This window comes from Mesobacillus subterraneus (genome assembly GCF_020524355.2).
Lineage (GTDB): Bacteria > Bacillota > Bacilli > Bacillales > Cytobacillaceae > Mesobacillus > Mesobacillus subterraneus_C.
Genome location: NZ_CP129019.1, coordinates 4033103 through 4090347, shown reverse-complemented (window position 1 = coordinate 4090347; position 57245 = coordinate 4033103). Strand labels below are relative to the sequence as shown.

63 protein-coding genes and 8 pseudogenes (2 of these 71 running past the window's edge) are annotated in these 57245 nt (G+C 43.3%); 62 read left to right on the top strand and 9 right to left on the bottom strand.

Features of this window, described 5'->3' with window-relative positions; translation table 11 throughout:
- From pcrA to LC048_RS21325, 4 genes are all read left to right on the top strand, one after another.
- On the top strand, positions 1 to 221 hold the end of the coding sequence (gene pcrA, locus LC048_RS21340) for a DNA helicase PcrA (RefSeq protein WP_226605241.1). It extends 2032 nt beyond the left edge of the window; only the last 221 of its 2253 coding nucleotides appear in the window; the start codon falls outside the window, past its left edge; its stop codon occupies positions 219 to 221.
- A gap of 171 nt (positions 222 to 392) precedes the next feature.
- On the top strand, positions 393 to 2399 hold the full coding sequence (gene ligA / locus LC048_RS21335) for an NAD-dependent DNA ligase LigA (RefSeq protein ID WP_226605244.1): 2007 nt from the start codon (positions 393 to 395) through the stop codon (positions 2397 to 2399).
- Between the two features lie 14 nt (positions 2400 to 2413).
- The gene (locus LC048_RS21330; RefSeq protein WP_226605247.1) at positions 2414 to 3628 is read left to right on the top strand and encodes a CamS family sex pheromone protein; all 1215 of its coding nucleotides are present in this window, start codon (positions 2414 to 2416) and stop codon (positions 3626 to 3628) included.
- Positions 3629 to 4012: 384 nt separating this feature from the next.
- Positions 4013 to 4480 carry a hypothetical protein gene (locus tag LC048_RS21325; RefSeq protein WP_226605249.1) on the top strand — a complete coding sequence of 156 codons (468 nt, stop codon included), beginning with the start codon at positions 4013 to 4015 and terminating at the stop codon, positions 4478 to 4480.
- 37 nt (positions 4481 to 4517) lie between these two features.
- On the opposite strand, the gene LC048_RS21320 is transcribed toward LC048_RS21325, so the two are convergent.
- The gene (locus LC048_RS21320; protein ID WP_226605251.1) at positions 4518 to 4976 is read right to left on the bottom strand and encodes a DinB family protein; all 459 of its coding nucleotides are present in this window, start codon (positions 4974 to 4976) and stop codon (positions 4518 to 4520) included.
- 492 nt (positions 4977 to 5468) lie between these two features.
- On the opposite strand from LC048_RS21320, the gene pruA reads away from it, so the two are divergent.
- The 16 genes and pseudogenes from pruA to LC048_RS21245 all read left to right on the top strand — a co-directional run bounded on the left by pruA (position 5469) and on the right by LC048_RS21245 (position 22536).
- Positions 5469 to 7016 (top strand): L-glutamate gamma-semialdehyde dehydrogenase, encoded by a 1548-nt coding sequence (pruA, locus tag LC048_RS21315; RefSeq protein WP_226605264.1) that lies wholly within the window; start codon positions 5469 to 5471, stop codon positions 7014 to 7016.
- A gap of 217 nt (positions 7017 to 7233) precedes the next feature.
- Positions 7234 to 7770: a CPBP family intramembrane glutamic endopeptidase gene (locus LC048_RS25200; protein ID WP_371932082.1), complete on the top strand. Its 537-nt coding sequence runs from the start codon at positions 7234 to 7236 to the stop codon at positions 7768 to 7770.
- 368 nt (positions 7771 to 8138) lie between these two features.
- Positions 8139 to 9734 carry a malate synthase A gene (gene aceB / locus LC048_RS21310; protein WP_306048749.1) on the top strand — a complete coding sequence of 532 codons (1596 nt, stop codon included), beginning with the start codon at positions 8139 to 8141 and terminating at the stop codon, positions 9732 to 9734.
- 46 nt (positions 9735 to 9780) lie between these two features.
- Positions 9781 to 11061 carry an isocitrate lyase gene (gene aceA / locus LC048_RS21305; protein WP_226605272.1) on the top strand — a complete coding sequence of 427 codons (1281 nt, stop codon included), beginning with the start codon at positions 9781 to 9783 and terminating at the stop codon, positions 11059 to 11061.
- A gap of 822 nt (positions 11062 to 11883) precedes the next feature.
- The gene (locus tag LC048_RS21300; protein ID WP_371932081.1) at positions 11884 to 12339 is read left to right on the top strand and encodes a YueI family protein; all 456 of its coding nucleotides are present in this window, start codon (positions 11884 to 11886) and stop codon (positions 12337 to 12339) included.
- 165 nt (positions 12340 to 12504) lie between these two features.
- Entirely contained in the window at positions 12505 to 12882 is a 378-nt protein-coding gene (locus LC048_RS21295; RefSeq protein ID WP_306048745.1) for an MFS transporter, read from the top strand.
- The gene (locus LC048_RS21290; RefSeq protein ID WP_371931945.1) at positions 12795 to 13781 is read left to right on the top strand and encodes an MFS transporter; all 987 of its coding nucleotides are present in this window, start codon (positions 12795 to 12797) and stop codon (positions 13779 to 13781) included. Before LC048_RS21295 ends, LC048_RS21290 begins: the two co-directional genes overlap by 88 nt.
- Positions 13727 to 14371, top strand: coding sequence for a TetR/AcrR family transcriptional regulator (locus tag LC048_RS21285; RefSeq protein ID WP_226605279.1), 645 nt, complete (start codon positions 13727 to 13729; stop codon positions 14369 to 14371). The genes LC048_RS21290 and LC048_RS21285 overlap by 55 nt, the downstream gene beginning before the upstream one ends.
- 541 nt (positions 14372 to 14912) lie before the next feature.
- A complete protein-coding gene (gene gatC, locus LC048_RS21280; protein WP_102260954.1) occupies positions 14913 to 15203 on the top strand; it encodes an Asp-tRNA(Asn)/Glu-tRNA(Gln) amidotransferase subunit GatC in 291 nt (96 codons plus the stop codon).
- Between the two features lie 11 nt (positions 15204 to 15214).
- Positions 15215 to 16672 carry an Asp-tRNA(Asn)/Glu-tRNA(Gln) amidotransferase subunit GatA gene (gatA, locus tag LC048_RS21275; RefSeq protein WP_226605287.1) on the top strand — a complete coding sequence of 486 codons (1458 nt, stop codon included), beginning with the start codon at positions 15215 to 15217 and terminating at the stop codon, positions 16670 to 16672.
- 13 nt (positions 16673 to 16685) lie between these two features.
- Positions 16686 to 18115 (top strand): annotated as a pseudogene (gene gatB, locus LC048_RS21270) (Asp-tRNA(Asn)/Glu-tRNA(Gln) amidotransferase subunit GatB).
- Between the two features lie 410 nt (positions 18116 to 18525).
- Positions 18526 to 18996, top strand: coding sequence for a hypothetical protein (locus LC048_RS21265; protein ID WP_226605291.1), 471 nt, complete (start codon positions 18526 to 18528; stop codon positions 18994 to 18996).
- Positions 18997 to 19935: 939 nt separating this feature from the next.
- Entirely contained in the window at positions 19936 to 20220 is a 285-nt protein-coding gene (locus LC048_RS25195; protein ID WP_371932080.1) for a hypothetical protein, read from the top strand.
- 27 nt (positions 20221 to 20247) lie between these two features.
- Positions 20248 to 21291 carry a leucine-rich repeat domain-containing protein gene (locus LC048_RS21255; protein WP_226605296.1) on the top strand — a complete coding sequence of 348 codons (1044 nt, stop codon included), beginning with the start codon at positions 20248 to 20250 and terminating at the stop codon, positions 21289 to 21291.
- A gap of 21 nt (positions 21292 to 21312) precedes the next feature.
- Entirely contained in the window at positions 21313 to 21975 is a 663-nt protein-coding gene (locus LC048_RS21250; protein ID WP_306048739.1) for a hypothetical protein, read from the top strand.
- Between the two features lie 18 nt (positions 21976 to 21993).
- Positions 21994 to 22536, top strand: a complete 543-nt coding sequence (locus tag LC048_RS21245; protein ID WP_226605300.1) for an SMI1/KNR4 family protein — start codon at positions 21994 to 21996, stop codon at positions 22534 to 22536.
- A gap of 36 nt (positions 22537 to 22572) precedes the next feature.
- On the opposite strand, the gene LC048_RS21240 is transcribed toward LC048_RS21245, so the two are convergent.
- On the bottom strand, positions 22573 to 23316 hold the full coding sequence (locus LC048_RS21240; RefSeq protein WP_306048737.1) for a hypothetical protein: 744 nt from the start codon (positions 23314 to 23316) through the stop codon (positions 22573 to 22575).
- 128 nt (positions 23317 to 23444) lie between these two features.
- Positions 23445 to 24143, bottom strand: a pseudogene (locus tag LC048_RS21235) (sodium:solute symporter family transporter); the annotation flags it as partial.
- Positions 24144 to 24149: 6 nt separating this feature from the next.
- Here LC048_RS21235 and LC048_RS21230 point away from each other — a divergent pair.
- A complete protein-coding gene (locus LC048_RS21230; RefSeq protein ID WP_371931944.1) occupies positions 24150 to 24509 on the top strand; it encodes a sodium:solute symporter family transporter in 360 nt (119 codons plus the stop codon).
- On the opposite strand, the pseudogene LC048_RS21225 reads toward LC048_RS21230, so the two are convergent.
- Both LC048_RS21225 and plsY read right to left on the bottom strand, forming a co-directional pair.
- A pseudogene (locus tag LC048_RS21225) lies at positions 24473 to 24909 on the bottom strand (sodium:solute symporter family transporter); the annotation flags it as partial. The gene LC048_RS21230 and the pseudogene LC048_RS21225 sit on opposite strands and share 37 nt — an antisense overlap.
- Before the next feature lie 196 nt (positions 24910 to 25105).
- On the bottom strand, positions 25106 to 25666 hold the full coding sequence (gene plsY, locus LC048_RS21220) for a glycerol-3-phosphate 1-O-acyltransferase PlsY (RefSeq protein WP_306048735.1): 561 nt from the start codon (positions 25664 to 25666) through the stop codon (positions 25106 to 25108).
- A 684-nt stretch (positions 25667 to 26350) separates the two neighbouring features.
- Between plsY and LC048_RS21215 the strand changes: the two are divergent.
- From LC048_RS21215 to rlmD, 11 genes and pseudogenes are all read left to right on the top strand, one after another.
- Positions 26351 to 27293: pseudogene (locus LC048_RS21215) on the top strand (diacylglycerol kinase).
- Positions 27294 to 27665: 372 nt separating this feature from the next.
- Positions 27666 to 28218, top strand: a pseudogene (locus LC048_RS21210) (cysteine hydrolase family protein).
- Between the two features lie 88 nt (positions 28219 to 28306).
- Positions 28307 to 29787, top strand: a pseudogene (locus LC048_RS21205) (nicotinate phosphoribosyltransferase).
- Between the two features lie 535 nt (positions 29788 to 30322).
- Positions 30323 to 31300 (top strand): ATP-binding protein, encoded by a 978-nt coding sequence (locus tag LC048_RS21200; RefSeq protein WP_306048733.1) that lies wholly within the window; start codon positions 30323 to 30325, stop codon positions 31298 to 31300.
- Positions 31301 to 31361: 61 nt separating this feature from the next.
- Positions 31362 to 33495, top strand: a pseudogene (gene recQ / locus LC048_RS21195) (DNA helicase RecQ).
- Between the two features lie 457 nt (positions 33496 to 33952).
- Positions 33953 to 34375 (top strand): LPXTG cell wall anchor domain-containing protein, encoded by a 423-nt coding sequence (locus tag LC048_RS21190; protein ID WP_306048732.1) that lies wholly within the window; start codon positions 33953 to 33955, stop codon positions 34373 to 34375.
- Positions 34376 to 34443: 68 nt separating this feature from the next.
- Entirely contained in the window at positions 34444 to 35397 is a 954-nt protein-coding gene (locus tag LC048_RS21185; protein WP_226605331.1) for an ABC transporter permease subunit, read from the top strand.
- Complete coding sequence (locus LC048_RS21180; protein ID WP_306048730.1) at positions 35390 to 36280, top strand: ABC transporter permease subunit; 891 nt, start codon at positions 35390 to 35392, stop codon at positions 36278 to 36280. The genes LC048_RS21185 and LC048_RS21180 overlap by 8 nt, the downstream gene beginning before the upstream one ends.
- Positions 36281 to 36417: 137 nt before the next feature.
- Positions 36418 to 36867, top strand: a complete 450-nt coding sequence (locus tag LC048_RS21175; protein WP_226605335.1) for a BsuPI-related putative proteinase inhibitor — start codon at positions 36418 to 36420, stop codon at positions 36865 to 36867.
- Between the two features lie 302 nt (positions 36868 to 37169).
- Positions 37170 to 37574: a hypothetical protein gene (locus LC048_RS21170; RefSeq protein WP_226605347.1), complete on the top strand. Its 405-nt coding sequence runs from the start codon at positions 37170 to 37172 to the stop codon at positions 37572 to 37574.
- A 135-nt stretch (positions 37575 to 37709) separates the two neighbouring features.
- Positions 37710 to 39080 (top strand): 23S rRNA (uracil(1939)-C(5))-methyltransferase RlmD, encoded by a 1371-nt coding sequence (rlmD, locus tag LC048_RS21165; protein ID WP_306050574.1) that lies wholly within the window; start codon positions 37710 to 37712, stop codon positions 39078 to 39080.
- Positions 39081 to 39142: 62 nt separating this feature from the next.
- On the opposite strand, the gene LC048_RS21160 is transcribed toward rlmD, so the two are convergent.
- The 4 genes from LC048_RS21160 to LC048_RS21145 all read right to left on the bottom strand — a co-directional run bounded on the left by LC048_RS21160 (position 39143) and on the right by LC048_RS21145 (position 41704).
- Positions 39143 to 40291 (bottom strand): tyrosine-type recombinase/integrase, encoded by a 1149-nt coding sequence (locus tag LC048_RS21160; RefSeq protein ID WP_226605352.1) that lies wholly within the window; start codon positions 40289 to 40291, stop codon positions 39143 to 39145.
- 94 nt (positions 40292 to 40385) lie between these two features.
- Entirely contained in the window at positions 40386 to 40763 is a 378-nt protein-coding gene (locus tag LC048_RS21155) for a PH domain-containing protein (RefSeq protein ID WP_226605355.1), read from the bottom strand.
- Positions 40764 to 40828: 65 nt separating this feature from the next.
- Complete coding sequence (locus LC048_RS21150) at positions 40829 to 41257, bottom strand: ImmA/IrrE family metallo-endopeptidase (protein ID WP_226605358.1); 429 nt, start codon at positions 41255 to 41257, stop codon at positions 40829 to 40831.
- A gap of 18 nt (positions 41258 to 41275) precedes the next feature.
- Positions 41276 to 41704, bottom strand: a complete 429-nt coding sequence (locus tag LC048_RS21145; protein ID WP_226605601.1) for a helix-turn-helix domain-containing protein — start codon at positions 41702 to 41704, stop codon at positions 41276 to 41278.
- Between the two features lie 172 nt (positions 41705 to 41876).
- Here LC048_RS21145 and LC048_RS21140 point away from each other — a divergent pair, with 172 nt between their 5' ends.
- The 30 genes and pseudogenes from LC048_RS21140 to LC048_RS20990 all read left to right on the top strand — a co-directional run.
- Positions 41877 to 42092, top strand: a complete 216-nt coding sequence (locus LC048_RS21140; protein WP_306048728.1) for a helix-turn-helix transcriptional regulator — start codon at positions 41877 to 41879, stop codon at positions 42090 to 42092.
- A 53-nt stretch (positions 42093 to 42145) separates the two neighbouring features.
- Positions 42146 to 42550, top strand: coding sequence for a hypothetical protein (locus tag LC048_RS21135; protein WP_226605363.1), 405 nt, complete (start codon positions 42146 to 42148; stop codon positions 42548 to 42550).
- Complete coding sequence (locus LC048_RS21130; protein ID WP_226605366.1) at positions 42547 to 42696, top strand: hypothetical protein; 150 nt, start codon at positions 42547 to 42549, stop codon at positions 42694 to 42696. The genes LC048_RS21135 and LC048_RS21130 overlap by 4 nt, the downstream gene beginning before the upstream one ends.
- A gap of 13 nt (positions 42697 to 42709) precedes the next feature.
- Positions 42710 to 43036, top strand: a complete 327-nt coding sequence (locus tag LC048_RS21125) for a DNA-binding protein (RefSeq protein WP_226605367.1) — start codon at positions 42710 to 42712, stop codon at positions 43034 to 43036.
- 30 nt (positions 43037 to 43066) lie between these two features.
- On the top strand, positions 43067 to 43597 hold the full coding sequence (locus LC048_RS21120; protein WP_226605370.1) for an XRE family transcriptional regulator: 531 nt from the start codon (positions 43067 to 43069) through the stop codon (positions 43595 to 43597).
- Positions 43594 to 43863: a hypothetical protein gene (locus tag LC048_RS21115; RefSeq protein WP_226605371.1), complete on the top strand. Its 270-nt coding sequence runs from the start codon at positions 43594 to 43596 to the stop codon at positions 43861 to 43863. Before LC048_RS21120 ends, LC048_RS21115 begins: the two co-directional genes overlap by 4 nt.
- An 82-nt stretch (positions 43864 to 43945) precedes the next feature.
- On the top strand, positions 43946 to 44149 hold the full coding sequence (locus tag LC048_RS21110) for a hypothetical protein (RefSeq protein WP_226605374.1): 204 nt from the start codon (positions 43946 to 43948) through the stop codon (positions 44147 to 44149).
- A gap of 194 nt (positions 44150 to 44343) precedes the next feature.
- On the top strand, positions 44344 to 44553 hold the full coding sequence (locus LC048_RS21105) for a YqaI family protein (RefSeq protein ID WP_226605376.1): 210 nt from the start codon (positions 44344 to 44346) through the stop codon (positions 44551 to 44553).
- 104 nt (positions 44554 to 44657) lie between these two features.
- Positions 44658 to 45599, top strand: coding sequence for a YqaJ viral recombinase family nuclease (locus tag LC048_RS21100; protein WP_226605613.1), 942 nt, complete (start codon positions 44658 to 44660; stop codon positions 45597 to 45599).
- A gap of 1 nt (position 45600) precedes the next feature.
- Positions 45601 to 45810 (top strand): hypothetical protein, encoded by a 210-nt coding sequence (locus tag LC048_RS21095; protein ID WP_226605378.1) that lies wholly within the window; start codon positions 45601 to 45603, stop codon positions 45808 to 45810.
- Positions 45810 to 46715, top strand: coding sequence for a recombinase RecT (locus tag LC048_RS21090; RefSeq protein WP_306048725.1), 906 nt, complete (start codon positions 45810 to 45812; stop codon positions 46713 to 46715). The genes LC048_RS21095 and LC048_RS21090 overlap by 1 nt, the downstream gene beginning before the upstream one ends.
- 1006 nt (positions 46716 to 47721) lie before the next feature.
- Positions 47722 to 48538, top strand: a pseudogene (locus LC048_RS21080) (ATP-binding protein).
- Positions 48531 to 48707, top strand: a complete 177-nt coding sequence (locus LC048_RS21075) for a hypothetical protein (protein ID WP_226605384.1) — start codon at positions 48531 to 48533, stop codon at positions 48705 to 48707. The pseudogene LC048_RS21080 and the gene LC048_RS21075 overlap by 8 nt, the downstream one beginning before the upstream one ends.
- Positions 48708 to 48709: 2 nt before the next feature.
- Positions 48710 to 48913 (top strand): hypothetical protein, encoded by a 204-nt coding sequence (locus tag LC048_RS21070; protein ID WP_226605386.1) that lies wholly within the window; start codon positions 48710 to 48712, stop codon positions 48911 to 48913.
- Between the two features lie 11 nt (positions 48914 to 48924).
- Entirely contained in the window at positions 48925 to 49074 is a 150-nt protein-coding gene (locus LC048_RS21065) for a DUF6011 domain-containing protein (RefSeq protein WP_306048721.1), read from the top strand.
- Positions 49061 to 49501: a DUF1064 domain-containing protein gene (locus tag LC048_RS21060; protein WP_226605391.1), complete on the top strand. Its 441-nt coding sequence runs from the start codon at positions 49061 to 49063 to the stop codon at positions 49499 to 49501. The genes LC048_RS21065 and LC048_RS21060 overlap by 14 nt, the downstream gene beginning before the upstream one ends.
- Positions 49498 to 49791, top strand: a complete 294-nt coding sequence (locus tag LC048_RS21055; RefSeq protein WP_306048719.1) for a hypothetical protein — start codon at positions 49498 to 49500, stop codon at positions 49789 to 49791. The genes LC048_RS21060 and LC048_RS21055 overlap by 4 nt, the downstream gene beginning before the upstream one ends.
- A gap of 13 nt (positions 49792 to 49804) precedes the next feature.
- Positions 49805 to 50194, top strand: coding sequence for a hypothetical protein (locus LC048_RS21050; protein ID WP_226605396.1), 390 nt, complete (start codon positions 49805 to 49807; stop codon positions 50192 to 50194).
- A 29-nt stretch (positions 50195 to 50223) separates the two neighbouring features.
- A complete protein-coding gene (locus LC048_RS21045; RefSeq protein WP_226605399.1) occupies positions 50224 to 50583 on the top strand; it encodes a hypothetical protein in 360 nt (119 codons plus the stop codon).
- Positions 50584 to 50594: 11 nt separating this feature from the next.
- The gene (locus LC048_RS21040; protein ID WP_226605402.1) at positions 50595 to 52196 is read left to right on the top strand and encodes a PcfJ domain-containing protein; all 1602 of its coding nucleotides are present in this window, start codon (positions 50595 to 50597) and stop codon (positions 52194 to 52196) included.
- Complete coding sequence (locus tag LC048_RS21035) at positions 52193 to 53131, top strand: DUF3102 domain-containing protein (RefSeq protein WP_226605405.1); 939 nt, start codon at positions 52193 to 52195, stop codon at positions 53129 to 53131. The genes LC048_RS21040 and LC048_RS21035 overlap by 4 nt, the downstream gene beginning before the upstream one ends.
- Positions 53132 to 53254: 123 nt before the next feature.
- Positions 53255 to 53617 carry a hypothetical protein gene (locus tag LC048_RS21030; protein WP_306048715.1) on the top strand — a complete coding sequence of 121 codons (363 nt, stop codon included), beginning with the start codon at positions 53255 to 53257 and terminating at the stop codon, positions 53615 to 53617.
- Between the two features lie 32 nt (positions 53618 to 53649).
- Complete coding sequence (locus LC048_RS21025; protein WP_226605410.1) at positions 53650 to 54015, top strand: hypothetical protein; 366 nt, start codon at positions 53650 to 53652, stop codon at positions 54013 to 54015.
- A gap of 37 nt (positions 54016 to 54052) precedes the next feature.
- A complete protein-coding gene (locus tag LC048_RS21020) occupies positions 54053 to 54205 on the top strand; it encodes a hypothetical protein (protein ID WP_226605412.1) in 153 nt (50 codons plus the stop codon).
- Between the two features lie 68 nt (positions 54206 to 54273).
- Positions 54274 to 54456 carry a DUF3954 domain-containing protein gene (locus LC048_RS21015; protein WP_371931943.1) on the top strand — a complete coding sequence of 61 codons (183 nt, stop codon included), beginning with the start codon at positions 54274 to 54276 and terminating at the stop codon, positions 54454 to 54456.
- 82 nt (positions 54457 to 54538) lie between these two features.
- Positions 54539 to 54703 (top strand): hypothetical protein, encoded by a 165-nt coding sequence (locus LC048_RS21010; protein ID WP_226605415.1) that lies wholly within the window; start codon positions 54539 to 54541, stop codon positions 54701 to 54703.
- A complete protein-coding gene (locus LC048_RS21005) occupies positions 54700 to 55152 on the top strand; it encodes a sigma-70 family RNA polymerase sigma factor (RefSeq protein WP_226605418.1) in 453 nt (150 codons plus the stop codon). Before LC048_RS21010 ends, LC048_RS21005 begins: the two co-directional genes overlap by 4 nt.
- A gap of 132 nt (positions 55153 to 55284) precedes the next feature.
- Positions 55285 to 55521 (top strand): hypothetical protein, encoded by a 237-nt coding sequence (locus LC048_RS21000; protein WP_226605420.1) that lies wholly within the window; start codon positions 55285 to 55287, stop codon positions 55519 to 55521.
- Between the two features lie 76 nt (positions 55522 to 55597).
- Complete coding sequence (gene terS / locus LC048_RS20995) at positions 55598 to 56374, top strand: phage terminase small subunit (protein ID WP_226605423.1); 777 nt, start codon at positions 55598 to 55600, stop codon at positions 56372 to 56374.
- On the top strand, positions 56371 to 57245 hold the 5' portion of the coding sequence (locus tag LC048_RS20990) for a PBSX family phage terminase large subunit (RefSeq protein WP_306048711.1). Its footprint extends 394 nt past the window's final position; only the first 875 of its 1269 coding nucleotides appear in the window; its start codon is at positions 56371 to 56373; the stop codon falls past the right edge of the window. Before terS ends, LC048_RS20990 begins: the two co-directional genes overlap by 4 nt.

Genomic DNA, 57245 nt, shown 5'->3' with positions numbered 1-57245 from the left:
TCCCTGCACGTGGAGCTGTATCTCGACCGGTCCCAGCTGCAAGCGGCGGCGAAGGGATTGAATGGAAGGTTGGCGACAAAGCCCAGCACGGCAAGTGGGGAACAGGAACGGTCGTCAGTGTCAAGGGATCGGGAGAAGGAATGGAGCTCGATATCGCATTCCCTAGCCCGACAGGTATTAAACGATTGCTTGCCAAGTTCGCACCGATTACGAAGGCTTAAACAGTTTTTATTACACATTGAGTACTGTCTAGCTCAAGTGCCTAGCCAGTTGTCATCCCTGCGAGTGCATCCTCGAGTAGCTTGTTAGAAGCGTTAGCTTTGAGCACCTCGAGTCACTTGTAGGGGCTGACCAAGGCGCTTGTGCTTTTCAGTTATGAAAGGGCTGGGTTTATGGATTTTCAGAGTGCTGAGAAAAAAGCCAAGGATTTGCAAAATCTGCTTAATCAATATGCTTATGAGTACTATGTTCTTGATCAGCCATCGGTTCCGGATGCGGAATACGACAGGCTTTTGAGGGAACTGGTTGAAATCGAGGAGCAATTCCCAGAGCTGCAGACTCCTGATTCTCCTACACAGCGTGTCGGCGGCGAGATTTTAACGATGTTCAATAAAGTCCAGCACGCGATTCCGATGCTGAGTCTTGGAAATGCCTTCGATGAGCAAGACTTGCGGGATTTTGACCGTCGTGTTCGGCAGGGTGTCGGTGACGATGTAGCGTATGTTTGCGAGCTGAAGATTGACGGGCTGGCAGTCTCGGTCATTTATGAGGACGGTATGCTTGTACGCGGTGCGACTCGCGGTGATGGAACGACTGGTGAGGATATTACGTCTAACCTTAAGACGATCCGTTCTTTGCCTATCCGACTGAAAGAGCAGGTTGCGCTTGAAGTACGAGGAGAGGCGTTCATGCCGAAGAAATCCTTTGAAGCATTGAATAAAGCGAGAAACGAAAGAGAAGAAGAGCCATTTGCGAACCCGCGTAATGCGGCTGCGGGTTCCCTTCGCCAGCTTGATCCGAAGATTGCTGCTTCAAGGAATCTGGATGTGTTCCTGTACGGAATTGCAAATGTCGGGGACACTGGTATCCGCGCGCATAGCGAGGGACTAGATTATCTGGAGAAGCTGGGATTCAAAGCGAATAAAGAGCGCAGGAAAGTGGACAGCATTGAAGGGGTCATTGAGTATGTGAACAGCTGGGTCGAAAAGCGCCCGGATCTGCCGTATGATATTGATGGGATTGTCATCAAGGTAGATTCACTTGATCAGCAGGCTGAGCTTGGAACAACAGCAAAGAGCCCGCGCTGGGCAATCGCTTATAAGTTTCCTGCCGAGGAAGTCGTAACGACTTTGAAGGATATCGAGTTGAGTGTGGGCCGCACAGGCGTTGTCACGCCAACTGCCATTCTTGAACCTGTACAAGTTGCAGGTACAACGGTTGGACGTGCTTCCTTGCACAATGAAGACTTGATCCGTGAAAAAGATATTAAAATCGGCGACAAAGTTGTCATCAAAAAAGCAGGAGATATCATTCCTGAAGTCGTCAATGTCCTTGCCGAGCAACGGACGGGCGAAGAATTTGAGTTCCATATGCCTACAGAGTGCCCTGAATGCGACAGTGAACTTGTCCGGATTGAAGGAGAAGTAGCGCTTCGCTGTATCAATCCGAAATGTCCTGCACAAATCAGGGAAGGTCTGATCCACTTCGTTTCCCGTGATGCAATGAACATTGATGGACTCGGTGAAAGGGTGGTCAGCCAGCTGTTTGCAGAAGAGCTGATTAAGGATGTAGCGGACATTTATAAGCTGACGCGCGAGCAGCTGCTGGGTCTTGAGCGGATGGGCGAGAAATCTGTAAACAATTTGCTGTCAGCGATTGAAGCGACGAAGGATAATTCATTAGAGAAACTATTGTTCGGTCTTGGCATTCGTCTTGTCGGTGCTAAAGCCGCAAAGACATTGGCCCAGGAATTCGTAACAATGGATAAACTGATGCAGGCATCCAAGGATGAACTGACAGCGATCAATGAAATCGGCGACAAAATGGCCGACTCCATCGTCACTTATTTTGACAGTGAAGAAGTGAGTGAGCTGGTTTCCGAGCTGAAAGCTGTTGGTGTCAATATGGAATATAAAGGCCCAAAGAAGGTTACCGCAGAAGAATCGGATTCATTTTTTGCCGGTAAAACCATCGTGTTAACCGGAAAGCTTGAGAAGATGGGACGAAACGAAGCAAAAGAAAAAATTGAGGCGCTCGGCGGCAATATAGCCGGCAGCGTCAGCAAGAAAACAGATTTAGTCATTGCCGGTGAAGACGCAGGTTCTAAGCTGACAAAAGCAGAAAGCCTTGGGATTGAAGTGTGGAATGAGGAGAGAATGCTTGAAGAATTAAATAAGTAAGAGGTGAACACGCCATGAGAAAGCTCTCAATGGTCGCTCTATCTCTTGTCCTGCTGCTGACGGCCTGTGCCCCTAATTTTCAAAAACAGGAAGAGGTCGTCCAGGAAAAGGATAATGACACAAAAGAAAAAGCGATTATCCCAAAGTATAAAATTTCGGACAAATATTACCGTACCATCATTCCGTTCGAGCCAGGGGAAGCTCGCGGCATGGTCGTCAACAATCTGAATACCCGCTATGACATTACTGAATTTGAGACAGGTCTGATGCGGATTGCGCAAAATACGTTTTCCACCGACAAGTACGTTTTCAAGGAAGGTCAGTATCTTGACCGCAGCACCGTGGAATCTTGGCTGGAGCGGGAAATGACCCCTGCGCAAGTAGAGGCAAAGGAAAAAGAGCTGAAGGCCAAACCCGAAAACAAAAATAAGAAGAAGATTGAAGTGAAAAACCTGGGACTCAATCCTGCTAATCCTGGCAAGGGCGATGCCCACGAGCAGAATAAAAAGAACCCAATTTACCTTGCCCATATCCTAGAGCATAACTACCTGGTCCAATCGGGCGAAAAGGATACGTACCAGCTTGGCGGCGTCGCAATCGGGCTGGCTTTGAATTCCGTCCACTATTACCAGGAGGAAGCTTTTGGAGCGGTGTTCGAGAAAAATATTACCCGTAAAGTCCTTGAAGATGAAGGGAAGAAAATCGCCCAGGAAGTCGTCAACAGGATAAGAGGCATTGATGAGTTGAAAAATGTTCCGATTACAATTGGATTGTTTGAACAGGAAAGCCGATCTTCTGTTGTCCCTGGAAACTTTTTCACCTATGCTGAAGTTTCCCAGGGAAGCAATAAGGTCGGCAGCTGGAAAGATGTAAAAGAAAAGTACATCCTGTTCCCATCCGCCCAAGCGGAGAAGGACCATAGGGATGACCTGACATTCTTCCAGAACTTCAAACAGGATGTTGAGGAATATTTCCCGAACTTCAACGGCGTCATCGGCAAAGGCTTTTACCTTGATGGTCAGCTTCAGGAATTGAATATCGAAATACCGATCCAGTTCTACGGAGAAGCGGAAGCAATTGGATTCACCCAGTATGTAACAGGACTGGTTATGGAGCACTTCCCTAACTATATGTCCGTACAGGTCAGCGTATCCTCTGTACTGGGACAAGAAGCTTTGATTGTGAAAAAGCCCGATCAGGATGAACCATTTGTGCATATTTATCAGTAGTAGAAGCAAAGAGCCGAGGGGCTCTTTGCTTTTTATTTTTTTGAAAAAAGGTGAATCTAAAACTCGATTATTATCGTATATATTCTGACAATTCTCATTAGAAGAGGTGGATAAGTGGCTGTTCCAATCAGTGTTAGTTAAAAAGTAAAATGGAAGTATATATTGAAAACAGCTATATTATGGCCTTTGGAATATCAGCCTTACTTTATCTTTTTCAATGGGTGTCTGGACAAGTAACGGAACGATTTTCATCTATCTCCCTCTCTTTAATGTCCAGCCTAATAGGGATAGGGCCCGTGCAATCGTGCTGTTGCTTATTGGAATTAACGCAGGGTTGTTATTTTGGAAGAAAAAAGTTCGTTAATCAGGTAGGAGAGGGTTAAAATGAAGCGCAATTTCATCTGGGTTATGTTTGTGGTTTTGTTAGTCGCGGGATGTTCAAACGCAGCAGTAACAGAAGAAGAAGGAGAGGAAATTGAAAGATACATACGTCAAGAAGTGATGAAGCCGAATTTTGGCGGAGAAATTTTAAGTGCATATGAAATTCTTGCCTCCAGCGAAGAGAAGGGTGAAATTTATTTATGGGCGTTGATTGAGGAGTACTACAAAGAGGGTGCTGAAGTTGAGCAAGGTTCGGGTATGTCCGTGCCAATGGTGTTGAAGGTCGATCGAAGCGAAGGTGCCCTCAAAGTCATCAGCCATACCCTGCCGCGGGATGGAAGCTTTTACGCTGATGATGTTAAAGAAATGTTTCCTTATTTTGCTGAGATTAAAGCCCTGGATTACCCATCCATTCATATCAAAAAGTTGGTTAAAGAAGTAGAAACCGAGGTCGCCGAAAAGTTAGAATAGAGGAATGAAAAAGCAAAGAGCCGGGGTTCTTTGCTTGTTACATGCATTTTTGCATATCAAGGATCGTCTGTAAATGCATGCCTTCATGGAAAATCGTCCGGGTTAATACTTGCTCGATTGTATGCATGCCCATCTCGGTTGGTGCGAATTCTTTTTCCAAACGCTCGCCATAGGATTCTTTTATTCTGCCTGGCTGTGTTTTCAGAAGTTCTTTTAACTCGCTGACAGCAGGTGTTTCCTCGGTAAAATTGGCCGGAGAGGTGCCGTAGCCAAACCAGGAACTGAACTCTTCCGGGACATCTGCCGGCTCCTTTGTCACTGCCTGGATCCATCGATATTGATCAAGATAGATATGACCGAGGTTCCAGCGGATATTACTGTTGAACCCAGCCGGAATTCTCTCAGCTTCTTCTTCTGAAACAGTATCCACTATGCTTAAAAGCTCATTGCGATATGATTCCAGTTGATTGAATAGCACTTCATGCCGTTTTTTCATCTGAAATAGACTCCTTTTTTGAATGATAGATAAATATTCGCGAGATTCATTGTAATACCCTGCTAAAAAGAGTGTGAAAGTGGTTCTGACTGATACGGTTTTACATTTTATTGGCGAAAATGAGATTAATTCGACCACTTTTATGATTAATTCGACCACATCTCAGGATATTTCGACCACTTTTATGATTAACTCGACCATATCTCAGGATATTTCGACCACTTTTATGATTAACTCGACCATATCTCAGGATATTTCGACCACTTTTATGATTAACTCGACCATATCTGGAATTAATTAGACCACATTCGTGAATATTTCGACCATCTCGATAGAAAGATCAAAATACGAGCAAATTACAATATTGGTATAATAAAAATTGTGAAAATTCTCAATCCAAGACTTGCTAGTACGTTGCCATTGAACACTATGAGACTCTCATGATAGAATGGGAAAGGAATGAAAACGTTTTAATACATAGGAGGGGATAGAATGGTTCAGCCATATAAACATGAGCCTTTCACGAATTTTAAAGATGAGGAACACCGTGAAGGATATCTTACAGGATTGAAGACTGTTGAAGGCTATCTTGGCCAGGATTACGACTTGGTGATCGGCGGAGAGAGAATCTCGACAGAAGACAAGATTGTATCATACAACCCATCCAATAAAGAAGAAGTTATTGGACGTGTATCAAAAGCAAACCGCGATCTAGCTGAAAAGGCTATGCAGGCTGCTGTCGAAGCGTTCAAGACTTGGAAAAAAGTAAAGCCTGAGACACGTGCAGATGTATTATTCAAGGCTGCTGCAATCATTCGCCGCCGCAAGCATGAATTCTCAGCGCTTTTAACAAAAGAAGCTGGTAAGCCATGGAACGAGGCAGATGCTGATACAGCAGAAGCAATCGACTTCCTTGAGTACTATGCTCGCCAAATGCTAAGAATTAAAGAGGGCGTGAAAGTAGAAAGCCGTCCTAATGAATATAACCGTTATGATTACATTCCTCTTGGAGTGGGAGTCATCATTTCTCCATGGAACTTCCCATTGGCAATCATGGCTGGTACAACGGTAGCAGCGATTGTTACAGGAAACACAGTTCTATTGAAGCCAGCTTCAACTACTCCAGTTGTTGCGGCTAAGTTCGTTGAAGTGATGGAAGAAGCGGGTCTGCCTGCTGGTGTCCTTAACTTCGTACCAGGAAGCGGCGCAGAAGTGGGCGACTACCTTGTTGACCACAAAGACACTCGCTTCATCAGCTTTACAGGTTCACGTGACGTAGGTCTGCGTATTAACGAGCGTGCATCCAAGCTGAATGAAGGCCAAATCTGGCTTAAGCGCGTTGTCGCTGAAATGGGTGGAAAAGACACAATGGTTGTCGACAAAGACGCTGATCTTGAGTTAGCTGCTCAAGCAATCACTGCTTCTGCTTTCGGCTTCTCAGGGCAAAAGTGCTCTGCATGTTCACGTGCTGTTATCGTTGAGGATGTATATGACCAGGTTCTTAACCGCGTTGTTGAGCTTACTAATGAGCTTAAGCTTGATGATCCAACAGATCAAAGCACATTCATGGGTCCTGTTAATGACCAGGGTGCGTTCGACAAGATTATGAGCTACATCGAAATCGGCAAGGAAGAAGGCCGTTTGATGACTGGCGGAGAAGGAGACAGCTCAAAAGGCTACTTCATCAAGCCAACAATCTTCGCTGACCTTGATCCAAAAGCTCGCATCATGCAGGAAGAAATCTTCGGACCTGTCGTAGCTTTCGCAAAAGCGAAGGATTTCGACCATGCGCTTGAAATTGCGAATAACACTGAATACGGTTTGACTGGAGCGGTGATCACGCGAAACCGTGAAAACATCCAGAAGGCTCGCGAAGATTTCCATGTCGGAAACCTTTACTTCAACCGCGGCTGCACAGGTGCAATCGTAGGTTACCAGCCATTCGGCGGCTTCAACATGTCAGGAACAGATTCAAAAGCTGGCGGACCAGACTATCTGCTTCTTCACATGCAAGCGAAGACTACTTCTGAAATGTACTAATACAGAATTGGAATCTCCTTCTCGTTTGAGAAGGGGATTTTTTCATATTATGGGAATGTAAAAGAAAGTCCTTTGATAAAATTAGGTGAAATTGCCCTTAAATGGAGTTGATGCCTTGCTGGGAATAGTAGTACAGCTATTGTTATCGTGGATATTACTTCGTGTTTTTTTAAAAGAAAACGTTAAGGTATTAGGAATCACACCATCAGTATCAAGAATGTCCCAATTCGCTCTAGGTTTCATTTTTACTGCAACACTTTGCACATTGAGCCAACTGCTCGATTCTGCTCTAACAAATACGGACTGGAAGCTAAATGAGAATTTATCTGTCATTGGCACACTAAACTTCTTATGGTGGAATGTTAAGTCTGTCGTCTTTGAAGAGTTGATTTTTAGAGGAGCACTTCTCTATAGCGCTATTCGGAAATGGGGAGCGAGGACAGGGATTTTATTATCCGCAATAGCTTTTGGGATCTACCACTGGTTTACTTTTGGAGTATTAGGAAATATTGTTTTGATGCTTGTTGTATTTCTGATGACGTCCTTTTCCGGATTAGTTTGGGCATATGCATTTGAAAAAACAAAATCGATGATGCTCCCAATCGGTTTGCACTTAGGATGGAACTTTGTTTTTAACTCAGTTTTTTTCAAAAGGCCCTTTAGGAAATCAAATTCTGATCCCTCAAGCGGACCGGGCAAATCACCTCACAGATGCGCAATCCTTTTTTTGTACACTTTTTGCTGCCTAATTTAGTTGTACCCGCCCTCATATTTCTCTTTATAAGATTCATACTGAAAAAGAATGCAGAAAAACCCCTGTAATTAGGGGTTTCTTTGTTTTGTCTGCATTTCTAATCATCAATTGCACGGTGGATCCTAGGAATTGCATCATTCCCGCTCATAATTGCATCAATAAGTAGAGGACGCACGCTTTACCTCCATAATTGCACGGTCCATTAGCATAATTGCACCATATACCTTTTTGTGGAAAAACAGACTAAAGCACTAATTTAAAATTTTTTCAGAAAAATTTAACAAAATAGTTGCAATCTAAAAACACTGTTATATAATACATATTAGAGATATTGATACTGTACTATAACAAAGGGGTGAAGACAGTATATGTCGACACAAACTACAGGAATTGAAATCGTAGGAAACATGAAAAAAGGATACGAAGAAATTTTGACACCAGAGGCTCTTAATTTTGTAGAGCGGCTTGAAAGGCACTTTGGCGAGCGGCGGGTAGAGCTGCTGGAAGCTCGGGAAAAGCGCCAAGAGGAAATTAACGGGGGCAAGCTTCCGGACTTTTTGCCGGAAACGAAGCACATCCGTGAAAGTGAGTGGACCATTGCACCGCTACCGAAAGACCTGCAGGATCGCAGAGTTGAAATCACTGGTCCGACGGACAGGAAGATGGTCATCAATGCTCTTAACTCAGGAGCGAAGATTTTCATGGCAGACTGCGAGGATTCAACTTCGCCGACATGGGAAGCGATTGTTGAAGGGCAGATTAACTTGAGAGACGCTGTTAACAGGACGATCTCTTTTGAAAATGCAAATGGAAAAAAGTATCAACTGAATGAAGAAACAGCTGTTTTAATGGTTCGTCCACGAGGCTGGCACCTAGAAGAAAAACATGTATTGCTCGATGGCAACCCGATTTCCGGCGGACTATTCGATTTTGCGATGTACTTTTTCCATAACGCGAAAAAGCTAGTGAAGCAGGGCACAGGCCCATACTTCTATCTCCCTAAGATGGAGAGCCACCTTGAAGCGCGCCTATGGAATGATGTGTTCGTTTATGCACAGAATCATCTCGGCATTCCACAGGGGACGATTAAAGCAACTGTTTTGATTGAAACGATTCTTGCTTCATTCGAAATGAACGAAATCCTATATGAACTGAAAGAGCACTCCGCTGGATTGAACTGCGGACGATGGGATTATATTTTCAGCTACCTGAAAAAACTTCGCTCGCAGGATGATGTGATTTTACCGGATCGCTCACAGGTGACGATGACGGTTCCATTCATGAGATCGTACTCATTGCTGACTATCCAGACTTGCCATCGCAGGAAGGCACCGGCAATGGGAGGAATGGCGGCACAGATCCCGATCAAAAATGACGAGGAAGCAAATGCAGAAGCATTCGCAAAGGTACGTGCTGATAAGGAACGTGAAGCACGCGACGGCCACGATGGAACATGGGTAGCACATCCAGGGCTGGTTCCGGTAGCTCTAGAGGCGTTCAACAAGGAAATGCCAGAACCTAACCAGATTGATTCTGGCAAGCAAAAGGATGTTGAGGTAAAGGCGTCTGACCTGTTAGCTGTACCAGAAGGCACTATAACAGAAGCCGGTGTTCGCATGAACATCAATGTCGGCATCCAGTATGTGGCCTCATGGCTGAATGGCCGTGGAGCTGCTCCAATCCATAACCTGATGGAAGACGCTGCAACGGCGGAAATCTCCAGGGCTCAGCTATGGCAATGGATTCGCCATTCAAAAGGTGTTCTTGAAGATGGCCACAAAGTAACGGTTGAAATGTACCATGAGCTGAAGGAAGAGGAGCTTGAGAAAATCAAGCTGGAAGTGAGCGAATCGGTATTTGAAAATGGAAAATTCGAGCAGGCGGCAGAAATGTTTGATGAATTGATTTTAAATGATGAGTTCGTTGAATTCTTAACTTTGCCTGGCTATCAGGCTTTAGATTAATAGAATGATAGATTCATATAAAAACAACCATTAGGAGGAATAAAAAATGACTCAAGATCGCGTAAAGAAGTTGCAGGAAAGCTGGGAAATGGAAAACAGATGGGCAGGAGTGGAAAGAACTTATAGTGCGGAGGATGTCATCAAGCTTCGCGGTTCAATTGATATTGAGTATACATTGGCCCGCCGCGGTGCGGAAAAGCTTTGGAAGCTTGTAAATGAAGAGGATTTTGTCAATGCACTAGGTGCTCTTACAGGTAATCAGGCTGTCCAGCAGGTAAAAGCAGGTCTGAAGGCGATTTATTTGAGCGGCTGGCAGGTAGCAGCGGATGCTAACCTTTCTGGAAACATGTATCCAGACCAGAGCTTGTACCCGGCGAACAGCGTACCGGCTGTCGTTAAACGCATCAACCAGGCACTGCAGCGTGCTGACCAAATCACACATGGCGAAGGCGACGATTCCATCGACTGGTTCGCACCAATTGTGGCAGATGCAGAGGCAGGATTCGGCGGACAGCTGAATGTTTTCGAATTGATGAAGGGCATGATCGAAGCTGGCGCAGCTGGCGTTCACTTTGAGGACCAGCTTTCTTCTGAAAAGAAATGCGGACACCTTGGCGGAAAGGTATTGCTTCCAACACAGACAGCAGTCCGCAACCTGATTGCTGCCCGACTTGCAGCTGACGTCATGGGCACGCCAACTTTGATTGTAGCTCGTACGGATGCGAACGCGGCAGATTTGATCACAAGCGATGTGGATCCATATGATGCTCCGTTCATCACTGGCGATAGAACTCCTGAAGGATTCTTCCGCGTGAAACCAGGTCTTGACCAGGCGATTGCCCGTGGTTTGGCTTACGCCCCATATGCAGATTTGGTTTGGTGTGAAACATCTGAGCCTGATTTGGACGAAGCACGCCGCTTTGCTGAAGCAATCCATGCGAAGTATCCTGGCAAGCTGCTTGCTTACAACTGCTCGCCATCATTCAACTGGAAAAAGAAGCTGGATGATGAAACCATTGCGAAGTTCCAGGTCGAACTTGGCAAGATGGGCTACAAGTTCCAGTTCGTCACACTTGCTGGCTTCCATGCATTGAACCACAGTATGTTTGAGCTAGCTCGCGGCTACAAAGAGCGCGGCATGGCTGCATATTCTGAGCTGCAGCAAGCTGAGTTCGATAGCGAACAATATGGCTACACTGCAACAAGACACCAGCGCGAAGTCGGAACAGGCTACTTTGATGATGTATCAATGGTCATTTCTGGTGGAACTTCCTCAACTACTGCGCTTAAAGGATCAACAGAAGAAGCTCAGTTTACAACTTCTTGATCTTAAGTTACGGGTTTTCTCTCCGCCTGGGCCCTCCAACTCAGGCGAAGGTTTACCATAAGTTTTTGATTTTTCACCTTGCATTCTCCTATTTGTGTCCTTCTCTTCGGTTCGAAGAGGAGGTTTTTTTTGCTCAAAATAGGTTAACCTTAAACTAGCACAGACTTATGGGCGGGAACATACATATTATTAATGAAAGTCATTTTCGTATTGTTCATGACGAACAGAAACTGAAGGAAAAGCGTGATTTGTGTCCGTCATCAAGGTCATGACGGACAGAAACTGAAGGAAAAGCGTGATTTGCGTCCGTCATCAAGGTCATGACGGACAGAAACTGTAGGAAAAGCGTTAATTGTGTCCGTCATCAAGGTCATGACGGACAGAAATTGAGGGAAAAGCGTGATTTGCGTCCGTCATCAAGGTCATGACGGACAGAAATTGAGGGAAAAGCGTGATTTGTGTCCGTCATCAAGGTCATGACGGACAGAAACTGAAGGAAAAGCGTGATTTGCGTCCGTCATCAAGGTCATGACGGACAGAAACTGAAGGAAAAGCGTGATTTGCGTCCGTCATCAAGGTCATGACGGACAGAAACTGAGGGAAAAGCGTGAATTGTGTCCGTCATCAAGGTCATGACGGACAGAAACTGGAAGAAGAGCGTGAATTGTGTCCGTCATCAAGGTCATGACGGACAGAAATTAGTGGGAAAGCGGAGTTTGTGTCCGTCATGGAGGCATAAGCAGAGACTTAGCTCAAAAGGAATTGGAAGGGTAAAATTGAAGTAGTTAGTACTAGGATAAAAATTGCTGCGATATGTTGGAGGTGGATCGGTTGAGCAAAAGCAATGTGGATGATTACTTACAGCAGGGAATTCATGGGGCAAAGCAGACCAAACCTGATGAAAGAAGGAGATTCCTTACAACAATAAGGGAGCGGGTCGTCATCGCACTTACCCAGGGGGAGGTAATGAGAAAGGGCGTTGAACCTGAGGTCGAGCAGCTTATGGATGAAAACAGAGAAGCCCATCTCTTTTTAAATGGCAATATAGCATATCCATATTTATCTGAATACATCAAAGCGGCGGAAAAACGGGGCATCGAGTTTACGATCGTCACCAATAAGGATTATGATTCTGAACTTGGGCTTGTTTTAGCCCATCACCATGCGATTGATAAAGAGGAGATTTATCTTGGTAAAAAGAAACCTGTGATCCAAACAGCACATGCCAAAAAGAAAAAGGGTTTCCTTTCTGGCTTTGGGAAGCTATTTGGGAAATAGAGACGGGAAGCAGCCTTTTAGGTTGCCTCTTTTTTTTGCCTCCATTTCAATAACTTTTAAAAAAAGCCCAAATTTTATAAAGTTGGTTGAAAAACGACATCAGTGTCGTTATAATAAGATTAAGAAAAACGACACTGTTGTCGTTTTAAAAATGGAGGGATGAGGATGAATGGTCTTTTAAAAAATAAAGGGTTTATTACCTTAATGCTAGCGCAGTTAATATCAAGTGTTGGTGACTGGTTGAGCGTCATTGCGATCATAACGATGGTTGGATTGAAGTGGGAGGCATCTCCAATGGAGGTGTCCATGATTATCCTTTGTTTGGCGGTGCCAATGGCTCTGCTTGGACCTTTTACCGGAACGATTGCTGACAGGTTTAATAGAAAAGCATTAATGATTGTTTCAGACTTAGTGAGAGCAGGACTTATTCTGATTCTTGCTTTTGCCAATTCTTTATGGACTGTTTACATTTGCCTGTTCATGATCTCGGAATGCTTTCAGCTATATTTGTCCCGGCAAAGAACGGTAAGCTTAAGGAGATAATAGATCAGGAAAATATGAAAAGCGCAATGTCCATTACCTCGATGATTGATTCAGGAACGAAGGTGCTCGGGCCATTGTTGAGCGGAATGTTAGTCTCAGCTTTTGGCACCCAGCTGGTGTTCTTTATCGACTCTGGTACTTTTGTCCTCTCAGCCCTTCTGCTTCTTGCATTGCCAAAGGCAGTGATGCCAATAAAGGACGATTCGGAGGAACCGAAGGAAGCTTCGTTTAAAGAGGATTTCTTGGAAGGCATCAGGTTCATTAAAGGAAATCGTTTTTTAATCGTGGGGGTTTTGGTGTTAGGGGTAAGCTTGTTGATTTTACAGCTTTCAGACTCCCAAATCATCGTATTGCTTAGGGAACTGCCGAATGTTTCACCGGACCTCTTTGGTTATATTGTTACAGCTTCAGGACTTGGAATGTTCTTTACAGGAATGCTGTTGGCTAAGAAAACAGATTACAATGCCCTGATTTTGATGTTCATTGGAGTTTGTGGGATTGGTCTCAGTTTTAGTATGATGGCTGTATTGACAGTATTTGATTTAGAGTTGCCAATGCTATGGGGACCTCTTCTTGGATTGTTTGGCGGTTTTTCTGTCGGATTGGTGTTCATTCCTTTTCAGGCAGCAGTCCAAACCGACACTCCTGTTCACATGACAGGCAGAGTATTCGGTGTTTTGAACAGCGTAACGACTACTGCGACGATCATCGGGCCATTGGCCGGAGGATTGCTTGCCACAGTACTTGGAGTCATCCCGACATTCATCATCACTGGATTATTGTTGGTTGCGGTCTCGATAGTTGGTTTGATTTTTAAAAGTAAAATAGAACGGGGGGAGAGTAAATGTCTCCGAAAGTCAGTCAGGAACACATGGAGCAGCGTCGAGCTGAAATTTTGAAGGCGGCAGAGGAAGTCTTCATTGAATATGGATATGAGCGGGCCACGATGAAGCATATAATGGACGCTGCGAATGTCAGCAGAGGCGGATTGTATCAATATTTTGCAAGTAAAGAAGCTGTGTTCGAAGCGATTATGGGAGAATTATTAGCCGGCGAATTGGATGATGCGTTGGATATGGTTAAAGAAAATGCAACTTCTTATTGGGATATGCTCATGAAAACCATCTTTGGCGAGGATGGGAAGCCAGATGATGAAATGGATCCTTTGGCGCCGGCAAAACTGGAGTATTTTATAATAGGAAGAAATGATGAACACAGGAGAGCATATGGAAAAACCCGATACAATAATGGCTTGAAATTATATGCACAAATTATTGAACATGGACAAAGAAGCGCTGAATTCAGCACAAGGTTTGATCATGAAATCATTGCCCGTTCGATCATTGCGTTCATAGACGGCATGGCAGTAGAGGATGCCATGTTATCGAAGGAAGATTTGAAGATAAAAGAGCAATCCACTCTATTTGTGGAATATTTAAAAATGGCACTGGGAATCAGTGAGCATTCTTCGGCAGGTAATATTAAATAAGTTTTCACTTAGGATTCGCCAGCAAAGTGAAAGGGGTGGAGCTGAATTCCATCCCTTATTGCAGTTGTTTGTCCAATAATCGCATAAACCTTTCCCGGGCATTTAAATCGCGAATCATTTTGTTTACACGGAGGGAGCTTTGCAGATACGCTCTTACATTGCGGTTCACAAAAAATAAACGGCGGTACTTTTCATCATTGTAAATCCCTCTAAACCAGTCATGTTGATTCAACCGGTCTATATTCCGGTCAATTTTTTGTGTATTCAAGGAATGACTGTACCCTAAACTGGAAAATAAGTCACCGATGAAATAGAAAATGAAATGAAGAATACGAATCTCCCCTTATTGCTTTACAGTTTCGTAAAACTTATATCGTTACTTACATATTAACAATATTCCACAAACATGTATTCTTTCCTGCGATCACTAACCTCTCATGTTAAAATAGTACAAACAGCAAGGCTTGTATTGCTTTAACGTGGAAAACTTTGCTATGATCAGTATTATTATTGTCTGACGATTTACGATGGAGGTGCTTTTATGTCAAGGATTTCTGAGGAGCAGGTGAAGCATGTCGCACACCTGGCAAGATTGGCGATTACAGAAAAGGAAGCGCAAATGCTGACGGACCAGCTGGATAAAATCATTACATATGCTGAGCAGTTGAATGAGCTGAATACGGATAATGTTGAACCAACTGCACATGTGCTTGAAATAAAGAATGTCATGCGTGAGGACCGTGCAAAAGAGGGCCTTCCGCGTGAAGAGGTTTTGAAGAATGCGCCTGAGCACCAGGATGGACAGATCAAAGTGCCAGGAATTATGGAGTAGGAGGACCGGCGATGAGTTTATTTGAACACAAGATTTCGGAGCTTCATGAGCTTATACATAAAAGAGATCTAAGCGTTTCCGACCTGGTCGATGAATCGTTCAAGCGGATTGGCGAGGTCGAAGGCAAGGTCCAGGCGTTTTTAACATTGGATGAAGAAAACGCAAGGGCAGCGGCGAAGGCATTGGACGACAAGGTGATCCAGAACAAGCCAACGAGCAAGTTATACGGACTGCCGATTGGCATCAAGGACAATATCGTTACAAAGGGCCTGCGTACGACGGCGGCGAGCAAGATTCTCGAAAACTTTGATCCTATATACGATGCGACGGTAACACAGAAGCTGAAGCAGGCAGAAACGGTGACGATCGGTAAGCTGAATATGGACGAGTTCGCAATGGGATCCTCAAACGAAAACTCTGGTTTTAAAAAGACCCTTAATCCCTGGAATCTTGACCGGGTACCTGGTGGTTCATCTGGGGGTTCGGCTGCATCGGTTGCCGCAGGTGAAGTGCTGTTCTCACTTGGCTCAGATACAGGAGGTTCGATCCGCCAGCCGGCTTCTTTCTGTGGTGTGGTAGGTATGAAGCCAACTTACGGACTGGTTTCCCGCTTTGGATTGATCGCATTTGCGTCTTCTTTGGACCAAATTGGACCAATCACACGAAATGTAGAAGACAATGCTTTTCTGTTAAAAGCGATCGCGGGACACGATGAAATGGATTCGACTTCCGCCAAAGTGGACATCCCTGACTATATCGCTTCTTTGACTGGTGATATAAAAGGGTTAAGAATCGCTGTGCCTAAGGAGTATCTTGGCGAAGGTGTAAACGAAGAAGTGCGCAAATCAGTAAGGGACGCGCTTATTATCCTCGAGCGTATGGGAGCGACTTGGGAAGAGGTTTCCCTGCCACACTCGAAGTATGCCCTGGCGACCTATTACTTGCTGTCATCTTCTGAAGCATCTGCGAACCTGGCGCGCTTTGATGGTGTTCGCTATGGTTACCGTTCACCGAACGCGGAGAATCTGCTCGATATGTACAAGATGACGCGTGAGGAAGGCTTCGGTGAGGAAGTTAAGCGCCGGATCATGCTTGGTACGTTCGCGCTGAGCTCTGGTTATTATGATGCTTATTATAAAAAAGCACAGAAGGTCCGCACGCTGATCAAGCAGGACTTTGAGAAAGTATTCGAGCAATATGATGTCATTATTGGTCCTACTGCACCTACGCCGGCATTCAAACTTGGCGAGAACACAAGAGACCCGATGACAATGTATGCGAATGATATTCTGACGATCCCGGTCAACCTTGCAGGCGTGCCAGCCATCTCGGTTCCGTGCGGCTTTGACAAAGGTCTGCCGCTTGGCCTGCAAATCATCGGACGTCATTTCGATGAAAGTACTGTATATAAAGTTGCCCATGCATTCGAGCAGGCAACAGATTTCCATAAACAAAAACCTGAGCTTTAAAGGGGTGAAAATGATGAAGTTTGAAACGGTAATTGGCCTTGAGGTCCATGTTGAATTAAAAACAGAATCAAAAATCTTTTCGGCGAGTCCGAACCATTTTGGTGCCGAGCCGAATACGAATACAAGCGTAATCGACCTTGGATATCCTGGAGTACTGCCGGTCGTGAATAAAAAAGCGGTTGAGTACGCTATGAAAGCCGCTATGGCTTTGAACTGCGAAGTCGCAGAACATACGAAATTCGACCGCAAGAACTATTTTTACCCGGACAACCCGAAGACGCCTACCAGATTTCCCAGTTCGATAAGCCGATCGGTGAGAATGGTTGGATCGAAATCGAGGTTAATGGCTATAAAAAGAAAATCGGTATTACCCGTATCCATATGGAAGAGGATGCCGGCAAGCTGACACACGGCACTGGCTATTCGTTGGTGGACTACAATCGCCAGGGAACACCGCTTGTTGAGATCGTATCGGAGCCCGATATACGCACTCCGGATGAGGCATATGCGTATCTTGAGAAGTTAAAGTCAATCATCCAATACACGGGGGTATCGGATTGTAAAATGGAAGAGGGTTCACTCCGCTGTGATGCAAACATCTCGATCAGGCCGGTCGGGCAAAAGGAATTCGGCACGAAAACGGAGCTTAAGAACCTGAACTCGTTTAACTTTGTCCGCAGAGGGCTTGAACATGAAGAAAAGCGTCAGGAAGAGGAAATCCTTGCTGGGCGTGAAATCCAGCAGGAGACACGGCGATTTGATGAAGCGACGAACACCACGATCCTGATGCGCGTAAAAGAAGGCTCAGATGACTATCGTTATTTCCCTGAGCCCGATCTTCCGGATCTTTATATTGATGAAGAGTGGAAGGCAAGGGTTCGTGCGGAAATCCCTGAACTGCCAGACGAGCGGAAAAAGCGATATGTCGAGGAGATGGGACTGCCGGCTTATGATGCAGAAGTTTTAACGGTATCAAAAGAAATGGCTGATTTCTTTGAATCTGCCGTTAAAGCAGGAGCCGATCCAAAGCAGGCATCCAACTGGCTGATGGGCGAATTCTCAGCCTACTTGAAATCAGAATCAAAAGAGCTGCATGAAACAGCACTGACTCCTGAAGGGCTTGCTGGCTTGATCAAGTTGATCGAGAACGGCACGATTTCCTCCAAAATCGCGAAGCAGGTATTCAAGGAATTGATCGAAAACGGCGGCGACCCAGAGAAAATCGTCAAAGAGAAGGGGCTTGTCCAAATCTCCGACGAAGGCGAGCTGCTCAAGATCATCACTGAAATCATCGATGCGAACCCACAATCTGTAGAAGATTTCAAAGGTGGCAAGGACAAAGCCAAAGGCTTCCTTGTCAGCCAAATCATGAAAGCAACAAAAGGTCAGGCAAACCCGCCATTAGTCAACAAATTGCTTGTTGAAGAATTGAATAAGAGATAATAGCGAAAGCTGGCGATTTATTCGCCAGCTTTTTTGTCGATATTTCCCGGGAAAGGGGGAAAGTCGGGTTAAAAATAGTTCTTTAAATACATATTCTTACAAACGTGCTGGTGCTATTATTAGCTTAAGAACACAAAAGGGGGCTGGCCTCTATTTTACTTAGAGATATTGATTTGGATTTACCTTATATAAAAAAAGACGAAGATATCAAAAGGGTAATGGCCAGGCATTCTCTTACTGAGACCGAAGCGTTACGCTTTGATTATGAAGAAGGTTGGAAGAGAAAAAGAATGCTGTTTCGAGACCAGGTTAGGTGCATAGCCGGTTTGTACACTTTTTTACTAGGTCGCTTTCCGAATGACAGGTCAAAGAAAATTATGATCAATTGTGTGGAATTTCCAGGAGATGGAGTGCAGACCACCACAGATGGTTTCACTGAGGTTTCGGTAAAGTTGGACGTAGATTCATATTTTTCTCTATCCGATTTTGATAAAAAAACACTTATTCTAAATAAAATCGATGAGGGAATCGTTAAAGTTGCGAATGAGTATTCATGGGAACATGATGTCTTCAACCGGATCACAGCTGAAATAAAAGAGCGAAACTATGTAAATGAGTATACTTGGGCACAAAGATCCTCACCTGACAGAAAGTATATGGCAGAGATGTTTTGTACGCATGACATAGACTATTTTAGTGCAACGCTGAACATCAGGGACAAGAAATCAGGTGAATTGATAAAAAGCAAAAAAGTCCTCCAGGAGAGGCCGCATGAACTGATTTTCAATCAATATTTAGGTGATTTAAAATGGGTTACTGATAGAACAATAACAATGACTTACCAGGCCAGGAAAACAAAGTGGCTGATTGAAAAAATATAAAGGTTGTGCAAAATGGTCAAATTTTTAAAGGAAGGCAATGTAAGAATACGGATTGATGACGACGGCGAAGTATCAGTGAAAATTAATGTGGACAATATCACGGAATCAATAGCCTATATTCAAGAACATCAGATAAATAATGTCGATATTTCTTATGAGCTGGCTCAAGTAGATTTTTTAAGTGAATGCCCTGACATTGAGTTGGTTTCCCTTGGGGGTGAAGACTTAAAAGATGTTTCAGGACTTTACCATTTAAAAAAACTAAAGTCACTGTCAATTAATGAAACGAGACCATCTCTGGAGATTGATTTTGAAAGGATTCCTTCGCTTGAAGTGCTTTATGGGCAGCTTCCACCCAAAGCAAAGGAATTAGGGACTCTTGAGAACTTAAAAGAAATGGTGCTCTGGAGCTACAAGCCTATAACTAAGAATCTTGAACAATTTTCAGGACTTAAGAACCTGGAATTCCTGGAGCTGATCCAGTCTAATATCATCTCATTAAAAGGGGTAGAAGGATTGGGGATTTTGGGAAAGCTCGGTCTTTACTATTTAAGATCCTTTAATGATTTGAAGGATATTAAAGATCTATCAAAAAGCTTGAGAGTTCTAGAAATAGAGAACTGTAAAAAAATCGGTGATTTCACCCCAATTGCAGAGTTAAAGAATTTAGAGAAGTTAAGTATGATGGATTGTGGGGAAATACCTTCGATTCAGTTTGTCAGTCAATTGCCTGGATTAAAAATGCTTGCTTTTGGGGGAACTACTGTCCTTGATGGGGATTTAAATCCTTGTGAAGGTATTGAGCATGTTTATTTTACACAGAAAAAACATTACACCCATCGGCTAGAGGAATACACAGCTGTAAAGAAAAAGGACACTGAAATTTTGGCAGCCTCACAGATAAATGAGAAATTGCCAACCGTTTTATGGAGAGAACGAATGGTGGCAGGCGATGATATGTTCACCGAGGAAGCTCTGGCAGCTTCGGAAAAAGCACTTCAGACGTATGTCTCTTCTCTTAAATCTTTGAAGATCCCGACGGAAAAGTCCATCCTGAAGAAAGTAAAAGAAGTCGTAAACGAGTTTAATAGACTCAATGAAGAATACAATTATTTTATAGAAACACTGGAGCGCGAAGAATTATGGGAGTTTATTGATGAGAAAGCACGAGAAGCTGGTCTTGATGCGGATGAGGACATCACTGAAGAGTGGAGAGAGTGGTAAAGGTCATAATGCGAAAAGGAGGCGTAAATGTATAGTTTAACATCTGATGGCCGTGTACAAATTAATGGGAGTTTAACTACAGATGAAATCACGGAGTTAATAAAAAATAAAAAATTACAAGTTATCCAGTTTTCTAGTGATATTGAACCTGAAACTTTCACGAAATTGAACGAGACCCTGTTCTCAAACCGGAGCGACGTAATTCTCCGTGTCTATGGGTATTACCAGACTGTTTGTGATTTAAGCTTTCTTCATCTTCTTCCGAATTTAAGGCGCCTATATGTTGAGTGTCATGACAGGGTAGAAAATGTAGAAACGCTCGCATCTTTAAAGAATTTGGCAGAACTTAACCTCAGTATATTCAGTCTGGAATCCTTTGAAGTCTTATCTTTGGTCCCAGATGGATTGCAGAAGTTGATACTTGGCCAAACAAAGTCAAAAAAACAAAGTCTATCTGCGATAGAAAGGTTCAAGGACCTTGAAGAACTCTTGATTGTAGGGCACACAAAAGATATTGAGATTGTCGGGAAGTTAATGAATATTGAAAAAATCACCTTAACGTCCATAACAACCAGTGACCTGGAATTCTTGAAGCCGTTAAAAAAACTGTCGCATCTTTCAATTAATTTTGGCGGGATTAAAACTTTTAATGCTATTGCAGGTATGGACGGATTAAAATATCTGGAGCTATTCCAAATCAGGGGGTTAAGTGATATATCATTTATATCATCATTAACTGGACTTCAATACGTAACGATTGAAAATCTGCCAAATGTTAAAATATTTCCGTCCCTGGTTGATTTACATAAACTGCGGAAGCTTGCTTTAAATAACTTGAAGGGGTTGAAAGAGCTTAATAGTCTAGAGTACGCTCCAGCCCTTGAGGTTTTTACACACTGGTCAGCAATGAATATGAGTGTGGAAGATTATTTGCCTGCATTAAGAAATCCTTCTCTGAAAAGGATATCAGTTGGGTTTGGCAGTGATAAGAGAAATAAGCAGTTTGAAGAACTGGCAAAGAAGTATGGCAAGACAGATAAAGGAGTTTTGGATACCTTTGTTTTTGAATAAATAATTTAAAGGTGAGAGTCCATGGAACTGAAAGAAATTATGCTGTCTGATATGATCAACAGGCCAAACAAGGGCGAGATAGGTTTTAACCATCAAACGAGAATCTTTCAATTATTGATGAGCAGATATTTAAAAGGGATTGAGACCAAAGAAGACAGGTATTTAAGTATTTACTGCGTTGATAAAGTAAAAGAAATTGAAATTGATGACTATACAATTGAAAATGGGCGGACTGTGAAGATCCCTTATAATCCGATTGAGTTTTTGAAGCTTGATACCGTTGAAGAGAAATATGAGGAATATGTAAGAATCTTCAACGATTATATTGACCCGGTTTTTCGGGAAATGGACTGGGATTACTCTCCTGTCATTCATGCGCTTGAAAAGGTTAAAGAACATAATTACCAGGCACAGTTTATATTAAAAAACACGCCTAAAAAGAGCCCGGATAAAAGGCATACAGCATTAGTACTTGGGATACACAGTGTGAACTCTTTTCAGCTCATTGCCAGGATATATGATGATAAAGACGGCCTGATGATAAAAGAGAAGGTACTGGCGGAAGAGGTTCCGAATGAAATGGTCTATGCCAGGTTTTTAGGAAAAGCAGCCTGGAAAGATCATCAAACCTTCGAGGTTCGTTCGATATCCAGCCAGTGGGCAGGTACAATAACAGTTGATTAAACTCCAGGAGTTGTAGCCATGTATGATGAATTTCTGCAAAAGATAGACAAGCTTTATCAAGATGACCGGAAAAAACTTAGGACTGGTACAATCCTATATGGAAATCTGTACGAAGACCGCTGGCAAACTAACATCCAAAAACCTTTGAACCTCGAAGAGTTAAATTCACTCGAAGTGGAAATAGGCAATCTGCCAGAAGACTTTAGAGAATTCCTGTTAACGTCTAATGGCTGCTACTTGTTTGATAGATTGAGGGTCGCAGGCAAACAGGACGGTTATAAAGGGATGACCATCGAGGAGCAGATTCATCAGCCAATTTCATTTCGAAATATCCCACCTTATTCACGCGATAGAAAACGCCTGGATGGCTTATTTGTGTTTGCGGATTCGATGGCCACCGGAACATTCTTTGTCTATAACGGAGAAGGCCAAATCCTTCAAATGGATATGAGGAGTTTTAAGCCAATTGATACTTATCCAAATTTGATGGAATTACTGGAAGAAGTGTTCAAGGAAGGCGAGAGATTGGTTTTGAATAAGGACTATCTTGATTTTGATTAAGAGAGCATAAAGGCCCTGGCAAAAGAGCCTTTTATGTCAATCCAGACCATCATCCATTATGATGTTAAAGAGTGCTTCCTTATCCAATACTGAAATGGCAAGATGCGTATTAGTAAAGATCATATAGACTGGTGTTACGTTTGTCGTCAGTTCAGGATAACGCTCTTTTAGACTATTAATATCATCAGATATGTGGAAGGAATCAAGCTTAGCCTTTACTTCGTCGGGAATGTCATACTTTTCTGACTCTCCACGTGGAACAATGGTCAGTACAGAAAGTTTCTCAGGATTCTTCGATAGGAAATCATAGAAATCAGGCAGGTCTTCTATCGATAAGTTGACGAAATAGGTGCTGAAAGAGTTGAATTCCTCATCCCAGCCTGCTGTGATCTGGAAGAGTATGTTCTGGACAGTCTGGCTTTTTGGTATCAGTATTGTATCGCTTTGCGCTGATAGTTTATCAGCACCAGGAACAGAATTGACCTGGTTAATCATGATTTGTTTTGGTTTTTTGTCTGCGGGGAAGGTTACAGTTAACTCCTGTCTTTCCTTGGTCTTGGATGGAATCGTTCCTGCCATCAGCTTAATTGGTTCTTCAGAAGTTTGCCTGGTTCCATGCCAATTGTATTCTCCTGTTACGACAGAAATTTTCTCACCTTCAATCGTTACAACTGGCAAGGGTGGCTTTTCTTCCTTATATAATTTATACCGATCCATGGCAATGAGCACGCTTAAAAACAGTACTGCAGATGTTCCGTAGATTAATAGCTTCTTCTTCATAACTTTTCCCCTCAGAGTTTTGTAATTCTTATAAAAATTCCACCTATCACATGTAATATCCTGTAAGATTTTATCGAAAAATGAAATAAAAATACCACAGAGAAAGGGTCTCTGTGGCATCTCTACTATTATGATTTTAAGTTCTCAACACTCATATCAAATTCTTTTTCAATCTCAGGATTTGGTCTGTATGTTACCAAGCTGACAACAATAGAAATGATCAGGTTGATAATGAAACCTGGAACGATTTCGTACATGACATCGCTCAGGCCGACATTGCTCCAGATGACAACGGTAGCGGCACCGGCAATCATACCGAGAATCGCGCCCCAGTTGGTCATCTTCTTCCAGTACAGGCTCAGGATGATGATCGGTCCGAACGCTGCTCCAAATCCTGCCCAGGCGTATGCAACCAGGCCAAGAATTGTGTCGTTTTGTACCCATGCCAGTGATGCAGCAATAATCGCTACTGCGAGTACTGCCAAACGTCCGAAAAATACGTACTGCTTATCTGATTTTTCTTTTTTGAATATGATTTTGTACAAGTCCTCCGTCAGTGCGCTGGATGTAACGATCAGCTGGGACGAGATGGTGCTCATGATTGCTGCGAGAACGGCTGCCAGCATAAGGCCGGAAAATAACGGATGGAAGAAGATTTGACCGAGCACGATGAAGACTGCTTCTGGGTTATCCAGCTTAACATCCGGATTCTGTGTAAAGTAAGCAAGACCGATCAACGCTGTCAATATTGCTCCAATTAAGGAAAAGATCATCCAGCCCATGCCGATTCTTCTTGCACTCTTTGTTTCTTTTATTGATGTGATCGCCCCGGAATGGTCGCCGGAGCTGTTTTCTTCCAAAGTTCATTCGATCTAGATTACCATACCGGCTTATTGCTTGTTTCCGCTGTAGTTGTAGCGTATACACTATTCGACGGCTTCCTTGCGGTAAGTTACACAGATTTTATCCAGGGGATGATGTTGCTTCTCGCCTTGTTGCTCGTGCCGATTATCGGCTTCTCGAAAACAGGGGGACCTGCAGAAACGTTCGATACCATCCGTTCAATCGACCCTGCATTGCTTGATTTATTCAAAGGGACAACCTTGCTCGGCATCATATCAACCGCAGCATGGGGTCTTGGCTACTTTAGCCAGCCTCATATCATCAGATACGTAGAAGGTAAAAAAGAGTAGGATAACAATTCCGGATACAATTCTTAAAAGCTTTGTATCATCTTTAAAACGGTTTTCAAGGAAGCTGGGAATCGTGATGGAGTCATTTGCTACATGTGTGTAAGAACGAAGTCGAGGTGCTACATAAAGCCAGTTAAGATACGCGCCGACGGTCAATCCGATGGCAATCCATGCATTCGCTAAGCCGCTTACATAAATTCCCCCCTGGAAGACCCATCAGCAGCCAGCCGCTCATATCAGCTGCACCGGCACTAAGCGCTGTGACTGCCGGACCAAGCGATCTGCCGCCAAGCATGTAGTCAGTCAGATTACTTGTCTTTTTGTAGGAATACCAGCCGATATAAAGCATCGCGGCCATATATATCCCGATGGCAATGCTTTGATACATTTCGTTGGACATAATCTTTCCCCCTTTGTTATCGCGAAAAAAATATTGAAAAAATATTGCTAATACAAATAATATTCTATCGTTTCATTTAAATGATTAACAATCTATTTTTTCGTTAAAATTACAATCCTAGTAATAGTAATTTACTTTTCTAATATATTTATAGTGCAAAAGAATAACCATGGCTCGGGAAAGCCATGGTTAATATTCACATCTTAAGATCTTTTGGAGGCAGACGGTCACCCTTGACCTTTTTATCATTGATTTTAGGCTCCTTGCCGCTAAAAAAGTTCTGCAGATTAGAACGATGGAGGAAAATTAAAAATATAATAAAAGCAGTAAAGATAAATGGCTCATGAATGTCCGGAGAGAACAAAGAAAAAATCAGCATCGCGATTCCCACAGAAATCGAACCCATGAACACATATTTGGTCACGAATATGACGGCAAAAAAAGTCACATAAACAACGAGGAACATTCCGATATCAACAATCAGCAGTGCACCTGCCGTCGTGGCAATCGCCTTGCCGCCTCGGAATCCCGCAAAAATCGGAAAGCAATGGCCGATGACGGCAATCAATCCGGCGTACAGCGGTGCAAGTGGTAGGTCGAAAATCAGCGGAAGAGAGGCGGCGAGCATCCCTTTTGCAACATCCACCAGTAGCACGATAATGGCCGCCCGTTTGCCCATGACCCGCAATGTATTCGTCGCGCCAGGGTTTTTACTGCCATGATCCCTGATATCAACATGAAAAAAAAATTTTGCCAATCAATAAAGCGGTTGGAATGGAACCGACCAAATAAGCTGCTAAAAGACAAATCCAAGTCATATAACGTCACCCTTTTAATCTAGTTAGAGAATTTTATTCTAAAATAGTCCTCGTCAGTATCTTTATTTTACAGAGTCAATCAATCCTTGATAAGTGTATACAATGCTGAAAATATGTGTTCTGCAGGCAGTTGTACTGGTCAAAACCTTCGGGAACTATTATGCCGTTTTTGACGTCTGTTGTATCATATAGCAGTATACTTCAATATGAATGCACTGCTGATTCTCATTTGCTGGAGCATCACCAGTGTAAGGATGAGAAAACTACAAGTCCAATTGAGCAGATCAATATTGCAGCATGTATCTTATACTTTTGTACAGGTTGTAACCAGGTAATAAGATCTCTAGGCTGCATCCTTCAATCACAATAACGGGTAGGGGTTTCCAATTTATGTAACCATTCTCTTTATATTGTAAAAAAGAACGAGTATGAATGGAAGAGTTTTTCGAAAAATATGATAGTTAACACTTAGATTAAATAATAGGTTTCTTTTTGGCAAAAAGACATAAAGTAGTTTATGATATATCCGGTAGAATAGATGACAGGAAAATTGCCTCACAGGTCAATTTGAGATATGATGTAAAATGATGGAATTAAAAACCATATTAAGTAGGATGATGGGTATGAAAAGAGCAAGAATCATTTATAATCCGACTTCGGGTCGTGAGGTTTTCAAAAAGCATCTGGCCGAAGTCTTGGTAAAGCTGGAGAATGCCGGTTATGAGGCTTCATGCCATGCAACGACAGGTGAGGGGGGATGCGACACAGGCTGCGAAAATTGCGGTCGAGCGGCGCTATGACCTGGTGATTGCGGCTGGCGGAGATGGCACGATCAATGAAGTGGTCAATGGAATCGCTGAACAGGAGTACCGACCGAAAATCGGTGTCATTCCAGTCGGCACAACAAATGACTTTGCGCGCGCGCTCCATATTCCAAGGGATATCGATGCTGCGGTTGACATTATTGTTAAAGGCGATACGATTCCGGTCGATGTAGGCCGAATCAACGATAAATATTTCATAAATATTGCTGGCGGCGGCAGACTGACGGAGCTCACATATGAAGTGCCGAGCAAACTCAAGACAATGCTTGGCCAGCTCGCTTACTATCTTAAAGGAATTGAGATGGTGCCATCCATTCGTGCTTCTGAAGTAACGATTGAGTATGATGGAAAGCTATTCGAAGGCGAGGTCATGATGTTCCTTGTCGGACTGACGAATTCCGTTGGCGGTTTCGAACGTTTGGCTCCAAATTCCTCAATCAATGATGGGTTGTTTTCGTTATTGATTTTGAAAAAGACAAACCTGGCCGATTTCATCAGAATTGCTTCACTCGCTGTCCGCGGTGAACACATCTATGATTCAGGCGTCATTTACACGCAGGCCAACCGCATCAAGGTGCAATCCAAGGAAACGGTCCAATTGAACTTAGACGGCGAATACGGCGGCAATTTGCCAGCTGAATTCGAAAACCTGTTCAGGCACATCGAAGTCTACGTGCCACTCGACGAAATCCGTCCTGAAGACCGCCCGGAGAACCTGGAATTGAATTTCAAGGCAAAATGATGAAGGACCACTCCAAAATGGGGTGGTTTTTTTGTTATATGAGTTAGGGTATAGAAGGATATTCTTGAAAAATGATTATAATCCTTAAAATACAATATATTCCTTAAACCAACGGATATATTCCTTAAACCTACAGATATATTCCTTAAACCTACAGATATATTCCTTAAAAGCTGAATATATTCCTTAAATGTAGATTTTATTCCTAAATCAAAAAACATTGTTGAATATAGACCTTTTTTTAAAAAGAAGGTAAGGCGCCAAAGGTTAGTTTAGTCTTATCAAAAAGTTCTCATCGATATGAAAAATTTGCCTGTAAATCATATTTGAATGAAAATAAAAGATAATAAGATAAAAGGATGTGGATACATAATGGGGAACAAGGCGTTAATCAATATCGACTTTACGTATGATTTCGTGGCGGATGATGGTCGGCTGACTTGCGGTGAGCCGGGGCAGGCGATTGAAGAGAAACTCGTCGGCGTGACGAAGGAGTTCATCGAAAATGGTGATTATGTTGTTTTCGCTATTGATGTCCATGATGAGGGCGATGAATTCCATCCGGAGACGAAGCTATATCCGCCTCATAATATCCGCGGTACGAAAGGCAGGGATTTATACGGCAGCCTGCAGGGAGTTTATGAAGAAAATAAGCATCTTGATCATGTGTATTATATCGACAAAACGAGGTACTCCGCATTTGCCGGGACTGATCTTGAGATAAAGCTGCGCGAGCGAGGGCATCACAGAAGTGCATCTTGTCGGCGTGTGCACCGACATTTGCGTCCTTCACACCGCAGTTGATGCTTATAATAAGGGATTTAAGATTATTGTTTATAAGGACGCGGTCGCTTCTTTTGACCAGGTGGGCCATGAGTGGTCGCTCCGCCATTTTGAGAGCTCGATTGGCGCGGAGGTAAAGTAACACGTATTTGCAAGGCCAGATGGTAGCGGAAAGAAGGTTTTATTTTCCGATAAGTGATGATGATGGCAGTATATTTGGAGGTTTTTTGATGAGCACTAAATTCACAGACGACAGCTTGATGCTGCATACGGACTTATATCAATTAAATATGATGGAAACGTACTGGCGTGATGGCGTCCATAACCGCCGCGCGGTGTTTGACTTGTTTTTCCGCAAGCTTCCCTTCGGCAATGGCTATGCCGTTTTTGCCGGCCTCTCGAAAAAATCATCCATTACATCGAAAACTTCGGTTTTTCAGAGGGTGATATTCAATACCTTCGGGAAGAAGGAAGTTTTGATGAGGACTTTCTTGCCTTTTTAAAAGATATGAAATTCACTGGTTCAATCCGCGCGATGCAAGAGGGTGAAATTGTATTTGCCAATGAGCCGCTGGTAAGAGTGGACGCACCGCTTGCAGAAGCGCAACTGATTGAAACGGCGCTCTTGAACATCGTGAATTACCAGACATTGATTGCGACAAAGGCTTCACGCATCAAGCAGGTCGTGAAGGATGAAATTGCGATGGAGTTTGGTACCCGCCGTGCGCATGAAATGGATGCAGCACTTTGGGGCACGCGTGCTGCTTATGTTGGAGGCTTCGACTCTACCAGCAATGTGCGTGCGGGAAAACTGTTCGGCATCCCGATCGCTGGAACGCATGCCCATTCAATGGTACAGGCTTACAGGGATGATTACACCGCTTTTAAAAAATACGCGGAAACGCATAGAGATTGCGTATTCCTCGTCGATACGTATGACACACTGAGGTCTGGAGTGCCAAGCGCAATCAAAGTGGCAAAGGAATTCGGCGATAAGATTAATTTCATCGGCATCCGTCTCGATAGCGGTGACCTAGCCTACCTTTCCAAGGAAGCCCGTAAAATGCTGGATGAAGCCGGTTTTAAGGATGCGAAAATCGTTGCATCCAGCGACCTGGATGAGTATACGATCATGAACCTGAAAGCTCAGGGGGCAAAAATCGATACTTGGGGAGTTGGCACGAAGTTGATTACTGCTTACGAACAGGCTGCTTTAGGAGCGGTTTATAAAATTGTCTCGGTTGAGCGGGGTGACGGAACGATGGAGGACACCATCAAGATTTCTTCCAATCCGGAAAAAGTGACAACACCAGGCATCAAGAATGTCTATAGGATCATTAATAAAGCCAACAACCGTTCAGAGGGGGATTACATCACTCTTGAAGGTGAAAATCCACAGCAGGAAAAGCGCCTGAAGATGTTCCACCCGGTCCATACCTTTATCAGCAAATTCGTCACCAATTTCGATGCAAGGGATTTGCATCATGATATCTTCAAGGAGGGTAAGCTAGTGTATACCCAGCCGAGCCTAGAGGAAGTCCGCAAGCACTCAACCTACTGTCTCGGCGTTCTATGGGAAGAATACACCCGTATGCTCAATCCCGAAGAGTACCCTGTGGACCTCAGCCAGAAATGCTGGGATAACAAGATGCGCAATATAGAAGAAGTAAAAGAGAAGGTCATGGAGATGACTGGAGAGAAGACGGAATAGAATGGGCTGCTTTCCTTTTGGGGAAAGCAGTTTTTTATTTTTACCTCCCGCTTACATATAGTTTATCCTATTGGAATTTTCCGATGAAAAATGAAACTGGATTAGGTTCACTTTTCCTAATATCCATGGTCGGTATGGGGGATGTAAATCGAGATACTGACTTTATGAGCAGTCCTTTCTTGCAGAGAGCAATAAGGAAGTCACGAATGAATAAGACCTTTAAGTTCGCAGTCATTGCGTTTTAGGTATCCGCGGTACTGTTGGTTTTGGTAATTAATTCTAATCTCTGACTATTTCCTTTTTTTAAAAGGATTTTCCCTAGTAATAAAGAATTATTAGGGAATGAATCTTTTCTAAGGGTGTTGCCGTGTGAATGACAAGAGTACCGCAGTAGATTATGAGCAGTTCATACTCAGGGAGACAGGCTTTATTTTTAAATTCCTAAAAAAAAGACAATCAATTCATCCATACTTTTATTGAAGGCAAGCTCATAGAGAAGGTAGGTCTTTGTCCTGACCTAGTCATCGGAAAATCGTTGACTGAATTTTTGCCGCCTGACCAGGCAAAACGCAAAGTGAATTTTTACGAAAAGGCGTGGAGAGGTGAGCATGTCAACTATGAAGGCAGCCTGGGTGGAGTCCATTACCTGGCCGTCCTGTACCCTGTTCGCCAAAACGGGATGACAGTTGAGGTCATTGGAACAGCCATTGATATAACGAAAGAGAAAGAAAGGGAAAAGCAGGTCCAGCAAATGGAGAAGCTCTCTGTAGTTGGGGAGCTGGCAGCAGGAATCGCACATGAAATCAGGAATCCGCTCACCTCTTTGAAAGGCTTTGCTAAAATCGTCAAAGAAAGCGTTGCGGATGAAAAGTTGATTCCGTACCTTGATATCATGCTGGATGAAATGAACAGAATCAATCAAATCGTCAATGAATTTATGTTTATTGCCAAACCTCAAGAAAATGTTAATTTTCAATATGCGAATTTTACTAAGCTATTAAGGGACTGTGTTCACTTCATGGAGCCACAGGCCAACCTTAAAAGTCTAAAGATAGAGTTTGATGATAAAAAGGAAATTATTTTGGATTGTGACCGGAACCAAATGAAGCAGGTGCTGATAAATCTTCTCCAAAATTCAATCGAAGCGACAGGGGACAACGGCCATTTTATTTCCGTAACGCTTGAAGAAGTGAGTGGGGACTCGGTTATGGTCACCATTAATGATAAAGGCTGCGGTATACCGGAATCGCGGTTGGAGCGCCTGTTTGAGCCTTTTTATTCAACCAAGGAAAAAGGAACAGGACTGGGTTTGCTCACTTGCAAACGGATTATCGATCTTCATCAAGGAACCATTGACATTGAAAGTCAATCAGGGGGAAGGCACGACCATACGTATTTTGTTGCCTCGCAATCAAAATACAGAAACATTGTTGATCGCAGAATAAATAATGCTGTGCTTCTTCTTGGAGCATGGCATTTTTGCTGCTGTCGTTCTAGTAGGCTTATCTGTTAAAATGAAAGAGCATACCTCAAAAAATCCCCAACATTTTCTCACTGAAAGGAGCTACCTCGCTATGCTGCAAAAAGCCCGTGAATTATTGCAAAACCATTTTGGTTATTCCTCATTCCGAATGGGGCAGGAACAGGCGATTTCCTCTGTTCTCGAAGGGAAGAATACCGTCTGTGTCATGCCGACTGGAGGCGGAAAATCAATTGTCTATCAAGTCCCTGCACTCGTGCTCCCTGGGACAACCATCGTCATTTCTCCACTGATTTCCTTGATGAAGGATCAGGTCGATACCCTCACCCAGCTTGGCATTCCGGCAACGTATATCAACAGCTCGCTGACTGCACGTGAAGCTGCTGCGCGAATGGATGACGCCAGGAACGGAAAGTACAAGCTATTATACATCGCGCCCGAGCGGCTGGGGTCCTGGGAGTTCATCGATGACCTGCAGGACATGGATATTCCGCTGATCGCCGTCGATGAAGCGCACTGTATCTCCCAATGGGGACATGATTTCCGACCGAGCTATCTGCAGATTTCCGGACTCGCAGACCGTCTGCCGAGAAAAACAATTGTGCTCGCCCTGACGGCAACCGCGACACCGAAGGTAAGGGAAGACATTTGCGCATCGCTAAAAATAAACCCTGAGAATACGGTCATTACCGGATTTGAGCGCAGCAACCTCAGTTTTTCTGTGGTAAAAGGACCAGGATCGACAAGCGTATTTAAGAGATTTTATCAAAAAGAACGAAAAGGAAGCTGGCATCATTTATGCAGCGACCAGGAAAATCGTCGATCAGCTTTATGAATGGCTGCAGAAGGAAGGTTTCCAAGCCGCCCGCTATCATGCAGGGATGAACGATGAAGACCGGAATCGCGAGCAGGAGCGATTTTTACAGGACGAGGCAACTGTGATGGTTGCGACATCAGCATTCGGAATGGGAATTGATAAAAGTAACATCCGCTACGTCCTCCACTTCCAGATGCCGAAGAATATGGAGAGCTACTATCAGGAGGCTGGCCGTGCAGGACGTGACGGCCTGGATAGCGAGTGTACCGTGCTTTATTCTTCGCAGGATGTCCAGGTGCAGCGCTTTTTAATCGACCAGTCCGCCGACCGTGATCGAATTCCACCTGAACTGGAAAAATTGCAGCAAATGGTCGGGTACTGCCATACCGAGGAGTGCCTGCAATCCTATATTCTTCACTATTTTGGCGAAACAGAGACCGTGCCATGCGGACGCTGCGGCAATTGTACGGACGCTCGTGAAATGCAGGATGTCACGAAGGATGCTCAAATGGTGCTGTCGTGCATCATTCGGATGGGGCAGAAATACGGCAAAGCGATGACGGCCAATGTGTTGACCGGTTCAAGGAATAAAAAAGTCCTCGAGTTTCGTCTTGATAAATTGCCTACTTACGGCCTGATGAAGGATCGGAATGCCAAGCAGGTTAATGACATGATAGAATTTCTGATCTCCCAGGAGCTGATTGGCGTTGAGCATGGCACCTACCCGACGATTTATGTACCTGAAAAAGGGAAGGATGTCCTGCTTGGAAAGACAAAGGTGTTCAGGAAGGAAGCGGTCAAGGTCAAGCAGGTTTCTAATGATGATCCGTTGTTTGAGGAACTGCGTGAATTGCGTAGGGAAGTTGCCGCTGCGGAAAAAGTGCCGCCGTTCATGATTTTCTCCGATTCCTCATTGAAGGATATGTGCCTCAAACTACCGCTGACAGACGCAGAATTCCTCAATGTCGCAGGAGTAGGAGAACACAAGCTGCAGAAGTATGGTGCACCATTCATTCAGCGGGTTATCGAGTTTTGTGAAGAACATCCAGAGCGCCAGCCGGTAATGAATGCTGTTGCCGAGCCAGTAAGGAAACCAGCGAAGAAGGTCATCGGAGATTCCCATCTAGAAACATACAAGCTGCATCAGGAGAAAAAGACCGTTTCTGAAATTGCCGCAGAGCGCGAACTGGTGGAAAGTACCGTAGAAAATCACCTGATTCAATGCATCCAGCAGGGAATGGAAGTCGATTATGACGTGCTGATCCCGGCACAGTATATCAGTGACTTGGAACAGGCAGTCGCAGAAGCCGGCCGCGACAGGTTAAAGCCAATCAAAGAATTGCTGCCTGATGAGGTTAGCTATTTTATGATCAAAGCATTTCTGTATATGTCTAAGAAAAAGGTACATTAGGACGAAGCCCACGGGCTTCGTCTTTTTCAGCTTCATGAAAGAGGAAAACGAGAGAGCACGGTCACAAGAAAGGAGAACTTGTGCCCGTGAAAGAGGAAATTGAGAGAGTACGGTCACAAGAAGGGTGAACTTGTACCCGTGAAAGAGGAAATTGAGAGAGCACGGTCACAAGAAGGGTGAACTTGTGCCCGTGAAAGAGAAAATTGAGAGAGTACGGTCACAAGAAAGGAGAACTTGTGCCCGTGAAAGAGGAAATTGAGAGAGTACGGTCACAAGAAGGGTGAACTTGTGCCCGTAAACTAGCCCTTCTCTCAAATTTACCGTCACGGCAATCCACTCTATATTCCATCCTCCGCCAAGGTAGAATAAAAAACTCTAAAAAAAACACTTTTCTGAAAAATTAAAAATGGTAAAATATAACTAGTGTTGTTACATCATGATGAGAGCTGGTGGATTGATGCATCCCATTACTGTTATTGAGATATTGTCAGCTTTGGGTTTGGTGTTGCTGCTTCTGGGATTAATTTATTTTTTGCCCAGGAAGAAGCGGAATATTGCTTTAAGGATGATCGTAGTGGTAATCGTCATAGAGCTGGGTTTCTTTGCAATCCGTCCTCTTTGGATTGACTACCATCGTGAGATAAAGACGGAACAGTTGACTGAGTACCTGGAGAAGAGGTATCCGGGTGAAGAATTTGGTATCAGCTATCGAACGAGCCGGAGCTACAACCCGTATCATCTGGAAGTAAGGTTCGCAAACGAGCGGGGCTGGATTTACTCTTATTCTGTCACAAAGGATGAAATCAAGCAGGTGGATATTGGCGTACCGGATGATGAATTGCTTGATGAAGGTCTTCATTATGAGGATTTGGGAGATTGAGAGAAAAGTAGTGTTGTTTTTGTTTGCAGCTTATTAGTTCGATAAAATACAGTCCATCAGGAGGCTTCATGGTTTACTTTAAAAAGGCACTCGAGCAGTTTGTGTTATGGATCGTCTGTGTGTGTTTGTTTATTGGAATTTTATTTTTGCCGAGTAAGACAGATTTTGAGGTTGGACAGGGCGGACAGTTCAAATCAGCAAGCTATGATTATGAATTGGACACGCACATTGAAAATATCACTGGTTTCTTTTCTTTTGTAAAAGAAAATCCGGGGCTTGGGGAGTTTGTACCTGGACAGTCGTATGCGGACCGTATGGCGGACAAGGCTTGGAAAAGCTTGCTGCTTATTGTTCCGACTTTGATCCTGGCCTATGTTCTCGGCGTGTTAAAGGGGATCTTTGATTTTCAGATGCAAAGGAAAAAGCTGAATTTTTTGGGGAACGGGACGACGTGGCTGTTCATCTCGATGCCAGATCTTTTTTTCATCATCGTCACTCAGATCGGTCTGATGTATTTATATGAAAAAGGGCTGTTTTTTCATGTGACGTTATATGGAAGTGAAAAGCTGGAAACCTATGTAGTTGGGATACTCTTTCTGCTGATTTATCCTGTTTTCTACCTTGCGAATATCACGAATGTGAGTTTGCAGGAGCAGCAAGGGAATGATTACATTCGGACCGCGCAGTCAAAAGGAACTTCCGGAATGAAAATTCTGTTCCTGCATATCTTGAAAAATTCGTTTCCAAGAATTCTGGCGCATTCGAACACCATCACACTCTATGTTTTATCAAACCTGTTTATTGTTGAAAAATTAATGAATTTCCAGGGTGCAGCGGATGGTTTGTATGATGCTGTACTGAGGGGGACAGGTTTCAAGATTGGACTGGAGATCATGGTGGATGGAGTATCTGCGGTAGGTTATACGGTCTTTTTTGCTTCGATTATTTTGGTTTCAAATCTGGTTACTCAGATTTTTAGAAGTCTTGTGACCCCAACTTCCCAGGAGATGAATCATGAATAAATCTTTGATATCTGGCTTGATCATATTGTCTTTTCTATTGGTCGTTTCTGTTATTGCACCTTATCTTCCGTTCGTGGATAATTCTTTAAAAGATACGGTCATGAGGCAAAAAGAAGAAGGAGGGTTTGAGCTTCCTCCGTTTGCGCCGTCGGCAGACTTTCCGATTGGATCGGACCATAATGGTGTCGATTTATTAAGCAGGCTGCTGCTGGGGACGAAAGAAACGCTGTTAACCATTCTTGCAGTGGTCCTGATCCGTTATATCATTGCGATTCCACTGGCAATGGCGAGTTTTTATTCGAAATTCTTTCATCGAATCCTGATTATCTGGAATCGATTGTTCTCATTCATCCCGCCTATTTTCTTTGTCATTTTAATCATCGGAACTCCATTTATCCTTTTTTCGGATAATCGATATCTATGGATCTTGATTGTTCTGGCGATGATTGAAGTGGGGAGGGTTGCGGATATTTTTTATCAAGGAATGGTGGAAATTTCAAAAAGACCTTATGTGGAAGCAGGGATTGTCGCGGGCTCATCGCCGATGACAATGCTAAAAAACTACTACTGGCCTCCGCTTCGACCCTCTTTCATCGTCCAGTTTTTCTCGGATTTGGGGAGAACGCTATTTCTCATCGGCCAGCTCGGAATCATCGAAATCTTCCTAAGTGTCGAATTCGTCTCCCAGCTTAGTGGAGGGTATAAGACGCTGAACACTTCCAATGTGTGGTCAACCTACTTTGTGGATATCACGCAACATATCTGGTCGCATCCATGGCTGCCCATCACCGGAACCCTTGCCATCGGCATCACAATCTTTGCATTTTCATTGACCAGCAGCGGACTGCAGCAGTATTTTGATAAAAAGTATAAAAGAGCATAGAGGAAGTGGGAGGTGTAACAGGCACTTCTCCCTTTTGTTTGAAAATAGGTGATTTAGTTAATCAATGAGTGTAACCTTTTGTTCGATTCTCCTGACAAATAGATATAACGAGTTCATTCAACAGGAGGAATCGGACAATGAAAAAATTATTGATGATATTGCTGCTTGGGTTACTGGTCACTGGTTGTGGAACGGAGAACCAGGTTTCGAATAATAATCAGGATAAGAGAGGTGCCGGAATCGTGGCGGGAGAGATGGCTGCAAGTTTGACAGAGGAAAGCCCGTTAATTTTTCAATATGAAGTGAAGAATCAGACGGAAGAAGAAGTGACTCTAGAATTTACGAGCTCACAAAGGTACGATTACTCGGTTAAAACGAAGGACGGCAAAGAGGTTTTCCTATTCTCTAGTGTTGCTTCCTTTTTACAGGCATTGGGAGAAGAGGCTGTGAAGCAGGGAGAATCACTAACCTATGACATCGACCTTCACGAGCTCAATCTTGAAAAAGGTGATTATATTTTGACCGTATGGCTGACTCCAAAAGGCGGGAAGAAGTTCGAAGTGTCGAAGGAGTTTACGGTACAGTAAAAAGGAAAGTGGAGGGATTATATTTTTCCTCCGCTTTTTTTTTAAGAATTCAATAAGAGCAATAATGATGGAAATTGAGCTGATCTCCGTTCCGACAATCCACTTGATCAATTGTACCTGGCTTTTGCTTATTCTTTGTTCCATATCTGGGGCGGTGACGAAGTCTTTTTCGTCTAACACCTGATGCATTAATTGGCTGCCCAATTTCATGAAGAGTAGGCAGATTCCCCAATCCAATTGCCTAATCTTACATAGGGTGTTATAGGGACATTACAAACACCGATAGAGAGGGGACAATTTAAATGTATATGCACTCACATAACAAGCGATATATTCATGATCCCAGAACGTTCGGAACTGACGGTGCCGGTACGCTTGCTGCTGGTTTATTAGGTGCTGGGATCGGTTATCTGGGAGGACAATTGCTTAATGGCGCTGGGTATGGATATCCAGGAGGAGCCGGTTTTGGAGGATACGGTTATCAGGGTGGTCCGGGCTTCGGAGGCTATGGTTTCCAGGGAGGACCAGGATACGGCTACCAGGGAGGTCTGGGCTATGGTTATCAGGGTGCTCCCGGCTTTGGCGGATATGGATTCCAAGGCGCTTCGGGTTTTGGAGGTTATGGTGGTTATCAAGGAACACCGGGAGCTGGCGGTTATGGCTACCAGCAACCATGGTCTGGAGGCTATGGGCCCCAAGACTGGTGATTTTGTGAAAAAGGGCAAAACGACTTGGTCGGTTCGCCCTTAAATATTTAAGAAACTCGGTTAATGCCTTTCGCAATCCCTGTTTTAATATGATAAAATCTGACTTAGCTAATTCACAGCAAAGGACTTGAAATGATGAGTAAAACAATCCCGGTTAAAAAGAACGATTTTATAGATGTAGTATTTGAGGATTTGACGCATGACGGAGCGGGTGTAGCCAAGGTTGACGGCTATCCGATTTTTGTCCAGGGCGGACTTCCTGGCGAAAAGGCAAAAATTAAAGTAACCAAGGTGAACAAGGGATACGGCTTTGGACGCTTGATGGAGATACTTGAAAGAAGCACCTTCCGTGTTGAGTGTCCTGCTGATGATGCCCATAAATACGGCGGCTGCCAGCTGCAGCATATCAATTACGAGGGCCAGCTGAAGTATAAGGAAAACCAGGTAAAGCAAGTTCTGACGCGAATCGGCAAGCTTGAGGATGTTGTGGTACACCCGATTTTGGGAATGGACAACCCGTGGCATTATCGGAACAAAGCCCAGGTGCCTGTTGGAGAGAAGGATGGCAAGCTGATTGCAGGCTTCTTCAAGCCGCGGAGCCATGAAATCGTCGATACGAATGAGAGTTTGCTGCATCTCGATGAAATCAACGAAGCCGTACAGGCGGTGAAAGAGACCTCCAGTGAACTTGGCATTCAGCCATATAATGAGGAAAAACACAAAGGCGTGCTGCGCCACATCATAGCCCGTTACGGGAGACAAACCGGTGAGCTGATGGTTGTTATTGTGACCAGGACGAATGAGATTCCTCAACGAAACAAACTGGTCGAGGAAATCATTGCAAGGCTTCCTAAGGTAAAATCGATTGTGCATAACGTGAACTCGAAGAAAACGAATGTCATCATGGGAGACAAAACGGAGGTCCTCTGGGGCAGCGAGGTCATCTACGACTATATCGGTGACATCAAGTTCGCAATCTCAGCCCGTTCATTTTACCAGGTGAATCCTGAACAGACAAAAGTGCTCTACGACAAAGCACTGGAGTATGCAGAGCTTTCAGGCGAAGAATCCGTCATAGATGCCTATTGCGGCATTGGAACCATCTCGTTATTTTTAGCGCAAAAAGCAAAAAAGGTACTCGGCGTCGAAATCGTCCCCGAAGCCATCGAAGACGCAAAACGAAACGCCGAACTGAACGGCATCACCAACGCAGAATTTGCAGTCGGTGAAGCCGAAACCGTCATTCCGGCATGGTACAAAGAAGGGAACACAGCAGACGTTTTGGTTGTCGACCCACCAAGAAAAGGCTGCGATGAAGCACTCCTGCAGACTATTATTGATATGAAGCCAAAGAAGGTTGTTTATGTGTCATGTAACCCGGCCACCCTCGCGAGGGATTTGCGAATCCTTGAAGATGGCGGGTACAAGACAGTTGAAGTACAGCCAGTGGATATGTTTCCGCAGACGACACATATTGAAGCGGTAGTGAAACTATCCTTGATTTAAAGGGTTTTTTAGCAAGAGATGACCACCTTGACCACATCCTGACCACATTTCTTGCGAAAACATCATTTCGAGATGAATTTTTCGAACAAATCAGCAGATTTTTCTTTCATGGATTCGGTCACATGCGCATAGACATCCCCTGTTGTTTTAATGCTGCTGTGACCCAATCTATCCTGCACCTCTTTAAGAGACATTCCGGCCTCGAGGCACATCGTCGCATGGGTATGTCTTAGGTCGTGAAAACGGATTTTAGGAACATTAGCGGTCTTTATGAGTTGATTAAACTGGGTGGTTAATGATCTCGGGAATATCGGTTTCCCTGTGGATGTGGTGAAAATTAAATTATTGTCCTCAAAGGTATCACGAAAAGCCATCTTCATTTTTTTCTGATGTGTTCGCCATTCCTTCAGGTCCTGGATCAATGACTCCCCGACCTTAACCTTCCTAACTGAGCTGGCCGACTTAGGGGTACTAAAGCGCCATCCCTTGTCGTCATACACAAGAGATCGTTCCAAACTAATCACATTATTCTCAAAATCAATATCAGACCACAAGAGGGAGAGAATCTCTCCACGGCGTCCACCTGTTTTAATGGCTGTAGTCACCACAGAAAACGTTCTTAAGTCTGTCAACTTAGCAACTGTCAGAAAAGTATTCATCTCTTGTACTGTCCAGGTAACATAATCTTTTCTCCTGGGTCTTGGCTTCTCCACTTCAATCAGTGGATTCACCTGAATGATTTTCCATTTACGAGCTGCCTCTAATGCTCCATAAAGAATGGTGCTAATATACTCAACGTATCTGGGAGAAAGTCCTTCATCAGACAAGTTGTTAATATATTTTTGTAGGATGATAGAGTTAAGTTTGACAACTTTGTATTCTCCTATAACGGGGATAATCCTGTGGTTAGTGGCATTCCGGTATTCTCTAAATGTAGTTTCTTTTACTTTGCGTTTCATGATTAACTCAAACCATTGTTCAAACAAGTCTCTTACCTTGATTTCCAATAAATCGGCACCAATGCCATTTGCATCGTTCTTTTTGATTTCCTCGATTGCTTCATTAACGCGTTCTTGAGCCTCCTTTTTAGTGTTACCCCTCCTTGTTACCTGCCTGCGTTTGCCTGTAATCGGATCGCGAGGCCCTTCATCCGTACACTTCCATTTGTAGCCCTGCTTGTTTTTGGCGGGCACTTGTTGGAAATAAGCCATTGTTTAAGTCCTCCTTCAAACTCGAATGGAACATTTGTTCGAATTTAAGTGTAAAAGAAAAGCCCAAGATCGGGCTTGATATTTATTAATGCGATTACCCACAAACCTTAGCTAAAAGCTTCTGGATATCGTAAATACTTTTGTCCTTTTTGAACTGTTTTGAGATAGCTGGTAGCTGAGCGCCAGAAATCCAAATCTTCAGTTCGGCATCTAAATCGAAAGTTCCAGCCGTCTCAACACTGAAATGAGAAATGCTTTTATAAGGGATAGAATGATATTCAACTTTTTTACCTGTCATCCCTTGAACGTCCACTAGCACCAAGCGCTTATCGGTGAAAATAATCGAGTCCCTCACTAATTTAAAAGCAACCTCGATTTCTTCTCCAGGATAAAAAATAGATTCGTAACTCTTTTTGATTTCTTTTGGATCAACCGATGCAGCATTTCCTAAAAGTCCACTTATAATTCCCATTTCAATGTCCTCCTATTGTTAATAATGAAAATATATGTATTAATGGGCAAAACACCCAGTGATACCTAAAAATTTTTTAGGTGTACGACTTCTCTCGGTACACCATACTCGGCAGCTGCCTCGAAAATAGTAGATTGGTAGTCCTTTGTTATAATGTTATCTGGAATAAGCAATTCTACAGCGAAAGTATTTGCTTCAACTTCAACCCGGCTCGATGAGTATAATGTGCTAGCCCTAAGGAAAGGTGTGTTTAATCTGGAATGTAGTTCAGCGTGTCCCAATTCATGAGCGCAGACAAACTTTTGGTGGAAACTTTCTAAGTTGCTATTGAGCACTATGAATCTGTTTCTTTTGTCGTATTTATAAAACCCTTTAATTTCATCATGAAGGTTTAATTCAACAACTTCGATTTTTTTTAGCGAGGCCAATTCGAAAGGATCGCTGGTATTGTATCTTGCCACTATGTTTTTCACTACTTCTTTAACCCAACTCACTGAAATCGCCTCGCATCCCTATTCGTTTTCTTTATCTCTATACTTTTTAGGAATGTATTTTTTATTAATCCTTTGAGTTTGACGGAAAATATGTTCCATTGCTTCAGCCAATGATTCGATTGCCTCTTCACTCATAGGCTCTCCCATGAAACTTAAGCCATCCTGGCTAGTTATATCCTTTCTAAACTCTTCCATTCGTTTAGCAATATCTTTTTCGTCTTTATTCGAAGGCTTAGCTTTACGTTCAATTACTTCATTTTCGCCCGTGAGATATGAAACGGAAACATCATATTTAGTTGCTAATTTTCTTAATGTCTCCAATGAAGGCTCATTGCGCCCTTGTTCATAATAACCATAACCACTTTCACTAATTCCTAGAAAAGTAGCAATATCTTTTTGAGTTAATTTCTTCTTCTTTCTTAACTCCCTCAATCTCTCTGCGAGTATTGACATAAATACTCCCCGTTTCTATTTCTATCTTCAGAATAATATCATTATACAACTTACAGTTGGGCAGATAAACCTAAACAAATTAATACAACAAAAAATTGTGTAATGGTGTTGACAAACAACTTTTTGTTGGGTAAACTAAAAACAACAAAATGTTGGGAGGTGTCATATGGTACAACAACGCAGAGATAATCTTGTTGCCTTAAGAAAAGATAAAGATTGGTTGCAGAAAGACGTAGTTGATCAATTAAAGAACCATCATGATATTGAAATAAGTGAAAGCTATTACGGAATGATAGAACAAGGAGTTAGAACTCCGAAACTTAATATAGCTCTTGCTATTTCAAAACTGTTTGATGTAAATCCTAATGAGATTTTTTTTTGAAGTTAAACCCAACAAAAAGTTGAGGGAAGTCAACTCTGCCTAAGGAGGCCAATATGAAAGAACGAAAATCATTAATCCGTTCACTCCGATTTGCATATGTAGTAACGGAACAAGCGGATAAAGAAAAATTAACTGACCAGGAGTTACTGACAGCGATCAAAATCATCAAATCTCTTCATGAAGAGAAAGCCACCGCGGCAACGGCGGCAATCTCAGTGTCAATTGAACACGACGGTAGAGAGTTAGCTGAATATCTAGTTAAAGACCTAAATTCATTACAGAAGATTGATGAACCAAAGGAATCAAATCAACTGGTTGGTTTTCGTGAGTTTATCGCTTCAAAACCCTTTCAAGACAAGTGTGAAGAAATTCTTGAGAAGCAAAGTGATAATTTCCTAAAACAACTTATCTGTCTTTATCAACAAGATGAAGAAAATCCTACAGGAGGTCCAATATGAGTCCAAAACAAAGAGAACGAATCGTCAATCAAATCATTTCAATTCTTTCAGAAAACAATGTCAGCTACGCAGAGGTTCCAGGAGTTATCAAGGAAGTTCAGTTTGAGCTAAACGAACTCTGCCAGCAACAAGTCATCAAATTATAAGGAGGAGTTCTTGATGTTAAGTCTCGATACAAGTGCTTTTAAAGAAATGTTCAGCGAGATCGTCAGGGAGGAAGTCGCAAAGGCTTTGCAGGACTTTCGCACAACGCAGCTTCCTCCTATGCTGACAAGAAAACAGTTTATGCAGTTGCTCAATATCAAAGAAGCAAAAGCATCTGAATTACTTAATCGTCCAGACTTCCCAGTTTTCAGAGAAGCTGGTGTACTCGTACCAACCCACTTGTTGTTCAAGTGGATCGAAAAGAATACTCGATGGGTGGAGGAGAATACCTCCTACTACACTAGGAATGTTGTTCAATTAAATTCTACTAAAAGTGTATAAAGGTAAATGGTAGAAAGGGGGTGTTTGAAAATGCCGAATGGTAGAGCCTCACTAGCTGCCAGAGCGGCCCGGAAAGAAGCCGGAATCACACAACTAGAAATGACATTCGATGAATATTACGGCTCCCGGGAATCGATTTCCCAACAGGAGAACGGACGTTACCAGGTACAGCCAGAACTGTCCAAGTACTACACGGAAAAACATAACAATCCATTCGTTGCGATGGAGGCAGCTGCAGAGTATATCGGCTGGGGTCCCATGAAACTCGATGGAGACGCGGCCGACCTACATAGGATGACAGTCACCATGAAGACGAAGGAAGAGCTCGAAGAAGCGATTCTATCCATTAAAAAGGCTTCAGAAAAGCTCACAGTAAATCCCAGATGCGTCGAACGGTTGGATATCGAAGAGATTGAAAAATCCATCATGGAGAGCATCGATGCTATCACAGCACTGAACCATTATGTTGCAGTTGTATGCAAAGAATATGGGATTTCGTGGGTGAAAGTCTGGACACAGCACAAAGTGAAGTTAATACAGAGGAGGTTCATCAAGAAATGAACAGAGATCAATTTTTAGAAAGAGACGCAGCAAACGCGGTTTCGGAGTACAGAGCGTCTTGGACCAATATCAGCCGGGTGGAAGAAAGCCTGATGAAAGGTGATTTGAAAGAAGCGAAGCTTGCTGCTGCCAACCTCATGATGTCTTTGAACGAACTATCAAAGCTCCAGGAGAGGAAGAAAGAGACAGATCAAATGGTTGCAAGGCTTGATTTCTTACTCAAGCGAAAACAAGTCAGGATGGTGGTGGTCGTACATGAAGACTAAGGCTGGTGATTGGCTGAAACTTTCAAAAATGGAGAAGTACCTTTTGCTTAGAAATAAGTCCAAGAAATAAGGAGAATGCGAAGTGAAGAAGGCTGATAAATTTGACCAAATGATTGACCAGGTGATCGAGGAGAGATTGACTACCGATACAGCAATCGCCTTCTGGGTCGGAATCAATCAAGAAATTGAATACGCTGAAAATACAGGTGAGAGAACGGTTGCTATTGATGCCATCATAGGCAAGTTTGAAAAGGCAATGGAATATGCGGCAAACAAAAAGCAGTGAGCGAAGGTGGCCACCTATCAACTCACTGCTCCCTAAAAAAACTAAGGGTCTACCAATATTCTATCATCATTCCGATGATGCGGCAAATTTTCATTCTTGCCGTCAGGCTCAGGAAATGGTTTCGTCCCTGTTTCCGGCTCTTGAGTCTGACGGTGTGAATGAAGCACCAACACATACGGAAGTGAGGTTAAATCATGCGGGATCATCCTGTCATTGAACAAATGGAGCGGATGGGCTATCCGAACGCGGTAGTTCAGCCGGAACATAGCGGCACGGACTACTTTGGTGATGAAATACTCGAAGGTGACGACATCGTGATTGACGGTGAAGAAATGGTTTTGAAGGACAACCTTGAGGATTACTTGTCCGATGTCTACGGATTGGAATTTACCACAGCAAAATAAAAGACCCCCTGCAGCGAACAGGAGATCAGCAACAAAAAATACACTTAATTACCGTCATTTTAGCATATGTTGCTTCGACGGTAAAGGAGGAAAGAAACATGGCAATGAATCAGAATGCCATTCCTACTCATGAAATGAGTCGTTATGAATGGCTACAGGAGCGAACAAAAGGAATTGGTGGAAGTGATGCGGGAATTATCCTTGGACTAAACAAATATCGTACAGCATTCGAGTTGTGGCTTGAGAAAACAGGTCAGGTGGAACCGATTGAAGTCGATAACGAAGCCGTCTACTGGGGAAACGAAATGGAAAATGTAGTGGCCAAGGAGTTCGAAAAGAGAACTGGCAAAAAGGTTAGGCGGACTAACTTCATGTATAGCCATCCGGATCATCCTTTCATCAAAGCGAATATTGACCGTCTTGTTGTCGGAGAATCAGCGGTTCTTGAATGCAAAACAGCATCAGCCTACCTTGCGAAGGAGTGGGAAGCCGATGAGGTTCCTGCAACCTACCTGGTGCAGTTGCAACATTACTTAGGTGTGACGGGCAAGGAAAAAGGATATATAGCGGTGCTGATTGGCGGCAATAAGTTCATCTGGAAGGAAGTTGAGCGTGATGAAGAGCTCATCGAAATGATTTTCAACGCAGAAAAGCATTTTTGGGAATATCACGTTCAGCAGTTCAACGCTCCAGAATTGGATGGATCCAGCGCGGCGGAGAAATACCTGAACGAAAAGTACGCGAAGGCTGATGCGAACAAGGAAATCGTATTGCCGGGTGAATATAAGGACCTGATTATCCAGTATGAAAAAGTCAAAGGGGACGAAAAACTCATCAAGACAGCAAAAACTGAAATCGAAAACAAGCTGAAAGCTGAATTGAAAGATGCTGAAACGGGACTGACGGATACCTATATGGTGTCCTGGAAAAGTCAAACCCAGCAAAGAGTTGATTCAAAGGCCTTAAAAGAAAAATTCCCTGATATCTACAGGGAAGTCATAAAGGAAACTAGCTTCCGTAAATTTGCTGTAAAGGAGATTAAATAGTATGCCAGCTATATCTAGGAAGACTGCCATCGGTTCTTTAATTGAACAGTTTTTGGATGATAACGAGGGTGACATTTCTCCAAATTTGTACTCGGATCTGGAGGACCTTGCAGAGGAAGTGGATGAGGCAGCTAAGGATTTACATGATGAAGTCGACGAGCTGCAGGACAGGGTGAAGGAACTTGAAGAAGAATTGGAGGCGGTCGAGTAATGGCAACAAATTCAGCATTGAAAAATCAATTGGCAAATAAACAAGGTACAGAGGCGAAGCAGGTTTCTGCTCAGTCTCTTGGCCTGAAAAACCTCTTGAATACACCTACCATGCAGAAGAAGTTTGAACAGGTCTTAGCAAAGAAAGCACCTCAATTCATGGCGTCCATTCTAAATCTTTACAACGGGGAAGCAGCCTTACAAAAAGCGGAACCGATGTCCATTATTTCAAGCGCAATGGTGGCTGCTTCGCTTGACTTACCAGTCGATAAGAACCTTGGTTATGCCTGGATAGTCCCATATAGCGGAAAAGCCCAATTCCAACTGGGATATAAGGGATATATTCAATTAGCTTTACGGACAGGCCAGTACAAATCAATAAATGTCATCGAAGTTCGTGAAGGAGAACTTGTGAAGTGGAATCGCCTTACTGAGGAAATCGAGCTGGATCTGGATGCAGCTACAAGCGATAAGGTCATCGGATACTGCGGCTATTTTAGATTAATCAATGGGTTTGAGAAGAGTGTTTACTGGACCAGGGATGAAATTACAAAGCATAAAAACAAGTTCAGTAAGTCGGATTTCGGATGGAAAAAAGACTGGGATGCAATGGCTAAAAAGACTGTCTTAAGGAACATGTTAAGCAAATGGGGCATTCTTTCAGTCGAGATGCAAAAGGACGTTACTGAGGACGAGAACACGGAAAGAGAGCTTAAGGACATCACAAACGATGTGGATGAACCAGAACCGGAAACTCCTAGCCCGGATATTATCGATATTTCTCCCGATGAAGATGGACAAGCAGAAACAGTCGAAGGAGAAATCATTGATAAGAAGCCGGACAAGAAACAGAACAATAAAGAAAAAATGTCAGCGCAAGATTCAATGGAAATTGACTTCGAATGATTAGCGGCAACCATACAAATGTTCTCCTTCCAGCTTGGATCTGGGAGGAGGCTAAGGATAAGGAACACCTGAAAAGGCTTGTACTAGAGTATATGCTGCGATATCCGGATTATACGGTGAAGAAGGTTAAAGATAGATTTGCAGTTTGTGAGAGGAAGTAAGGGAGGTGTTCCCTTGCAGGGGTACATCAAGGACCATAGAAAAGAATTAGACAGCGCGATTTGGATGATGCCCCCCCTTTATCATCGAACATGGCAATATCTCAAATACATCGTGAATCATCAAGACAATACGATTCCGATGAGGGATGGAACTTTCCTGACGATAAAGGCAGGACAGCATCTGACCTCTGTTCGTGAGATAGCCAAAAGAATTGGGTGGTACGAGGGGGTGAAATGGAAAGAGCCTAACCCTAAGACCATGGACACTATTCTGAAATGGATGGAGAAACAGTCAATGATCAAGATTGACCGCGGTAAGGGTAACAGACAATACACACTGATAACCTTGTTAAATTGGGATTTATACCAACAAAACAGTCAGGAGGGTAACAGTGAGGTAACAGACAGGGAACACCTCGTGGATATAAACAAGAATGATAAAGAAAGTCTTAAGAATGATTTTGCTTCTGCTACTAATATGCACATGCCTGAGGAAAGTGACGGGGTGCTTACGACCGACCCATTATGTGGTGATTCAGTGCCGTCTGGAGAAATATCACAAACCTCAGCCGAAGCAGAGAAAGTTCTTATAGACCGATTTATCCAACTGAGAGCATCAGGATTTGCATGTTCACCGTCCGATGAAATAGCAGCAAAGGAGATCCTATCAAGCGGAGTGCCTTTGCAGGACGCCTTAGTATACCTTACAGACCGTTTTGACACTTATAAACCCAAACACCCAAGAGACCGAATAAACAGCTTGTCTTACTGTGTGGGATACATTTTGGACAAGCATCACAATAAATTGGAATCTCAAAAACTTGCCAAGAGGAGGATACCTGAGGATGGCAAAGAGCATAAACGAAGTCCTGGAAGAACTCAGAAAAAAGAGCCAGCTAAATCTGAGTCAATCACAGGTGGACAAGTCGGCTGGCTCGGAAGAAAAAAACTATCAGTGCCCGAAGTGCAGGGACCAGATGGGGATATATTGAGCAACGTAACGGCCAGGAAGTTTGGGTCAGATGCAGCTGTGTTGAATGGAGAAGAGCTCAAAAGCTGATGAGGGCCAGTGAAATCACAGATGAGTTCAAAAACCTAGGGTTTAAGAACTTTATCACCGATGGTAAGCCTGGAATCATCAGCGAGATTCGGGAATGTGCCATGACGTACTTGAAGGACTTCGAGAACATAAAAGGCGGCAGGTCCAACAGCATAGCCTTACTTGGACAGCCAGGAGCAGGGAAGACACATTTGCTGACAGCTATCGCGAATAACCTGATGAAGCGTATGAATGTACCAGTTTTATATTTTCCATACGTCGAAGGCTTCAATGACCTGAAGGACGATTTCGACAAGCTGGAAGCCAAGCTTGAGAGAATGAAGCAGGTTGATGTTTTGTTCATCGATGACCTGTTCAAGCCTGTTAAGGGAAAGCCCAGGGCGACTGTGTGGCAGGTTGAACAGACATACGCGGTCATCAATTACCGGTACCTGAACCATAAGCCGATTCTTATATCCTCCGAGCTCACAGTCGATGAATTGGCTGACGTGGATGAAGCCCTTGGAACGAGAATCTATCAGATGTGCAAGGACTACACAGTCGTGATCAAAGGCGACAGGAAACTATTAAACCATCGATTGGCAGGTGCACCGAATGTGTGAATTATGCAACGGTACCCATGTGGTACATATCGAATCTCCAGGAGTGGCGTTAGTGACGAATTGTCCAGAATGTGGCCCTATGCCAGAAGAACAGTGGCGGGCTAAAATGGATGCTTTTCAGATAAGGCTGGATGCAGCCGAATTGCAGTTCGAAAAGAAGGGAGCATAAACATGGGAATCCTTTACGACAAAGTGAAACTCAGTCAGGATTCATTGAAACAGGATTATATCGCTCAGCTGCTTGTCAAAGGCATTACACATGATCGTTACGGGACAAGCATTCAGAACCTTGGATACTATGAACTTCGGCAAGAACTTGCTATGGCTGAATTCAGGAATGTAAATACGGATAGTCCGGAAAACGGATTCTTTTAGGAGGTAAATCAATGATCTGTCCAGTTTGTGATAGACAATTAAAAAGCCAGAAAAGCATTGCCCGCGGTATCAGCCCGGTATGTGCTCGTAAATTAGAAAACGCAAAGGACAATCACGACGAAAACCAGATGAAGTTGGAGTTGAAGGATGGCAGCAAGTAAATACGGCAATCGGAAAGTTTTTGTGGATGGCATAAAGTTTGATAGCATAGCGGAATCCAAATACTACGAGCAGTTGAAATGGCTGAAGAACGCAAAACAAATTAAAGGATTCAAGATGCAGCCACGGTTTGTGATCCTGGACTCCTACAAGAAAAACGGCAAGACGGTTCGCGCGGTTCACTATGTAGCAGATTTCGAGATTCATAACCTGGACGGCAGCATCGAAATTGTGGATGTGAAAGGGCATGAAACGAAAGATTTTCTGATCAAGAAAAAGCTTTTCGAATATCGGTATGAGCATACTTTGAAGGTAGTTACGCTGGATGAGTCGTTTGGATGGGTCGAGCTGGATCAGCTGAAGAAATTGAGAAGGAAGGTAAAGCCCAAATCAAAGGCTAAAATACCAAGAAATGAGGAATTCAAATGATTAAGGCAATTGCTTTTGAGTCAAAGGAAAGGTCGGGAATGTTTGTGTCAGATGGTTTAGAAGTACCAAGCGTAGATGAAAATGGCGAAACGGATGTGTTGGAGGACGCGTTATTGGTTATTCGTCTTGACCTCCAGCCTCCACAACAAAAGGATTTAGAAGATTTCTATAAGTTCTTCAGCTCATTGAAATTCTTTGATTATGAGGGGTTTAGAGAGCATGCAGCCTCAGTTGATGTGGAATTGACACCGGAACAAGTAAACGTCGTTCGAGAACGAAATGAATGGTAAAGGAGGCAACAAGATGGATCGGATTAACCGATTACAACGAAATCATCCAGAAGCATTTTGTTTAATGACCTATAAATGCGACAGCTGCAAGAAGGAAGAAGTGTTGTGGAATTCAAGGGATGGCGTCACACCTTTTATCATCAACTGCGCTTTTTGCGATGGTGATGCCGTTCATTTCAACTTTAGATCGGATAGGTTCATGCCAAACTATTGTCCTGACAAGGGGCAAAGAATCTTTGTAGATATGACTGCTGAGAGAATGCGTGAAATTGCAGAATTAAGATTTGAACAGGCGAAGGGAACACCTTATGAAATCCCGTTAGAAAATAAGGATGAATTCGTAGAGAGTTTCATATCGGGATTCAATCCAGGTGAACCTGATATCGTCGAGTGGAGTGAATAAAGATTAACATTTGAACGGAGGAACTAAGGGTGAAAATCAAAGCTATAGAAAAAATACAAGGTGAAATGAATAGTAACAGCAATAATCCATACATCCAAGTTGTCGGCAATTTCCTTTTACACCATCTTGACGGGGACCAAGGTGCTGCTGAGAAGATTCTTGCAGAGGATAAGACAATTGCAAAATCCCTCGAGGCTATGAGAAGGGCAGCGGAGAAAAAGAAGGTCGGGAACATGGCCGTCCTGACGGATGCTGAGGGCTTTGCTGTCGTGTTGAAGTATTTTGGGATAGATGGGCAGCCAGTAAGTGTAGAAGTGCCAGCAACGCCTCCTGTGAAGACAGAGAAACCATCAAACGACTTTAATGTCAGTCTGGATGACTTCTTGTGAGAGGTAACAACATGGCGCAAGACAGACGATTTGAAAGGTTTTCGGCTCACTTCTCTGACGAGATCGGTCCAGGTTTAAAAGAATTTGTCGTCAATGACGCGTTGCTGCACAGTCGGTACTTTTTCGTAAAAAGAGTGACCTCGACTATCCAGAGAGGTTTCTGCACTCACTGTCAAAAGGATTACATGGTGTCCGGTTCCAAACAGCTTACTCATAACGAGGACTGGAAATGCCAGCATTGCCAATCGTTAGTTCTGGTCAAACAAGCTGGCAGGGGTAGAGGAAAACTTTTGGATGAGGCTTATGTAATTTGGTATGAAAAGTCTCTTGCAGATCCAGTGGCTATCACAGCAACAGGATACAGGGTGTCAATGGATTACAGGGAAAACTACAAAGGGGAAACAACCTACTATCCTGTTACCCGTTATGTTTTTGAAAAAGGAAAAGTTCAAATGATGTACAGGAATAATTATGCTGGCGTAGTCACCAGGAAGGTGCAAAGATACGACGGATGGAGTTTTGCCAATAAGCCCTGGACCATGATTGGGAAAGCCGGATACACCAGAAACTCTAAGCAATCGATTGAGAGTATCCTAAAGGCTGTCGAAGGTACATTCTTCAAGTACGGGGAATGGACACATTTTGCAAACAGAAATATCGATTCAATCTATTTCTTCTCTAAGTTTGCGAAATACCCCTTCATAGAATATCTCTGGAAGATGGGGATGGGCGAATTGGTTAAGGCGATGGTGGAAGATCATCATCTCTATCGAAGTGTGAACATGCGAGGAAAAACGATGGAGAAAATCCTCGGATTGTCAAAGGCGGAAATCAAGGAATGGAAAGCATCCAACATCATTATGACTCCTCTCCTGTTACACAACTATAAATGGTTCAGGGATAGACGGGTGCAAATAGACTGGGCAACAGCTCAAGCCTGTGACCACTTGTTGACGGGCAGTTATTATCAGGACAAGCTGAATTTCATTCTGAAACACTCGCCGTCCCTAGCCCGAATAATGAAATACGCACTAAGTCAGATGAAAAAGGATACGAAACGATATTACTCAGTCACAAGCCTGATTACCAACTGGAAAGATTACTTGGACGAGTGCATTGAACTTAAGATGGACATCAAGCAGGAAAGTATCTTGATGCCTAACAACTTGCATAAGGCTCATCAGAAGACAACAAGGGCTATCAAAATCAAGAACGATGAAGTTATCAATAAGAAAATCGCTTTACAGCAAAGGCAACTGGATAGGTACCGATTCGAAAAAGACGGCTTGCTTATTCGTCCAGCTGTATCAAGTATCGAGATGTTCGACGAAGGTGAGAACCTCAACCACTGTGTGGGTCGTTATGCTGATCGATACGCAAAGGGTGAAATTGTCATCATGTTCATACGGAAAGCTGATCAACCAGAAAAATCCTATTACACTGTCGAACTTTACCGAAACACAAATGAAATTGTTCAATGCAGAGGTAAAAACAATAGCAATCCAGGAAAAGACGTGGAGAAATTCCTGAAAGACTATAAATCTGAAATCTTATCAAACAAGCGAAAGCAGAAGGAATCGAAAAAATCCATTAGACAGGAGGTAGCAGTATGAGCATGAATCAATTAGCAGAAAGAACGCCGGTCCTGATAGCCACAGAGATTAATAGCATCAAAGACCAGACCCGAAAAATGTTCTTGTTTAATAGCATTGAAATCGGTCGGCGTCTGGTTGAAGCGAAGCAAATGGTTCCACACGGCGAATGGGGAACCTGGTTACAGGAATCCGTGGATTACTCCCAAAGCACGGCCAATAACCTCATGAAGATATTCGATCAATACGGCGCTGACCAGCTGTCCCTTTTCGGTTCAGATGCAAAATCCCAAGCGCTTGGGAAATTAAGTTACACACAGGCCGTCGCGCTCTTGGGGATTCCTGATTATGAAAGGGAAGAATTCATTAAAGAGAATAATGTTGATTCAATGTCTACCAGGGAACTGCTGCAAGCAATAAAAGAAAAACAGGAAATGGCCAAGAAGCTGAAGGAAGCTGAAAAGAAAGCCAAGGAAGAGCAGAAGGCCAAAGAGAAAATCGAGAAAGAACTCAAAAAACTAGAAGTGCAGAGCCATGATCACAGCCTAATAGTGGACAAGCTGAAGAAGGATTTAGAGGCAGCACAGGTCTCAGGCGATGATGAAGAGATTCTCCGGTTACGTAAAGCCTTATCCGATAAAGAAACCGAATTGACCGAATCAAGTGGAAAAATTAAATCCCTTGAACGCCAGTTGAAAGAAAAGCCGATCGATATGCCGGAGATTATTGAGAAAGTTCCGGAAGAGGTTGAGAGGGAGCTCGCTGAACTTAGAAACAAAGCGGCCACCCAGAGCAGTGACAAAGCCATATCTAAATTTCAGTTTGTATTCGAAGGCCTGGTGTCCGAATTTAAGGAACTGCTTGAAGTGCTCGAACAGATTGAGGACCCTGGCATCAAAGGAAAGTATCGAGGTGCAGTAAAGGGGCTTATTGAAAAGATGAATGAAAGGTTGTAGAGCAAGGCACTTATCAAAGTTAGGCAGGTTTCGTGAAGGTGAGCGCCTTGCTCTTGCGGGTAGTGTGTCCGAGATTATTGAAAATTAGACCATAAATGCGCATTAAGAAAGAGGTGTTATTTATTGGCGAAAATAATTATTAACACTGCTTTTTCTGAACATGTAGAAAGATATTGGGAGGAAAGAATGATGGAAAAAGAAATTAAGTTTTTTAAATTTGAACACAGTGAAGGTGCTGAAATAGTTGTCGCTGAATTTGCAAGACAGGCAATGAATTACTTTTTGAATGAGTACATGGATGATATGCAAATTGATGATGCAGTTGAATTTGGTGGACTAGAAATCACTGAACTAAAAGGTGAACAAATCACCAAGAAGCACAATATTTTCAATGAAGAAACCAATACAACTGAATTGGTTAGTTATCAAGAAATAGCTAGTGGATGCACAGCAATTCCTTGCGTAATTGTTACACCTAGTTACTGAACTATCCGAAGATTTAGAGAAGGAGAATAATCATGAGTGATGATAAAAAAAGATTATACGATAAATACACCGTCATTAACAATGAAACTCAAAAACCGATTGACGGCGCAGCTTTCATTTTAAGACCAGATCGTGACCCTTATGCTATCGCTGCATTACAAAGGTATGCCGAACTAACCGACAATGAATTACTCGCCCAGGACATAACCGGTTGGTTAGAAGCATTAGAATTTATGGGTTCGGATATGCCTCCAGAATGTGACTATTGCGAAAGTGTAGCAAAAGTTAAATCTTCACCATTTATGGCAGATGTAGGAGCTTCCATGTGTAAACGGTGCTGGGATAATACAAGAAAAGAGTATGTTGACTCACATGGTGAAGACATAGGTGAGTTCTAGTCAACTTTTCGAAGATGTACTGAAGGAGGAAAACTTTTTGAAAAACTACAAAACATCTTATGATTATCCAAAGGCAAAGGGGCCAGCTGTTTGTCCTAAGTGCGGGTTCCATTTCGAATTACCTGCAAACTTCTGCCCAGGATGCGGGAACGAATTGGACGATTCCACCAAGCAAGGCCTTAAAAATTAAAAAAGCCAGGATCTCTCCCGGCGGTAAATTCCATGACAAGAATATTTTACCACGCGGGAGGGGTCAAGGTGAATCTAGCTTTAGAAAAAATGACTGTTGAAATTGATTTGATGCAAAACGCCACGTATATAGTAAAAGACGGCCATCTTACAGTAGTTGATACCCCACCAAAAGGGTTCGGCAAACAAGTAATTTCTTGGCAAAACGGGAAGCCATCTCATTACGAATTGAACTACTCAAATAAATTATAAGTCTACTGGAACAACCAGGGACACTGAATGGACGCTACGGCGTTTGTTTAGTGTCCTTTTTATTTTGATTGGGGGTCAAATAATGAAAGTTAGTATTCGTGAACAGTTGAAAAGCAAAAATCCTCAGAAACAAACAGCAAAGAAAAAGACGGACAAGCTATCCGAAAGCGATTTGAAATATTTAATGGGAACAAGCCGGCAAACATTAACCAGGGGAAAAGGCGGAGCTTGGAGGAATGGGCGATGATAGAACAGATTGAAATCCTATTACGTGATTATCAATGGATGCGACGAGAAGTAGACAGACTCCAGAACGCTCTCTATGGTTACTCGGCGCCTATGAGGAGTTGGGGTGTAGCTCAATATGGAATCGAAGCTGCTATGCCGAAGGGGTCATCAGGGAAAAGTAAGGCTGAGTTGGAGAAAATGGATTTGAGAGAAGAACGATTATATAAAAGACTCCTGAAATATGAAACTCGAGTGTATGCACTAGAGTGGGCAGGCGAATTGCTGGAGGACGAGAAGGAAAAGGTGGTTTATGACTGTATGCTAGACGGAATGAGTTATAGGGCTATTGCTTATCATGTTGGCTTGACTAGAAACCAAGTCAAAAAGACCAAAGATGCCATTTTGAGCCAATTGAGCCAAAAAAGCCAATTTGTGCAATTGTTGAATCTCGAAAAATTCGCATGCTAAACTTGAAGGCAGGACGGGGAGGCGGTAAACAAACTGCTTCCTCTTATTTGGATATTGGTTCACCTTCCGGTGAATATTTGCAGGAAAATAGCTTTCTTTGGCGAATTTTCAAACAGAGGGAGGTGAGCGCAAATGGAAAAGTATTATCTTAAGTTTAAAATGAACAATGGAGATGAAATTGAATTAGAGGAAGAACGAAATCAAGGACACAGTTTCATAATCTCCTTCGAGCAAAGTGGTGAATGGTATCAGTCAGGTAATAGGATTATAAATCTAAGTAACGTCAATTCAGTGGAAATTGAGACTGAAGCTCAAAGGGATTCAAGGGCAGAAGATGCTCTTAACATGGTAAATAGTCTAAAGTACTAGGAAGCATTCCTCCGGGAGTGCTTTTTCTTTTGTCCCAAAACAAACACAAATACCTGGGGGTGGCGGGTGATGTAGCATGGCTGAGAAATATGTGTTAGCCGAAAAAGATTATGTCAAAGGCATGAAGTACAAAGACATTGCCGAGAAATACGATGTCTCAATCAATACGGTCAAGTCATGGAAAAAACGATATGGCTGGAATCGTGATAGGGGTGCACCCTCAGAAAAAAGTGTGCACACAAAAAAACGTGGAGCTCCCAAAGGAAATATCAACGCTAAGGGTAATAGTGGGGGATCAGCACCAAAGGGAAACCAGAATGCTATGACTCATGGTTTCTTTTCAAAGTACCTCCCTGTCGAGACATTAGAAATAATGGATGCAATGCAGGATAGATCAGCAGCTGATTTAATCTGGGACCAGATACAGATCCAATATGCTGCCATCATCAGGTCTCAACAGATAATGTTCGTCCGAGATAAGGGCGAGATGATTAAGGAACTCAAGAAATCAAAGTATGAATTGGTTCCTGACCTTGATAAAAGAGGAGAATTTAAGCAGGTTGCTACCGAGGAAGAGTACGAATTTCAGTTTGCTTGGGACCGTCAAGCTACTTTCCTAAATGCTCAATCTAGGGCAATGGGTGAGTTTAGGAGCTTAATTAAGCAATTTAAGGAGCTGGCGTCAATGAATGACGAGAGACGTCTCAAGCTGGAGCAAATGCAAACCGGCATTAATAAGGCTAAGAAAGAGACGGAATTCATTGAAGAGCGAACCAAGTTGCTGAAGGGTGCCCAGAAGGATACCACGCTGCTTGATGCCCTGGTCGATGCTGTAAAGGGGGATAAACCATGAGCGTAACTTTCTCCGAAAAGCAGCTGAAGACCATCCGGGCTCCTTTTGACGTCACATTAGACGTCAACGAGGGAACGCCCAGGAGTGGCAAAACAACAGCGGGACATTTTCGCTATGCCTATTATCTATCCGTGACACCTGATGAAAATCACTTGATTGCGGCATATAACCAGGAGCAGGCTTATAGGCTTTTTATCGATGGGGATGGCACCGGCTTAAAGCACATATTTGGTGACTTGTGCAAAACGAAACACGATGAGTTGGGAGACCATCTGGAGGTCCATACACCTTCAGGAATCAAAAAGGTCTACTACAAGGGTGGCGGTAAGGTTGATAGCGTGAAGGTCATTACCGGTATGTCACTAGGAAGCGTTGTTTTTTGCGAAATCAACCTGCTGCACATGGATATGATCCAGGAGTGTTTCAGGCGTACATTCGCGGCAAGGATGAGATATCACCTTGCTGACCTGAACCCACCGGCTCCGAACCATCCGGTTATCGAGAAGGTGTTTGATGTCCAGAAGACCCGATGGCAGCACTGGACGATCCAGGATAATCCCATCATCAGCGAAGAGCGGAAGAAGGATATCTATGAAACTCTGAAAAAGAACCCTTATCTTCTTCAACGTGACTGGGAAGGTAAGCGGGTCATGCCTGAAGGTGTCATTTATGGCATGTTCGACATGGACAAGCACATAAAGCAAACATTGCTTGGAGAACCTTACGAAATGTATTTCACTGCTGACGGTGGGCAATCAGATGCGACATCATGCAGCTGCAATATTGTTACCAGGTATGAAGGTAAGTTCCGTCTCAACAGAGTGGCACACTATTACCATAGTGGTAAGGAGACTGGCCAAGTGAAAGCTAT

Excerpts from the sequence above, each read along its gene's own strand:
- LC048_RS21240 (WP_306048737.1), bottom strand. The coding sequence starts at position 23,316 with ATGAAGAAGAAGCTATTAATCTACGGAACATCTGCAGTACTGTTTTTA.
- LC048_RS21105 (WP_226605376.1), top strand. The coding sequence starts at position 44,344 with ATGCGGGATCATCCTGTCATTGAACAAATGGAGCGGATGGGCTATCCG.
- LC048_RS21135 (WP_226605363.1), top strand. The coding sequence starts at position 42,146 with ATGAAAGAACGAAAATCATTAATCCGTTCACTCCGATTTGCATATGTA.
- LC048_RS21115 (WP_226605371.1), top strand. The coding sequence starts at position 43,594 with ATGAACAGAGATCAATTTTTAGAAAGAGACGCAGCAAACGCGGTTTCG.
- pruA (WP_226605264.1), top strand. The coding sequence starts at position 5,469 with ATGGTTCAGCCATATAAACATGAGCCTTTCACGAATTTTAAAGATGAG.
- LC048_RS21160 (WP_226605352.1), bottom strand. The coding sequence starts at position 40,291 with ATGGCTTATTTCCAACAAGTGCCCGCCAAAAACAAGCAGGGCTACAAA.
- LC048_RS21100 (WP_226605613.1), top strand. The coding sequence starts at position 44,658 with ATGAATCAGAATGCCATTCCTACTCATGAAATGAGTCGTTATGAATGG.
- LC048_RS21000 (WP_226605420.1), top strand. The coding sequence starts at position 55,285 with ATGGAAAAGTATTATCTTAAGTTTAAAATGAACAATGGAGATGAAATT.
- LC048_RS21040 (WP_226605402.1), top strand. The coding sequence starts at position 50,595 with ATGGCGCAAGACAGACGATTTGAAAGGTTTTCGGCTCACTTCTCTGAC.
- aceA (WP_226605272.1), top strand. The coding sequence starts at position 9,781 with ATGACTCAAGATCGCGTAAAGAAGTTGCAGGAAAGCTGGGAAATGGAA.
- LC048_RS21230 (WP_371931944.1), top strand. The coding sequence starts at position 24,150 with ATGGTCGCCGGAGCTGTTTTCTTCCAAAGTTCATTCGATCTAGATTAC.
- LC048_RS21130 (WP_226605366.1), top strand. The coding sequence starts at position 42,547 with ATGAGTCCAAAACAAAGAGAACGAATCGTCAATCAAATCATTTCAATT.
- LC048_RS21075 (WP_226605384.1), top strand. The coding sequence starts at position 48,531 with ATGTGTGAATTATGCAACGGTACCCATGTGGTACATATCGAATCTCCA.
- LC048_RS21035 (WP_226605405.1), top strand. The coding sequence starts at position 52,193 with ATGAGCATGAATCAATTAGCAGAAAGAACGCCGGTCCTGATAGCCACA.
- LC048_RS21325 (WP_226605249.1), top strand. The coding sequence starts at position 4,013 with ATGAAGCGCAATTTCATCTGGGTTATGTTTGTGGTTTTGTTAGTCGCG.
- LC048_RS21155 (WP_226605355.1), bottom strand. The coding sequence starts at position 40,763 with ATGGGAATTATAAGTGGACTTTTAGGAAATGCTGCATCGGTTGATCCA.
- ligA (WP_226605244.1), top strand. The coding sequence starts at position 393 with ATGGATTTTCAGAGTGCTGAGAAAAAAGCCAAGGATTTGCAAAATCTG.
- LC048_RS21295 (WP_306048745.1), top strand. The coding sequence starts at position 12,505 with ATGAATGGTCTTTTAAAAAATAAAGGGTTTATTACCTTAATGCTAGCG.
- aceB (WP_306048749.1), top strand. The coding sequence starts at position 8,139 with ATGTCGACACAAACTACAGGAATTGAAATCGTAGGAAACATGAAAAAA.
- LC048_RS25195 (WP_371932080.1), top strand. The coding sequence starts at position 19,936 with ATGGTGGCAGGCGATGATATGTTCACCGAGGAAGCTCTGGCAGCTTCG.
- gatC (WP_102260954.1), top strand. The coding sequence starts at position 14,913 with ATGTCAAGGATTTCTGAGGAGCAGGTGAAGCATGTCGCACACCTGGCA.
- LC048_RS25200 (WP_371932082.1), top strand. The coding sequence starts at position 7,234 with ATGTCCCAATTCGCTCTAGGTTTCATTTTTACTGCAACACTTTGCACA.
- LC048_RS21060 (WP_226605391.1), top strand. The coding sequence starts at position 49,061 with ATGGCAGCAAGTAAATACGGCAATCGGAAAGTTTTTGTGGATGGCATA.
- LC048_RS21120 (WP_226605370.1), top strand. The coding sequence starts at position 43,067 with ATGCCGAATGGTAGAGCCTCACTAGCTGCCAGAGCGGCCCGGAAAGAA.
- LC048_RS21090 (WP_306048725.1), top strand. The coding sequence starts at position 45,810 with ATGGCAACAAATTCAGCATTGAAAAATCAATTGGCAAATAAACAAGGT.
- LC048_RS21170 (WP_226605347.1), top strand. The coding sequence starts at position 37,170 with ATGTATATGCACTCACATAACAAGCGATATATTCATGATCCCAGAACG.
- gatA (WP_226605287.1), top strand. The coding sequence starts at position 15,215 with ATGAGTTTATTTGAACACAAGATTTCGGAGCTTCATGAGCTTATACAT.
- LC048_RS21330 (WP_226605247.1), top strand. The coding sequence starts at position 2,414 with ATGAGAAAGCTCTCAATGGTCGCTCTATCTCTTGTCCTGCTGCTGACG.
- LC048_RS21140 (WP_306048728.1), top strand. The coding sequence starts at position 41,877 with ATGGTACAACAACGCAGAGATAATCTTGTTGCCTTAAGAAAAGATAAA.
- LC048_RS21245 (WP_226605300.1), top strand. The coding sequence starts at position 21,994 with ATGTATGATGAATTTCTGCAAAAGATAGACAAGCTTTATCAAGATGAC.
- LC048_RS21065 (WP_306048721.1), top strand. The coding sequence starts at position 48,925 with ATGATCTGTCCAGTTTGTGATAGACAATTAAAAAGCCAGAAAAGCATT.
- LC048_RS21255 (WP_226605296.1), top strand. The coding sequence starts at position 20,248 with ATGTATAGTTTAACATCTGATGGCCGTGTACAAATTAATGGGAGTTTA.
- LC048_RS21190 (WP_306048732.1), top strand. The coding sequence starts at position 33,953 with ATGCATCCCATTACTGTTATTGAGATATTGTCAGCTTTGGGTTTGGTG.
- LC048_RS21175 (WP_226605335.1), top strand. The coding sequence starts at position 36,418 with ATGAAAAAATTATTGATGATATTGCTGCTTGGGTTACTGGTCACTGGT.
- LC048_RS21005 (WP_226605418.1), top strand. The coding sequence starts at position 54,700 with ATGATAGAACAGATTGAAATCCTATTACGTGATTATCAATGGATGCGA.
- LC048_RS21320 (WP_226605251.1), bottom strand. The coding sequence starts at position 4,976 with ATGAAAAAACGGCATGAAGTGCTATTCAATCAACTGGAATCATATCGC.
- LC048_RS21010 (WP_226605415.1), top strand. The coding sequence starts at position 54,539 with ATGAAAGTTAGTATTCGTGAACAGTTGAAAAGCAAAAATCCTCAGAAA.
- LC048_RS21025 (WP_226605410.1), top strand. The coding sequence starts at position 53,650 with ATGAGTGATGATAAAAAAAGATTATACGATAAATACACCGTCATTAAC.
- terS (WP_226605423.1), top strand. The coding sequence starts at position 55,598 with ATGGCTGAGAAATATGTGTTAGCCGAAAAAGATTATGTCAAAGGCATG.
- LC048_RS21290 (WP_371931945.1), top strand. The coding sequence starts at position 12,795 with ATGGACTGTTTACATTTGCCTGTTCATGATCTCGGAATGCTTTCAGCT.
- LC048_RS21250 (WP_306048739.1), top strand. The coding sequence starts at position 21,313 with ATGGAACTGAAAGAAATTATGCTGTCTGATATGATCAACAGGCCAAAC.
- LC048_RS21095 (WP_226605378.1), top strand. The coding sequence starts at position 45,601 with ATGCCAGCTATATCTAGGAAGACTGCCATCGGTTCTTTAATTGAACAG.
- LC048_RS21070 (WP_226605386.1), top strand. The coding sequence starts at position 48,710 with ATGGGAATCCTTTACGACAAAGTGAAACTCAGTCAGGATTCATTGAAA.
- LC048_RS21180 (WP_306048730.1), top strand. The coding sequence starts at position 35,390 with ATGAATAAATCTTTGATATCTGGCTTGATCATATTGTCTTTTCTATTG.
- LC048_RS21125 (WP_226605367.1), top strand. The coding sequence starts at position 42,710 with ATGTTAAGTCTCGATACAAGTGCTTTTAAAGAAATGTTCAGCGAGATC.
- LC048_RS21185 (WP_226605331.1), top strand. The coding sequence starts at position 34,444 with ATGGTTTACTTTAAAAAGGCACTCGAGCAGTTTGTGTTATGGATCGTC.
- LC048_RS21055 (WP_306048719.1), top strand. The coding sequence starts at position 49,498 with ATGATTAAGGCAATTGCTTTTGAGTCAAAGGAAAGGTCGGGAATGTTT.
- rlmD (WP_306050574.1), top strand. The coding sequence starts at position 37,710 with ATGAGTAAAACAATCCCGGTTAAAAAGAACGATTTTATAGATGTAGTA.
- LC048_RS21050 (WP_226605396.1), top strand. The coding sequence starts at position 49,805 with ATGGATCGGATTAACCGATTACAACGAAATCATCCAGAAGCATTTTGT.
- LC048_RS21285 (WP_226605279.1), top strand. The coding sequence starts at position 13,727 with ATGTCTCCGAAAGTCAGTCAGGAACACATGGAGCAGCGTCGAGCTGAA.